Below are 57,671 nucleotides of genomic sequence, written 5' to 3' on the forward strand. Positions count from 1 at the left end.
TATCGAAACAGAAGAAAACGATTTGGTTTAAGGATGAATTTAATTGCTGGGCTGATTAACTGGATGAGTCAAAATTAACTTTCGCAAGAGATCTATTTTAGAAAGTTTAAGAAAAATTCCTATTGAATTTGAAAAAACTAAAACTGCTTTTATGACTTGGAAAAGCGAAGATAAAGAATGGGAAGGAAAATATATATCGAATCCTGAAGGCTATTTAGATTTTGAGACAATGGAGTTGAGTAGCGTAAGTGTGGAAATTATAATATGGCCTAATCAAGGGGGAATTAGTGGTACTATTGTTAGCCCTTATATTTGTAAAGAACTGCCTTTCCTAAAATATGCACAATTAAGAGGTAACGTAAACTTTTTTAATTCTAATAAAGCTGAAGTTGAGGTATGGGATCATATAAGCGGAAAACAAGTCATATTAGGTAAACTACTTTTAAGTAAAGTGGATAGTATTTTGATAATTAAAAATATTAGTCCAAGTTTATTATTAAATAACGAAATTCGCTTAGCTAAAGATCCAAATTTAGCAAAAGATGAAATTAACCCAGACTATGATTTTTGCTCGAAAAATATTAGTTCATAAATTATATTGTGATAAAAGGTTAGCTATATGAAACTCAATTCTTTCTCTCTACTCCCTGAAGATGATGACGAACTGCATCTTCCTGAGCTTGTCTATTGGGCATCACTGGGTGAAGTAGAACAAGTTGAACAATTATTATTGGCTGGTACAGACCCAAACCAAACTGATGACGAAGGCTATAGTGCATTACAAGCAGCTGCTGAGAATGACAATTTAACTGTGGTGAAGCTACTTGTGAGTAAAGGTGCAAATGTTGCTTATAAAGGCGAATACACTGCGCTGCAGCTTGCTGAAATGGCAGAAAATACCGATGTGGTTGTGTATTTAAAAAGTCTTTGAGTTGTGTATAAAAATGACAGATAAAAAAGAAGCCCCATCATCCTGACGGGACTTCTTCATATTCAGTTTATGTCGTTGATATCCTATTAACGACCACGTCCTGTGTATGTTTTTATTCTCAATGAGACTTCTTGTCTCTCTATAATTTGTATGATAGGTGAAAATCTTAGGTTGGGATATTCGCCTATCGCTGCGATAGTTGTAGGTTTTGGCTTACAGCAATTTTGAGCGATGTAATCATAAATAATAAAAAACGGAATCAAAAGATTCCGTTTTTTTAACTTCATCTGGATTTAGAAATGAACATCTAAACCGATATAAGGACCTTTAAAATTAAATTTAAGATCATTTTTTTCGTAGTCATCTAATTTAATATCTAAGATACGGTAGCCAGCTTTCAAGCCCACATCGACCAATAGATTATCAATAAAGTTATATTGTAATTCGGCTTGAGCATCGGTGATCTTGGTATCATTAAAATTACTATATAACAATTCACCTTTGGCACTTAGACCTGTAAATGGCAGTTTTACTCCAGCTGATCCATAGATCACAGGAACGGTTTTATCAATATCCGTTTTGCTTAAGCCTAGTGTTTTCACATCACCATTTAAACTGGTTGCACCTAGACCAATATCAGCATTTACCACATTGTCCAAAATTTCATAATATAAAATGAAATCGGTATGGTCGATATTCAAGTCATAGACTGGTTGTCCTGCGACTTCTTTTTCTGTCTGTGACTTTAAATTCACATAGCGAATTTTTGCATTTGGAATCAATGGAATCGGGTGTTCAAATGCAAGAGAGACCTGTGCAGAACCTTTACGATCAAGGTCCTGATCTGGTGCAGATGTTTGTGCAGCCATATTGGTTTCACCGTTGTAATTCCAATAACTAAGATCGCCTTTTACACCAATCATATCCGCTTGTGCTAAACCACACAGGCTTGTCCCTAAAGCTAAGATTGATATTTTTAATATTTTCATTGGATTGTCCTAATACATATCAAAAAGCGTAATGAATTGTTGTGAATTCATCAGTGATTGGGCAAATCATATAGTGATCTCAGAAAATATACAGTAGTCTAATTTTAAATTTTGAGAATGGAATGAAGAATAATGACTGATGTATGCGATGTTGTGGATTATCCATTGTATGTTGCAGGGAAAGCAGTAACGACAGGTCAGTGGTTAGAAGTTCATGATAAATATAGCAATACGGTCTATGCTCGAGTTGCGTTAGCAGATGAAAAAGTGTTGGAAAAAGCAATTTCTACTTCAGTTAAAGCTGAGGTAGATATGGCGACTCTTAAGCCATTTCAGAAACAGAAAATTCTATTGCATTGCGTTAAACGTTTTAATGAATTACGTGAAGAATTGACAGAAATATTGATTGCTGAAGGTGGTAAGCCACGAGGTGCAGCCAGTGCAGAAGTGGAGCGTTTGATTAATACCTTTCAATTGGCTGCTGATGCGGTAACGCAACTTGATGATGGTCATCTGTTGCCTTTAGCTGTGACAGCCGCAGCATCACGTTACCGAGGGATGGTTAAGCATGTGCCGATTGGAGCAGTTTCACTGATTAGCCCCTTTAATTTCCCTTTAAATCTGGTGGCACATAAGATCGCCCCTGCGATTGCAGCAGGTTGTCCATTTGTATTAAAACCTGCGAGTTTGACACCGATCAGTGCATTAATGATTGCCAATGTTTTGGCGGAAACTGATTTACCCAAAGGCTCATGGTCAGTGTTGCCTTGTGATCGGCAAGCAGCAGATATTCTGGTGACAGATGATCGTTTTAAATTATTGAGCTTTACAGGTTCTGATCAAGTGGGTTGGGATATGAAAGCGCGTGCAGGTCGCAAGAAAGTCACTTTGGAACTCGGCGGTAATGCCGCAGTTCTAATTGATGCCGATACTGTCATTGATGATGCATTAATTGATCGTTTAATTAGTGCCGCTTATGGGCATGCAGGTCAGGTCTGTATCAGTGTACAGCGGATTTTAGTTCATGCAGATCTTTTTACAGATGTAAAAAAGAAGCTCATCGCAAAACTGAAAAAAATTAAAGCAGATGATCCAACTCTCAGCACGACGTTAGTAGGCCCGATGATTAAGGAGGCAGAAGCCATCCGCTTGAAGAAATGGATTGATACGGCGGAGAAAAAGGGCGCAAAAGTTCTAGTAGGAGGGAGTTTACAAGGCATCTTGTTTGAACCTACTTTGTTAGAGGATGTCGATGCCAAGTTAGAAATTTATAAAGATGAAGCGTTTGGCCCAGTGGCAATTTTAGAAAAGTTTAAGGATTTCGAGCAAGGTATTACCACAATCAATCAAAGTCGTTTTGGTTTACAGGCAGGTGTGTATACGCAAAATCTGAATAAAATGCTGTATGCATGGGATCATTTACATGTGGGTGGTGTCATTATTAATGATGTACCCACGTTCCGTGTTGATAATATGCCTTATGGTGGTGTAAAGGACTCAGGTTTAGGTCGAGAAGGCATTCATTCTGCAATTCGGGATATGCAAGAAGAACGTTTGCTTGTGATTAAAGAGATATCGTGATGAAAGGGTGGAGGCTTATTCTACTGGCTGTGTGTATGGTCTGGAATATGTCGGTAGCGGCATTTTCCTCACAGCAACTTGTAACTGATGCGAAGAAACAAATCGGTGTCACCAAATATTATGATCCAGCGTATACGCGCTTAAGTTATCCCATGGGGGATGTTCCTCTGATTAAAGGAGTATGTACAGATGTGGTCGTACGATCGCTCCGACAACAAGGTATCGATCTACAACAAAAGATCCATGAAGATATGCGTAAGCATTTCAAAGTTTACCCGAATAAATGGGGGCTCAAAGCACCTGATAAAAATATTGATCACCGCCGAGTGCCCAACATTGCGACTTATTTTCAGCGACAAGGCTATCAAGTCACTGACCAAAATTACCGTATTGGGGATATTGTGACTTGGGATTTAGGGCAAGGATTAGTGCACATAGGTATTGTTTCTGACAAAAAAAGTTTCTTTCAGAAAACACCGTTAATTTTACATAATATTGGTCGTGGCACTGAAGAGTCGGATATTTTATTTCAGTATAAGATTACAGGGCATTATCGAATTAAAAAATAAATGCCTATTTAATGTGATTAAGTGGCTTACATTTTTATCAATTGATAAATTTATAAGCCACTTCTTCGATTGAGCTGAAAAATAATCAATTGTGTTGAAATTAGCGATGAACGGCAGAATTTATCTGCATAATTTACAGTAAAAAGAAATAAAAACAGGTATTGTTCGGCTATTAAAAAGCAGAAAAACACAATCTGATCTTTAAGGAAGATGGTTTGGTTTTTGCTTGTTTGTTCATGAAAATAAGAGGCCCACAAGGTTGAAATTTCATGCAAGCAAAACAAGATTTTTACGGTACTTTTCATGTCTGTTGGATAATAAAACCTAACGCAGTATGAAAAACGCCAGTGTATATATTTAGGTGTCTTATGACAGATTCTCGTGAAAACTGGACATCACGATCTGGTTTTATTATTGCAGCCGTTGGTTCGGCTGTCGGTTTAGGTAATATTTGGCGTTTTCCTTATGTTGCCTATGAAAATGGTGGTGGTGCGTTTCTTATTCCGTATTTACTCGCACTAATCACGGCTGGTTTACCCTTATTATTTTTAGATTATGCGACAGGACACCGTAGTACGGGTTCTCCTCCCAAAGCGTATCGTGCTTTATTTAAAGGTGGTGAAACGCTGGGTTGGTGGCAAGTCTGTGTGTGTATCATTATTGGTTTGTACTATGCCAGTGTTCTCACGTGGGCAGGAAGCTATATTTACTTCTCAATTGGTCAGGCGTGGGGAAGTGACCCAGAAAGTTTCTTCTTTAATACCTACTTACAGACATCGAAAGCATCTGGTTTCGACTTTCAGTTTGTAAGCCATTTATTGTGGCCAATTGTCGGGATTTGGACACTGACCTTAGTGATTTTGTATGGTGGCGTTAAAAAAGGTGTTGAACTATCAAATAAGATTTTCATGCCTTTGTTATTTGTCCTGTTCACTGTTTTGGTGATTCAATCATTGCGTTTACCTGGAGCTGCTGAAGGTTTAAATGCATTTTTCACCCCGAACTGGTCTGCGATGATGGACTATAAAGTGTGGTTAGCCGCTTATGGGCACACTTTCTTCTCATTATCTGTTGGCTTCGGAATCATGGTGACATATTCCTCTTATTTAAAGCCGAAAACCAACTTAACAGGTTCGGGTCTGATCGTTGGTTTTGCCAATGCTTCAACTGAAATCTTGGCGGGTATTGGTATTTTTGCAGCATTGGGCTTCATGGCACATGCGGCAGGCAAAGAAGTACAAGACGTCGTCAGTGGTGGTATTGGTTTAGCATTTATTGCATTTCCAAAAATCATTTCAAGCTTGGGTGCAGGTGCGGATTTATTCGGTCTATTGTTCTTCTCTTCGCTTTTTGTCGCAGGTATTTCTTCCATGGTCAGTATCTTGGAAGTACCGATTGCAGCGATGCAAGATAAGTTAAAATGGAGCCGTAAGAAAGCAGTTACCATCATTGGTGGTGGTAGTGCATTCGTTTCAGTCATCTTATTCTCAAGCGTAAATGCGATTAAACTGGTTGATATTGTGGATCACTTTATCAATAACATTGGCATTATTGGTGGTGCATTATTATCAATCATCAGTGTGGCTTGGTTTAAGCGTTCTGCTTTAATTGAACTTCGTGATCATGTGAACCGTATTTCGACGATTCAATTGGGTAAAGGTTGGGATTTCACTTTAACCGTGATTACTTCGTTGATTCTATTAACGACATTGAGTATGACCGTGTTTAACTTGGTGAAAAATGGTTACGATACGTATAGCATGAGTTTACAAGGCATCTTTGGGTGGGGCAGTGTGATTTTCTGTGCTGTCGTTGCAGTCGTACTCAGCAAAATGAAAGATCGCTAGGAGAGCAGTTATGAATACTTCAGCAATCGTGATGATGATCATTTCAATGGTGTTTTTATGGGGCGGACTTGCTTTGTCGATTCTGCACTTAATGAAACATCCAGAAGAGTTAGATGACGTTTTAGAAGAAGTCAAAGATCAGCATACGCTTTAAAATAGATTCAAAAAAAGCAGGCTTCAAAGCCTGCTTTTTTATTAGCCTAATTTCTTAATCTGACAATAGTAGAAACCATCGCCAGATTGTGCAGTTGGCAATAATTGACGACCATAGGTCTGTTCAATACCCCAATCTGCATTGATTTTGATTTCTTCTGCATTGGCATGTTCGGCGAAGAATGCCACCATTTGCTGTTCATTCTCAGTTTTTAGAATCGAACAGGTGATATAGAGTAAAGTGCCACCAACTTTAAGCTGCTGCCACATGTTTTGCAAAATTTGCTGTTGTAGGGCAGCCGTTTGCGCGATATCAGTCGATTGTCTTAGCAAGCGAATATCTGGATGGCGACGAATCACGCCTGTTGCAGAACAGGGTGCATCTAGCACAATACAGTCCACAGTTTCTTGCGCCTGCCAAGTGGTGGCATCTGCGGTAATAATCTCAACATTATCTTGATCTAAGGCAAGGCGTTCTAAATTTTCAGAAACTCGCAATAAACGTTTGGCATCATGATCAAGTGCAATCAGTTTTTTCGGGTTAAAGCGCTCAAGAATGTGTGCTGTTTTACCCCCTGGTGCAGCACATGCATCGACAACCACTTGGTCATCTAGATTGGGTAGAAGCATCGCGCACAATTGTGCATGTTCATCCTGAACAGAAAAGCCACCTTCTTCGAAACCAGGTAAATGGGTAATATTGCCTGTTTGTTCCAGAACAATACCAACATCTGAAAGTGTGCAAGGACGAGCATCAATCTGTTCTTCGTCCAAAATCTCTAAATATTCGTTACGACTAACTTGGCGTTCATTGACGCGCAGGGTCAGTGGTGCGACTTGTTTTAAATTTTGACAGATTTCATCAAATTGATCAGGCCAATCCTTTTTAAGCCGTTTGAACAACCAGCTTGGTAAACCATGCGTATTATTCAAAGCGGTTTGAAATTCAGATGTTTCACGTGAAACACGACGCAGAATGGCATTGACCAAACCACTCATTGGTTCGAAACCAAGTTGCTTAGCAGCATTTACAGTTTCAGAAATCGCAGCATGTACAGGAATACGGGTACATAAAATTTGATATAAACCAAGATATAAACAACTTTCTAGTGCTTCATTGTCTAATGGTTTCGTGAGCAATGGTAAGGTAATTGCTTTTAAAGAATACCACTGACGTAGACAGCCTAAAGTAAGTTCGTGATATAAGCCACGGTCACGTTCAGAAACTATATTGATATGTTGATTCAAAACGGAAGCTAATGATTGCCCATTTTGAACGGCTAAAAGTGTTTTGATTACTTGGGCACGTAAGTTTAATTGATTTTTATTCATAGCAGCATTTGCCCTACCTGTAATTTCTGAGTTTGTGCAATTTGTAGGGGATTAAGTGCTTTACCACCTGACCATTGCAAACTAGTTAAGCAAACGGAAGTGTTTTCAGCACATGCCACATGAACGCCTTGTTTATCAATCTCAATAATTTCGCCCAATTGAGCATCCGTTTTGCTGTGTTCAGAAAGTGTCGAGTTCCAAACACGTAGTGCATTGTTTTCATCAAGCTGAATAAAAGCGACAGGCCAAGGATTGAAAGCGCGAATATTGCGATCAATCTGAATCGCATTTTGTGTCCAATCAATGCGGGCTTCAGCTTTGACGAGTTTGTGCGCATAAACCGTGAGAGCTTCATCTTGAACTTCACGTTTTTCGATAAAATCCTGCAAGCTTTGTTCAGATTCGAGTACGGTACAAATTGCTTCTGCGCCTTGAACTGCAAGCTTATCATGCAGCGTTGCAGAGGTATCTTCAGCAGTAATTGGGCAATAGGTTTTATACATCATATCGCCAGTATCTAAACCTGCCGCCATTTGCATGATGGTAATACCCGTTTCAGTATCACCTGTCGCAATGGCACGTTGGATGGGTGCGGCACCACGCCAACGAGGCAGTAAAGAGCCGTGAATATTTAAGCAGCCATATTTAGGTGTATCTAACACTGCTTGCGGCAAGATTAAACCATAAGCAGCAACGACCATGACATCTGCACCTAAAGCAGCGAGTTGTTGTTGAGCTGCTAAGCCTTCTTCAGTAGAAGCTTTGAAATGTAAAGGTTGATAAACAGGTAAGCCGTGTTCAATTGCGAGTTGTTTTACAGGAGAGGGTGTTAATTTTTGCCCACGTCCTGCTTTACGGTCAGGCTGAGTATAAACAGCAATAATCTGGTGTGATGTTTTTAATAATGCCGCCAATGCAGTTGCTGCAAATTCAGGCGTACCAGCAAAAATGATTTTCAATCGGGTCAGCTCTTCAAAATAAATCAATCCGTTTTTGATTATATCAAAGTCCTAAACTGAAAAGGTCAGTCGAAATTGAGAAAGGATACGCAGATTACATAAAAAATGTGCAAAATGAACATTTTTATGTATAATTCGATTCAAGCGCTTTGCGTCGCGCGAAAAAAGGTTTTTGCGAGTCACGTCTACTGCAACAACAGTATTTGAATTATGGCTTTGGGACGATTATTTATAGCAGCCATATTCTTATTTAAGTGCACTAAGCAAAATAATGATTTTTCAATAAAAATAGGTGAATGTATGACAAGTAAAGAATTGGCTTTGGGCAGTGTAATTAGTCTGCTTTTGATGTTGGCGACCGTGATCACACGATTACTAGAAGCATATGCATTGGTCTAGTATTCAGCATTTTATTTAGCGGAAAATTCCAGAATTTCTTGAGGAAATGAAGGTCTCATCCAGTATGCCAACAGGGAACAGAGCTAAAAAGATCTGAAAGTAGGTCATCTGTTAAACGATGACTTGTAGTATGATGGAAACAGCTCAGTATCATTTCGCCAGAGAGAATCTCCTATTCTTCTCGAGCACACACTTGTTGGGAATCAAAAATGCCTGATTATCGTTCTAAAACATCAACACATGGAAGAAATATGGCTGGCGCGCGCGGTTTATGGCGTGCGACAGGTATGAAAGATGAAGATTTTGGCAAACCAATTATTGCGGTGGTCAATTCATTTACCCAATTTGTTCCGGGGCATGTGCATCTTAAAGATTTAGGGCAGCTGGTTGCACGAGAAATTGAAGCTTCTGGCGGTGTTGCGAAGGAGTTTAATACCATTGCAGTCGATGATGGTATTGCAATGGGTCATGATGGGATGCTGTATTCACTTCCATCACGTGATTTGATTGCCGATTCAGTCGAATATATGGTGAATGCACACTGTGCTGATGCAATGGTGTGTATCTCGAACTGTGACAAGATCACACCGGGAATGTTAATGGCTGCGATGCGCTTGAATATCCCTGTGGTATTTGTGTCAGGCGGTCCAATGGAAGCAGGTAAAGTCAAGTTCCGTGGTAATGAAAAAGCCATTGACCTTGTTGATGCCATGGTGGTTGCAGCAGACGAAAGCTACACGGATGAAGAAGTTGAAGCATTTGAACGCTCAGCTTGCCCAACGTGTGGTTCATGTTCAGGGATGTTTACAGCAAACTCAATGAACTGTTTAACTGAAGCTTTGGGTCTATCTTTACCAGGTAATGGTTCAATTGTGGCAACGCATGCCAATCGTGAAAAATTATTCTTAAAAGCGGGTCGCTTAGTGGTTGAACTAGCGAAACGTTATTATGAACAAAATGATGACAGTATTTTGCCACGCTCAATTGCAACCAAAGCCGCTTTTGAAAATGCGATGACACTTGATATTGCAATGGGTGGTTCAACCAATACAGTATTGCATTTACTGGCGGCTGCACACGAAGCAGAAGTTGATTTCACTATGGATGATATCGACCGTTTGTCTCGTCAAGTTCCTGTATTGTCAAAAGTTGCACCAGCAAAACAAGACGTACATATGGAAGATGTGCATCGCGCAGGCGGTATTATGGCGATCTTAGGTGAACTAGATCGCGCTAATTTATTGACGACATCATGCCCAACCGTCCATGAACCGACGCTGAAAGATGCTTTAGACAAGTGGGATATTATCCGTACTGAAGATGCAGACGTTTATGAATTTTATCGTTCATCACCAGGTGGTATTCCAACGCAAGTGGCATTCTCACAAAACCGTTATTACTCAACTTTAGATGGTGACCGTGAGAAAGGTGTGATTCGTAGTGCTGAACATGCCTTCTCTAAAGATGGTGGCTTGGCAGTACTTTACGGTAACATCGCTTTAGATGGCTGTATCGTGAAAACTGCGGGTGTAGATGAGTCTATCCTGAAATTTACGGGTACAGCACGCGTTTTTGAAAGCCAAGATTCAGCAGTTGAAGCGATTTTAGATCATAAAATCGTTGCAGGCGATATTGTTGTGATTCGCTATGAAGGTCCACGTGGTGGGCCGGGTATGCAAGAAATGTTATATCCAACCAGTTACTTGAAGTCGAAAGGTTTGGGTAAGGACTGTGCATTGATTACTGATGGTCGCTTCTCTGGTGGTTCTTCAGGTTTATCAATTGGTCACGTGTCTCCAGAAGCAGCGGAAGGTGGTGCAATTGGTCTGGTTGAAGATGGTGATACTATCCAAATCGATATTCCGAATCGTACCATTCACCTTGATATTGACGATGCGACAATGGCACATCGCCGTACTGTTCAGGAAGCGAAAGGTTGGCATCCTGTAGAAGAACGTAAACGCAAAGTTTCTAAATCATTGAAGATTTACGCATTGCATTCAACCAGTGCAGCGAAAGGTGCAGTACGCGTTTTGTAAACTTTCGCCAAGCAATCATGTTGATCATCCCTCTTTATTACGATAAAGAGGGACTTTTTTCTAATTTTATAAGATACTCAATATACTTATTTGCTCACTTACTAGAATGTAAGTTAGAGAAAATTTATCCATTTATAAACGTATAACCATTAGAGGCTATCGACATGTCTTTGCTACGTCGTTGGTTTGATCCCATCCGATCGAGTTGGTTCTATCAAAAACCTTCCCGTCAGGCGGTGTTACCTACGGAACAGGGTTTAAGCATTTACCTGCGTCTAGACGATGTTTATAGTTATCTTGCAGTACAGCAGCTTGATCAGCTCAATGAAATCTTGAGTGATGAACTCAAACCCTTAAAAGTGATTATTTCAAGGCAGGGTGCTGAACCTCCGAATGGCATGTCTAAACAAGATTGGCAAAACTATTGTTTAAATGATGCCAAAATTCTCGCTAAGCAGCATCGTTTTGGTTTCGATGAAGCCCCTGAAATACCCAGTGCAGAAGCATTACAACAAGCAGAAATCATTCTAAGAAATACGCCTTTAAGAGAACAAAATTTTTTACATTTACTCGAAGACGTATTCCATATGTTATGGCAACAACAATATGGCAAATTACGTACTTTGTATGCAATGGCAAGCCAACGTCAAGCCCCTCAAGATTATCCAGAACGTATCTTTAAAGATGTACCTGTTGCAGCCAGTTATTTCGAATTTGGCGAACGTAAATATCAAGCAGTTGATGATTTATTACGTCTGACACGTCGTTTAAAACAACAAAAATTACTGACAGGAAACCCAATTTTTCTGATCAATCATATCGAATGGCGTGAGCATTTGATTAATGATGGTGAGGCACTGGCTGAAGTACAAGCCTTACATCCAGAATTAGATTTGTATATTGCACTTGAAGATCCAATGAGTTGGCTACTCTTGGCTTATATCAGAGAAGAACTTGCCAATTATTATAATATCCAGTTGAAAGTCTATCCATTAAGTTATCACGGGCGTGACTGGTTCGATTGGAGTTTGGCAACACGCGTATCGAAACGAACACAGGTCGCATTTACACCATTTTGCCGCCCAACGAAAGAAGCGACTTATGAAATGGCGAAGCTATTTTATAGTGCTACAGAAGCAGAACAGGTTGATTGCATTCATGAGATTTTGGAGGGTGTTTGGACGCGTGGCAAAGATCTTTCTTTCAAAACACATTTTCAACGGATGCAAAAGCGTTTAGCGATCGAACAAATAACAGAACAAGATGTGGGTGCTCTACTTAAACAAAATGATGCTTTGTGCCAGCAAAAACATCAGCCTGATTTCCCTGTACTGGAATTACGCATAGATGGGCAAAGTTATGTATTTAATAGCTTGTATCGGGTTTGGATGATTGAAAGTATCATTAGTAATGTACTTGAAGAAAAATATAAACAAGAGAGTGAAGAATAGTTGATTTTCCTCAATAAAAAGCTTGAATAGGAATTGCCTGAAAAAACTAATAAATAGGAAATAAAGATGGGAACTTGGTCACATGAACCATTTGGGAATGACACGGCAAATGATTGGGCTTACGAATTAGAAGATGCGATTGATTTTTCAGTCATTGAAGCTACTTTACAGACGGCATTGGATGAAGGGCAGGAATATCTTGATGCAGATATTGCGATGGAAGCTCTAGCTGCGATAGAAGTGCTTGCCAAGAGTCTGGGTCATGGTACTCAAACAGATGTTTATACTGAGAAAGTAGATGAGTGGCTTGAGTCAGTTTCACTGAAACCAAGCGCAGATTTATTACTACAAGCTCAGCAAGTCCTTGTTTTGGTTTTGTCTGATCAGTCTGAATTAAAAGATTTATGGCAGGAAGCGGATGATTATGAGATTTGGTTAGCCAGTATCCAACAGCTCAAAGATGCGCTTCATTAAGTACATCGAAGAATAAAAAAGGCAGCCTTAGCTGCCTTCCATTTTTTAGTTTTTGTCTTTTAAACTGAATAACAAGTTTAAGAAAATTGCCGCAAAAGTCGCGGTTCCAATCCCACCCAAGTTAAAGCTACCAAACAATAATTCAAAGTTACCTGCACCGAGAATAATAGTCACAGATGCCACGATCAGGTTTTTATTATTGGAGAAATCGACTTTATTTTCGATCCAAATTTTAGCACCTGCAATAGTGATTAAACCAAATACCACAATCGAAGCACCCGTCAAAACGGCGGTCGGAATTGTACTAATCACGGCTCCAAATTTTGGTGACAGACCCAAGAAAATTGCAAACACACCTGCAATCACAAACACAATGGTTGAGTAAACCCGAGTGACTGCCATCACCCCGATATTTTCACCATAAGTGGTCATCCCTGGTGCGCCTACACTTCCAGATAAAGTCGTTGCAAGACCATCAGCAACAAAAGCTTTACCCAGTTGTGGTGTAAGATCTTCGCCTGTCATTGCACCGACTGCTTTGATATGCCCTAAATTTTCAGCCACTAAAATTAAGGCAACAGGTGCAATAATTAAAATTGCATTCAGATCAAAAGTTGGGTGTGAAAAAGTTGGGATACCAAACCAAGGTGCGGCTGCGATTTGTGAGAAATCAATCGGTTTACCAAAACCTAAAAGATTAGTGGTGATCGCATAAATTGCATATGCCATCAATAGACCGACCAATAGTAACAAGCGCTGTAATAGACCTTTGGTAAATACGGCGATGATGCCCATACTTAAAACAGTGATCAATGCCATCCACATTTCAAAAGGCTGTCCAGCAACGCCTTTAATAGTAACGGGTGCAAGGTTGAGACCAATAATCATCACCACAGCACCTGTGACGACAGGTGGCATCAATTTTTCAATCCAGCGTGTTCCTGTCAGCATTACAGCAAAGCCGATCAAGGCATAAAAAATACCACAGGCAACAATGCCCCCAAGCGCAACGGCTAGATTTGGGTTAGCACCTGATCCTGTAACGTGACCTGTCGCTGCTGCAACGACACCAATAAAGGCAAAACTTGAGCCTAAATAACTTGGAACACGTCCACCTGTGATCAAGAAGAAAATAATGGTACAAATCCCTGACATTAAAATGGCAAGGTTCGGGCTAAAACCCATGAGGAGTGGTGCAAGTACAGTGGCACCAAACATTGCAAATGCGTGTTGTACCCCTAATACCGCACTTTGTAAGGGCGGTAAATATTCGTTTGTCGCAACAGGGCGATGATCAATCTTTCCCTGATACGGCTGCCATTTTGGAAACCAATTTGACATAGATGAGACTCATTATGTGATATCAGTGGGTATAATACCTTGTCTTAAAATGTGCTTTCATCTATTGATCTTTGAGAATGTAGTTAGATAATCCGTTGAAGTTTAATATTTTTACCTTTTGGTAAAATATATTTTAAAATAAACTATCGTATTTATTATTTATTTTTTTCTAAATTATTTGAAAAGTTAACTATCTTATTTAAAAAAATATTTTCTAATTTTTTTAGAAAAATGGAATATTTTGCCAATTTTGCCATCAACATCTGTGATTTATGTTGATGGCAAGGTTCTTATTTAGCCGGTATTGCGCAAACCTGCGGCAATCCCTGCAATACTCACCATTAAAGCATGATCGACAGGGCTATGCTCGGTTTGATGCTCGGCTAAATATAGACGACGGCGTTTCATCAGCTCTGCCTGTAATAAATGCAGAGGCAATAAATATGGTTTACGCACCTGCATGGATTGATCCAATACTTCATTATTACTCAGAAGTTTAGATTCACCTTTGAGACGTAGCAACGTATCGACGGCATTTTGCAAGCGTTGGCGTAGCTCAATCCCTAGAACTTTTAAGTCCTGATCTTGGGTGAGATGAGATTCATAGTATAATGCAATGTCTGCATCGGATTTGGATAATACCATTTCCAGCATATCAATTAAGGTTTGGAAATAAGGCCACTGTTCGAGCATCTCATTTAAGGTATTTTTGTGCTGCTCATGTACCTGATTAATTGCAGTGCCTGTACCGAGCCAAGCAGGCAGCATCAAGCGAATTTGTGTCCATGCAAATACCCACGGAATTGCACGTAACGATTCAATTCCACCACTGACTTTGCGTTTGGCTGGACGTGAACCCAGTGGCAGCATTTGCAACTCCAGTTCAGGCGTAACGGTACGTAAATAGCGAACAAAATTGGGGTTTTCACGCACAGTTTGGCGATAGACCTGTACCGATAAATCAGTCATTTGATTCATCAAATCACGCCATTGTTTCTTTGGCTCTGGGGGGGGCAATAACGTAGCTTCTAAAGTTGCCGCTGTATAGATTTCCAAATTTTGTAGTGCGATGCCTTCTAAACCAAATTTAAATCGAATCATTTCACCTTGTTCAGTGACACGAATTGCACCTGAAATCGAACCTGGTGGTTGAGAGAATAGCGCTTGTTGTGTGGGCGCACCGCCACGACTGATCGAACCCCCACGACCATGAAATAGCGTTAATTGCACGTCATGTTGTTTGGCGACCGCCGTTAGTTCTTCTTGAGCGCGGTATTGTGCCCAGTTCGCCGACATAAAGCCTGCATCTTTCGCAGAGTCCGAATAGCCAATCATCACCTCATGTTTGCCTTGAATATGCTGTTTGTACCAATGCATATTGAATAAGGTACTCATGGTTTTGGCTGCGCCGTCGAGATCCCTTAATGTTTCAAATAATGGCACGACACGAAGGGGATGCTGAATGCCTGCTTCTTTTTGCAAAAGCAGCACAGCTAAGACATCACTCGGATATTCTGCCATCGAAATAATATAAGCACCCAAGCTCTCGGTAGGCTGTTCTGCTAAAGTGCGCATGGTGGCAAACACTTCCAAAACATCAGGATGTTGAATCAAGCTGCCTTCTGGTTCATTGAGAAACTTAGGTAATAACGGACGTTTGCTTTGTAGTTCTTGAATGAGGAAGTTCTGACGGGCTTGCTCCGTCCACGATTCAAAGTTACCCAAACCTAAATATTCGGTAATGGCTGAAATGGCTTGACGATGTCGTCCTGATTCTTGGCGAATGTCGAGTTTGAGTAATTCAATCCCGAAACAATTTACACGATAAATAAAATCGAGCAATTGCCCATTGGCGATTTCAGCTAAGTTACTGTCGATCAGTGAGCGATAGCACAACAAGAGTGGTTGTAGTAATTCATCTTTATTTCGAATGATCTGGCTATCATCGGCTTCTAAGCCTTGCAAGCGTTGCCCCAAACAATAACGAGTTGCTTTTAAGCGTTCACGGGTTTCGCGTAAATATTCACGATAGGGTTCAGGATGTTCGTAGCCGAGTGCTTGAGTGAGTTCATCAGAGCAGCTCTGGATGGACAGTTCCCAACGCAGATTTTCAATATCACGCAGATATAAATCAGCAGCTTGCCAACGCGATAACCATAGTACTTCTTGGGTCACTTGATGGGTCACATTTGGATTACCATCACGGTCACCCCCCATCCATGAGGCAAAGCGAATGGGTGCAATATTGAGTGGCAAATGCTGTTCACAATGTTGTTGGGTGAGTTCATTCAACTCACGAATAAACTTGGGTACAGCATTCCATAAGGTTTGTTCAATGGTGGCAAAGCCCCATTTCGCTTCATCGACAGGGGTTGGACGATGTTGGCGAATTTCATCAGTTTGCCATGCCGAGCTGACCAATTGTTTCAGTGTGGCAAGGGTGTGTTGACGCTCACGTGGGGTGAGTTTTTGTTGATCGAGTTGAGAGAGACAGTCTGTAATATCATCATATTTTTGAATTAAGGTACGACGGCTGACTTCGGTTGGATGTGCTGTCAGTACCAATTCAATTTTTAAATCACAAATTTGCTGGAAGAGTTGTTGTTGACTGATCTGTTCTGTTTTGAATTTCTCAAATAAATGTGACAAAGGATTTGGACTAGGTGTATGGTCATCAAACTCAGCCCGACGACGATTACGTACCACATGATATTGTTCTGCGATATTGGCGAAATTAAGGAAATGTGAAAATGCACGGGTCAGTGGCAAAATTTCTTCATCTTTCAAGCCGAGAAAAAGTTGTTCTAGCTGTTTTTCTGCTTCAATTTGACCGTCACGAGCGCCTTTGGCTAATGCACGGATTTGCTCAATTTGATTAAACAAATCTTGCCCAGCATGTTGCTTTAAGGTCTCTCCGAGTAAGTTGCCCAATAAACGGACATCTTCACGTAATGGAGCTGTGATTTGTTGAATCATTCTATTTCTCCTCATGGTCTCATTTGACTATAGCGCGATTGAGAGACAATCCAAGTGGAGAACGTAAATAAATGTGAATTTTATCTAATTTTTAGGTTGATATTTAAGCAAAAAAAATTCCATTGCTTGTTCAATCATCTGTTCGATTTCAATTGTTGTGGGCACAGGATCTAAACCAAGCAAGACTTTATGATGACGTATTCCTAGCATCAATGACATGATGAGATCAGTCAGTTTAAGTGGCTCATCTGCCTGAATGAATTTAAATGCGATCGCCTGCTCAAAAAAATCACACCAAACATTACACATTCGCGTATGTGACGCATCAAAAAATTGTTGTGTAAGTGGACTTTGTTCAGCGGCAAGTTCAAACAAGAGACAGTCTAATTTAAGCGCCTCAGGCAAATAAATAATGCTTAAGGCTCGATGACACATTAAATATAGCGCTTGCCTAAAATCGGACTCAGCTGTCAGTTCAAATTGTTTTGCTCGAATCGATTCTTCACAGCTTTCTTCAATGGCGCAGATAAATAAGTTGGCTTTATCTTGAAAGTGGTTATAGACCGTCAGTTTAGTGACGCCAGCAGCTTTGGCAATTTGATTCATATTGGTCGCGTGGTAGCCCATTTTTAAAAAAATAGATTTCGCAGCCTGTAAAATCTTGGCTCTCTTTTCTAAATCTTTAGGACGACCACTGTGAATTTGCACGTTACCATTCTCTTTAATTCAATTAAAAATCAGAATGCTAGATTTATTTTTTAATTAGTGTACTCATGAGTATATTAATTAAAAAATAAACAATCTATCATAATGTTCATATTGTGCCTTAAAAAATCAATTTGAATAAGAGCGAAACAGAGATGAATCTGCTAAATCATGTAATTGTGGGGTTGCTCGTACTCAGCAGTGTCACTTTAACGGCATGTCAAAAAGAGGTTCCCAAGACAGAGGAAATTCCTTATGTCATGGTGACGCAGCCGAATACGAATCATATCGATCAAAAAAGTTATGCAGGCGATGTTCAAGCCAAGCAACAAACTGCATTGGCATTTCGTGTCGGGGGGCAAATTACCGAACGTTATGTCGATGTGGGTGATCGGGTCAAAGTCGGACAGGTTCTGGCTAAACTAGATGTCAAAGACGCACAATTGCAAATGAACGCTGCCAAAGCGCAATTGCAAAGTGCTGAAGCCGCAGCAAAAATTGCAGCTGAAGAATACCAGCGTTATCAACAGTTATTACCCGTCAATGCGGTGAGTCGCTCACAATTTGATGTGGTGAAAAATCAGTATGAATCTGCGCAAGCAGCTTTACAGCAAGCACGTTCTAATTATGAAGTGTCTTCAAATCAAACGGGCTATAACCAACTTATTTCGAATAAGAATGGGGTGATTACACAACGTCAAATAGAGGTTGGGCAGGTCATCGCAGCAGGGCAACCTGCCTATCAACTCGCAATTGAAGGCGAGCGAGAAGTCGTGTTTGGCGTACCTGAGCAAGCCGTTAGCAGTATTAAAGTGGGACAAGCTGCTTGGGTTACGCTGTGGTCTCAGCCTGACGCTCGTTTTGCGGCGAAAGTTCGTGAAGTGTCACCTGCCGCAGATCAATCTCGAACCTTCACGGTTAAAGTTTCATTATTGGAAGGGCAATCTAGCATTCAGTTGGGTCAAAGTGCGCGAGTACTTTTTGTCGCAAATGAAAATAATGTATTGAGTGTGCCTTTATCCAGTGTCACTGCCAATAATCAACAAGCGTATGTTTGGGTGGTCAATGCCAATCAAACCTTACGTAAAGTCCCTGTGACGTTGGGCACTTATGGACGTGATAGTGTACCGATCCTTTCAGGTTTGAAAGCTTCAGACTGGGTCGTGGTCGGTGGTGTGCATCTATTACGTGACCAGCAAAAAATTCATCCTGTAGATCGTGATAATCGCGAAGTCACCGTTAAAACGGGAGGTTAAGCATGAAATTTAACCTTTCAGAATGGGCGCTGAAGAATAAGGGCATTGTTCTGTATTTTATGCTGTTACTCGGCATTGTCGGAATTATGTCTTATTCCAAGCTCTCACAGAGTGAAGATCCTCCCTTTACTTTCAAAGTGATGGTGGTGCAGACCTATTGGCCGGGTGCGACAGCCAAAGAAGTGTCGACACTTGTTACCGATCGTATTGAAAAAGAATTGATGACCACGGGTCAGTATGATCGCATCATGGCGTATTCACGCCCTGGTGAGTCGTTGGTGACCTTTGTTGCGAAAGATAGTTTGCCATCGAGCCAGATTCCTGATATTTGGTATAACGTCCGTAAAAAGGTCAATGATGTACGTTCACAGCTACCAAGTGGCGTGCAAGGGCCATTTTTTAATGATGAATTTGGCGATACCTTCGGGAATATTTATGTCCTGACGGGCAAAGATTTTGACTATGCGGTAATGAAAGAATATGCCGATCGTTTGCAACTACAATTGCAACGGGTCAAAGATGTCAGCAAAGTCAATCTCGTTGGTCTGCAAGATCAGAAAATCTGGATTGAATTATCCAATACTAAAGCTGTTCAGCTCGGTGTACCCGTTACTGCAATTCAGGAAGCGATTCAAAAGCAAAATGATATGGCAGGTGCAGGTTTCTTTGAAACAGGTACTGACCGTATTCAAATTCGTGTCAGTGGGCATTTACATAGTGTCGATGACCTGAAAAAAATGCCGTTGTTGGTCGGGAATAAAACCATTCAATTGGGTGATGTTGCCGAAGTCTATCGTGGTTTCAGTGAACCTGCTCAGCCACGTATGCGTTTCATGGGCGAGAACGGCATTGGGATTGCGGTGTCGATGCGCAAAGGTGGAGACATCATTGCACTGGGCAAAAACCTAGAAACTGAATTTAATAGCTTACAAAAGAGCTTACCTTTGGGCATGAAACTGCAAAAGGTTTCAGATCAGCCTGTAGCGGTGCAACGCAGTATTCAAGAATTTTTAAAAGTTCTGGCTGAAGCGGTGATTATCGTTTTACTGGTGAGTTTCTTCTCGCTTGGTTTCCGTACAGGGCTGGTCGTTGCATTGTCGATACCGTTGGTACTGGCGATGACGTTTGCAGGGATGAGCTTATTTGATGTAGGGCTACACAAGATTTCTTTGGGTGCATTAATTCTTGCACTTGGTTTGTTGGTTGATGATGCCATTATCGCCGTTGAAATGATGGCGATTAAAATGGAGCAGGGTTACAGTCGACTGAAAGCCGCAGGCTTTGCATGGCAAACTACCGCTTTTCCAATGTTGACAGGAACGCTGATTACCGCAGCAGGTTTCCTCCCAATTGCTACAGCTCAATCAGGCACAGGTGAATATACTCGTTCTATTTTCCAAGTGGTCACGATTGCATTGCTTGTGTCATGGATTGCTGCGGTTTTATTCGGACCTTATTTGGGCGAAAAGTTACTGCCTGATTTCACCAAACAAAATCAAAAAGCGGCATGGTATTTACGCTTATGGGCAAGATTACGCAAGCAACCTGAACCTGTCGTGGAAGCACATGGTCAGCATCATGACCCGTATCAGTCGAAATTTTATCAATCTTTTCGTGGTATTGTTGAAGTCTGTATTACCTACCGTAAGACAGTGATTGCAGTGACCGTTGGCATATTTGTGTTGTCAGTGGCGATGTTTAAACTCGTTCCACAACAATTTTTCCCACCATCAAACCGTGCGGAAATTTTGGTTGATTTAAAATTAGAAGAAGGTGCATCACTGGCTGCGACTGAACAGGCTGTACATAAGGTTGAGCAATTTCTTGCGAAACAAAAAGGGATTGATAACTATGTGGCCTACGTCGGTACAGGATCACCACGTTTCTACTTACCTTTGGATCAACAGCTTCCACAAGCCAGTTTTGCCCAATTTGTAGTGTTGGCATCGTCTTTAGATGATCGTAATGAAATTCGCCGTTCTTTAGAGACGCAAATTAAGCAGCTCTTGCCACAAGTGCGTACCCGTGTGTCCTTACTTGAAAATGGCCCACCTGTTGGTTATCCATTACAGTATCGTGTGTCAGGTGAAGACTTAAGCACAGTACGTCAATGGGCGCAGAAAGTGGCTAAAGTCCTCAGTGAAGACCCAAATACCACCAATGTTCATTTAGATTGGGGTGAGCCAAGTAAAATTATTGCGATTGAAATTGACCAAGACCGTGCCCGTCAAATGGGTGTTTCTAGTGTTGATTTAGCGAATTTTCTGAATGCTTCGGTAACAGGCTCAGTGATGAATCAATATCGTGAAAAACGTGAGTTGATTGAGATTCGCCTACGTGGTGATAAAACTGAACGTGCAGAAGTGGCTTCTTTGGCAAGCTTAGCTGTGCCAACCACCAAAGGAACAACCGTACCTTTGGCACAGATTGCAAAAATTGAATCACGCTTTGAAGAAGGCTTGATTTGGCATCGTAACCGCCTACCAACGATTACTGTTCGTGCCGATATTCGAACCAATCTACAGCCTGCAACCGTAGTTCAGCAGTTAGCAGATAAAATACAAACTTTACGTGCGGATTTACCAAATGGCTATTTGCTTGAGGTGGGGGGTACGGTTGAAGAGTCTGCAAAGGGTCAAAATTCAGTGAATGCCGGTATGCCATTGTTCTTGGCTGTGGTGATGACCTTATTGATGATTCAATTACGTAGCATGTCACGTGCAACGATTGTTCTGCTGACAGCACCACTTGGTTTAATCGGGGTGGTTGCATTCTTACTCTTGTTTAATAAACCGTTTGGTTTCGTGGCGATGCTTGGGACGATTGCATTGTCAGGGATGATTATGCGGAACTCACTGATTCTGATTGATCAAATTGAACAAGATATTCAGGCAGGGTATGCGCCGTGGGATGCGGTGATTGGTGCAACCATGCGCCGTTTCCGCCCAATTGTATTGACGGCATTGGCTGCGGTACTGGCAATGATTCCATTATCACGCAGTATTTTCTTTGGTCCAATGGCAGTTGCGATTATGGGTGGTTTGATTGTTGCGACTTTACTCACCTTATTTTTCCTACCTGCATTGTATGCAGCGTGGTTTAGAGTGAAGAAAGCAACACCGCTATCGTAATTATTTTGTGAATAAAGGTGCGAAATATTGAAAATTTCAATATAGTAGCACCTATATTTGAAGACCAAAAAATAATTGAATTTTATTGCTTAACTAGTTTGGCAAAATGCGGTGAATGAGGTGATATAGAGCATGGGGCAAGACAATATTGAGCAGCATCGCCGTTACGTGGCGATTTCTTATGTGTTCATGTTTCTTGCATTATTTACAATCGTGTTTGCAGTGTTTGCATACCTATTAGCACGAAAAGTTGCGATTGTGGATAATGCTGAAGTATGGATTCATGCACATGCCCTCTGGATCATGCGTAACGTGCTGTTATTTATCATGATCGTTTGCTTTGCGTCACTCTGGTTTATTCCGTTGTTCTTTTTTGCATGGGACAGCGCATTATGGGTAACAGGCATGACCGTTGCAGGTGTAATTTTTAGTGCAATCGCATGGTTATTCTTACTGAATGCATGGCTCAAAGGTCTTGCTAAGTATTTTAAAAATAAAGCGGTATTCTAATTTTATCGCTTTTTTATTGTGCGAGACCTTGTAAATTTAGAGTAGTGCCCTTATTAAGGCTCTGTTGACTTTTTTATTACTGAAGTCAGCAGAGCCTATTTGTTTTTTTAGATTTAAATAAATTCCGTGAGGAGCATCGCCAACCATGGCTAAACGTGATTATTATGAGGTTTTAGGCGTTTCGAAAACCGCAAGTGATGATGAGATTAAAAAAGCCTATCGTAAGTTGGCGATGAAGTATCATCCAGATCGTAACCCAGACAATGCTGAAGCAGAAGATAAATTCAAAGAAGCTGCGGAAGCTTATGAAATCCTGTCTGATGGTGAAAAGCGCAGTATGTATGATCGTGCTGGTCATAGTGCTTTTGAAGGTGGTTTCGGCGGTGGTGGTGGCTTTGGCGGTGGTTTTAGCGCTGAAGACATTTTCAGTCAGTTTGGCGATATTTTTGGTGGTGCTTTCGGTGGCGGTGGTCGCCAACAGCAACGTCAACGCCGTGGCTCAGACCTTCGCTATGTGATGGAATTGACGCTTGAAGAAGCCGTCAAAGGTGTAAAAAAGACCATTACTTTTACTGCACCGGCACCTTGTGATGCCTGTGATGGTAAAGGTTCTAAGAATCCAAATGATGTTGAAACTTGTCGTACCTGTCATGGTGCGGGTCAAGTGCGTATGCAGCAAGGTTTCTTCTCGGTTCAGCAAACCTGTAGTACTTGCCGTGGTCAAGGCAAAATGATTAAGAATCCATGTAACACTTGTCATGGTTCAGGTGTTGCAGACCGTCAACAAACGCTTGAAGTCACTATTCCAGCAGGCGTGGATAATGGCGATCGAGTACGCTTAACTGGTAAAGGTGAAGCGATTCGTGATGGTCAAGCAGGTGATTTATACGTTGAAGTCGTGGTTCGTGAACACGAAGTCTTCCAACGTGATGGCGCTGACTTGTATATGGATGTGCCTGTGAGCATTGCTGATGCTGCTTTAGGCAAAGAAATTGAAATTCCGACCCTTGATGGTCGTGTTAGTTTAAAAATTCCTGAAGGTACACAAACAGGTAAATTATTCCGTTTACGTGGTAAGGGTGTTCGCCCTGTACGTAGCAGTATGGTCGGTGATTTATTGTGCCGTATTGTGGTTGAAACCCCTATCAATTTAAACAGCCGTCAGCGTGAATTGTTGAAAGAGCTACAAGCTTCTTTTGATGGTGATGGTCATGCTTCATCGCCAAAGAAAAAATCATTTTTTGATCGTCTATTCGATTAATTGATGCTGAGAAAAAACCTGCTTCGGCAGGTTTTTTTATGGGAATTTTTTAGCGTATGCACAGAGTTTTGCTATAGTAGCGAGATTGTTTAAATAAAAGACTGGGAAAAATTATGTCAACTTCTCCACGCATTGGGATCTTGGGTGCAGGCGGACGCATGGGGCGTATTCTGATTCAAGCGGTACAACAAGCAGGCTATCAACTTGCAGCAGCAGTTGAACGTCCTGAAAGTAGCTTAGTGGGTGCCGATGCGGGTGAGCTTGCAGGTGTGGGAAGTCTTGGGGTTAAGGTTGTTGGCAGTTTAAATGAAGTGTTAAAAGACTGTGATGTGGTCATTGATTTTACTGCCCCTGTTGCCACTGAACAGCACTTGAAGTTATGCCGAGAAGCGGGTGTGGCAATGGTGATTGGTACCACAGGCATGAATGATGAACAAAAAGCATTCCTCGATGAAACAGCAACTCAAACACCCGTTGTCTATGCTGCAAATTATTCAGTCGGTGTAAACGTTTCAATCAAGTTATTGGAACTGGCTGCAAAAGTCTTTGGTGATACTGTGGATATTGAAATCATCGAAGCACACCACCGCCATAAAGTTGATGCGCCATCAGGTACAGCATTTATGATGGGTGAGGCGATTGCAGATACTCTAGGTCGTAATTTGAAAGAAGTTGCGGTATATGGACGTGAAGGCTATACCGGTCCACGTGATCGTCAAACGATCGGTTTTGAAACCATTCGTGGTGGTGATATCGTGGGTGAGCATACAGTAATGTTTATTGGTGAAGGGGAACGTGTTGAAGTCACTCATAAAGCCACCAATCGTATGAATTTTGCTTCAGGCGCTGTTCGTGCGGCTGCATGGGTTGTTGGTCGTGAAGCACGTAAATATGATATGAAAGATGTTCTTGGCTTTAACGAGATTGAAGTTTAATCTTTCTTTTTTCGATGAAAGAGCTTGTTGGGCATCTAAACAAGATGCTGTTCAAACAAGCTCTCACAATGACTAAAACAATTGAGCATGACATGAATAAAAAGCATATTGTTCTTGCTGCACTGTTAAGTGCGACCAGCTTGGCTACTAGTGCCGCAGAAGCACCTAAACTGAGTTTACATCGTAATAATATTAAAGTTTGGACTTACCAAACAGAAAATAATCCTGTTTTTCAATATAAAGCAGAAACCACTTTTGATGTGCCATTAGAACGCGCTGTTGCTGTGGTACTGGATGTTGAACGTACGCCACAATGGGTACCTTATGTTGCGAAAGCACAACTGTTGTCTCGTGATGAAAAGAAAGGCGAATTTACCCTATATATGTTGTTGGATTTTCCGTTTCCTTTAAAAGACCGAGATGTGGTGATTAAAGGTAAAATGATTAAAAATGCAGATGGTAGTATTAGTATTAAAAATAGTACAGTGAAGAATAGTTATCCTGAACAGCCTGATGTGATTCGTCTAACTCAGTATACGGGTGATTGGACATTTCAACGGCTCGCCAATAATAGAGTCAAAGTTATGACCAGTGGCTACGCTGATCCAGCAGGTTCGATTCCACTCAGTTTTGTGAATATGTTTGTACAGCAACAACCCTATCAAATGCTGATGAAGATGAAGAAAGAGATATACAATCCTTTGTATGCTCAACCTAAGTTGCCTGATATTTTGAAATAAACAGATTGATTGATTATAAGAAAGCGGCTTTTATGCACTAAAAGCCGCTTTGTGTTGTCATTTGTTATTTATAAGGATAATTTGGAACGGAGCCTGTTACAGGCAAGGTTAACCAAGTGCCTTCATTTAAATGGTTAGACCGATTTACAGGTTGTGCATAGAACGTGAGGGGGGCCGTCGGTAAGTTCAGCATTGCAATCGACGCTCGTGCGGTATCTGTGACAGATAAACCATAGAACTGAAAAATATCTTTTAAGTCATAGCCCATAATTTTTGAGCTCAACACGTAGACCAGATCAGGACGACTCAAGTTTTTGCTTCTAAATGCACCCAGACCTAACTGATTTTTCTCTGCGGTAGAGGCTTTGCTCAGATCAATCTGATTGTATAAACGCTGTGAAATATTGAGTAAACGAATAAACTCCAATACCCCTTGTGCGTCGGGTTGAGCCTTGCCCTGATGCAATTTGGTATAGTTGTGCGCCAGTTGCAGATGAAATGCCTGTTTGGCATTATCATTGCCTTGCCATAAGCGTTTTTCCATATCGATACGGAGTGCTTCACCAGCCAAACCTGTATCACGGTTGCTTTTGATGTAGTTATACAATTCCGAATGATTAAAGTTATTGCCATTATTATCTAAAGCATAAATTTCATATTTACGCAGCATACTTAAGCCTGCCAAAATATTATTGTTACACTCTACACCGCAACCAATCGTATTGCCATTTTCGCTAGATGGGAAGGTCATGGTGAGCACAGCTTGAACGGTATTGTGTCCCAATTCGTGTGCCCAACCCCAGCCAATATCGATTCCTGTAGAGCCATCGGATGGGTTACCCGAACATAAGAAGCCGCAGGTTGCAATCCAGCCAACAAAATGCTGTACGTTTGGCGCACGATGCAGAGCACTGGTGCAATCCCAATTCAAAGCACGACAAGCCTGTTGAGTACTGTTATCTAGCGGCATATTGTTATAACCATTGGCAATATGGTTACTGTCGTAAATCACGGCTTTAATTCGACTAATATATTCGTCTGGACTTAAATTGCCAATTGCATTGAGGGCATAGGCATTGGTTTGTTGAATTTCACCACCGACAAATTTAAAGGTATTCCAACCAAAGGTTTTGCTTTGCAGCACTTGAGTTGCCGCATTTTTTTCGGCACTGCTCATTTCTTGGGTAAAGTCGTAATGTGCGTATTTGGCACTGCCCTTGATTTTCAAGGTGATGACACTGCCTGCTGTGGCATTGCGATAATTCAGCATCAAAGGGCCGCCAAATGGACTAATAAAGGCATTATCCTGTTGCGGCAATAATTTGACAGGATAGCTGTTTGGACGCAATGGGCGTTTATAACCTGCATCATCAAATGGGCTGCCCCAAGTGCGTAAATAACTAGTTTGTATCGAAAGATCGGCTGCTTGTGCATCGACAATTTGAATTTGTACAGCCTTGGCTGGGATACTGGCACGACCAATACTCGTCATACCACTACCTTGTGGAATTGTCACGGTAATGGTTTCCCAATCACTGCTGACAGGCATATTCTGTGCTGCTGTAGGCATATAATCCCCAGCGCCATAGTTCGATGCACGAGTATTGGTGCGGTTATAATCGACCCAAGCATCAGATGCATAGGTATGCATAAAGGTGGTTGCATCACTGGTTTTTTTCAAACCCGTATAATTGACGGTTGGTCGCCATAAATCGGCAATCAGCACGAGAGCCTTGAGGAGCTCATTTTTATTCTGTGTACTAAAGGCAGATAGACCCTGAGCATTAAGCAATTGTAAGAGATTAGATTGGTTTAAAATGCTCTTAATCAGTGGGTTATTATTGTTCAGTTCCCCCAAAGTCGTGGTGCTTGGGTCAATCAGATATTGTAGGACCTGAATGCTGTCTTCAATTTGGTTAATTCGTTGCCAACGCTCTTCTAGAGTTGCGGTTTTAGCGATGAGCAGCGTATTTTTGTTGCGGAAAAAATTATGATTGACTTGAAGTTTTAACGCATTGAGTACTTTTTGGCTATTGGTTTGAGTTTGCCAAGTTGAAGCTTGGAAATAAATTGGTTTGCCTGCTGCCATGTATTTTTCGATGAGAGATTGATCAAATTTTTCTGTTTCGATACCTTGCCCAAGAACAATCACATCCAACGCTTGCCAACAGCTATTAGCAGGGTCTAGTACATTACAGTTTGTGTCACGAACCGTTGCACCAAGTTGTTTTTCCAAATAATTTTTAGCCTGTACTGCCGATGTGCCTCTTGCACTAATGGTTAAGGATTTTCCAGCCAAGGATTGATGCGCATCACCTGTAATGAGCCAACGCAAGCTGTTGTTCATCACTTCGCTAAACTGTATATAATCGCTATTATTTTCCAGTATTTTATTAAACATTTCCTGACCATAAGCCAATACCCGACTTTGATCAATTCGACTAATAACGCCTAAACCACAGCCTTTACCTGCTTGCAGACTCAAGGCATCTTCACAGACGACGTCCCCCATAGCGAAGGGTATGCTTTGACTGAGATCAGTCGGATACAGATTTAAAGAAACGTTACTAGGTACTTGTAAAACAGGTTGTATGGCTTGATTGTTGGTATTGGAATAGAGAGCGGTAAGCAGATTTTTTTGCCAGTCACGTTGTGCCTCTGCCTTAGCCAATGCCCATTTTAACAGTGTAGGCGTATCTTGTGCTGTGAGGTTCGCTGTACTGCCTGTACGTAAAGCTTCATTGATACGCGCATTGACTGAGTTATCAGGTTGCGTTGTTTCAGGTTTTGTTGTGGTACTTTGGTTTGTACTGTCATTGCTGCCACCACCACAAGCAGTTAGCCCCAGTGTCAAAGAAAGTGCCAAGATTGTGTTGCGTAAGACCAACGTGTGTTCTGTCACCATAATTCCCCAAGATTAAAATAACAACGAGCAGACTGGCATGTTGTTGTACATATGCTCTGAGAGATTATAAGACCAAACGGTCATATTTTTTAACTAACTATACGATTATATTGAATTTTTATACATATTGTTTTGCAGAATAATAGTTTTATGTGATCTAAGTACAATTCGAACAAGCTGATATTTGCATGGTGTGCTGATATGAGAAGCGAAATAAATTGTGAAAAGCCGATGGGCGATGTTTGTTCATCTATACGATTTCAAGCCCAACGGTATGCCACAACCCTAACGCATATTATTTGATCATGTAATTGATTTTACTGGGTTTGCCCATAGGTGCTTGAGCAAGCTCAAGCACCTGCATAGGTTGTCCTGTTGGCTGTACAATTGAAAGTGCAATATGCTGTTGCTGTTGAGTACATAAAAATTCAACGGTCGGTAGCAGTAAACTGGACATCATTACTCCATTTTCAGTCGGCTGCTTATAGGTCAGTTTTAGAGTATTTTGCTGTGCCTGAGTGACAATCTTTTCTAATCGCCAAAACTGATACTCATCTTGATTTTGTATTTTTAAATAGCCATGTGATAAGGTTTTACAGACCTCTTGCTGCTGTTGCGCTGCTGGGTTTTGAGCTTTGCAGCCTATTAATAAACAGATGCTCATTATAAATAAGATATTATTTTTCATGCTCTTATCCTTTCATTGTTGATTTTTATAGCTTAACGGTGTTGTATAAACCAATACAGACACAGAAATTTATAAAAAAGCAGTACAGAAATGACTTTTCAATATCAGCGTTTAGCCGAACAGTTGGCACAAAGAATTTATCAACATGAGTTACAACCCCAACAGAAGTTAAGTTCTTTAAGAGAATTTGCTCGTCAGCAGTGTGTTAGCTTGAGTACTGCACAACAGTGTTATGAATTATTAGAAGCAAAAGGCTTGATCTATGTGAAAGCAAAATCAGGCTATTTTGTTAGTTCACGACAATATCAAAGTGCTGTCCCTGACAGTCCAAGCTTTGAGTCTAAAGCTCGACAAGTTTCAAACTTGGATTTGCAGAATCAAATTCAAACCGCCTCGATTCAAAATCACTTAACCCCTTTAGGTGCGATTCAACTTTCTCCTCACTTGATTCCTGTTGATGGACTACGCCGTTCCTTGCAACGAGCGCTGAAGCATTGTCAGCCTGAAGATTTTTTGTACTGTAATAGGCAGGGGCATGAGCAGTTACGCAAAGCATTATCAGACCATTGGCGTGAAGATGGGATTTATGTCGCCACAGACGATATTTTTATTAGCAATGGTTGTATGCCGGCCTTATCTTTGTTGATTCAACAGATGAGTCAAGAAGGGGATAGCATTTTAATTCCAACACCAACCTTTAATGGTCAGTTGCAAATGTTGGCAAGCCTTAAACGTAAGATTATCGAGATTCCAGCCGATCATCGTGGTATTGATCTCGAACGCCTAGAGTTTTTTATGAAACAGGGCAGTGCCAAGCTGTGTTTACTCACTGCCAATTTTCAAAATCCATTGGGTTATTGTTTGAGCCACCAACAAAAGCAAAAAATTGCTCAACTTGCACAGCAATACCAGTGTTTTATTTTAGAAGATGATATTTATGGCGAATGTAGTTTTCAAAAAGAACGCCCTTTGCCAATTCGTTATTGGGATCAACAAGGCTATGTGATTTGGTGTGGGTCAGTCTCCAAATCATTATCCAGTGCTTACCGTGTTGGTTGGTTTTGCTTAGGGCAGCAGTTGCAACATTTACGTCCACAATTGTTGGCAAATAATATTGGGGTGAATACACCTTTACAGTTGGGCTTAGCCGATTTTATTTATAGTCGTGGTTATCGTGAGCATTTAGAGGGTTTGAGACCCAAGTTAATGCAACAAGTGGAGCAATATCGTGCGTATATTTTGGAAGTATTTAACGGTATTCCGATTGCTTTGAGTCAATCACAAGGTGGCTATGCATTATGGATGCAGCTTCCAGAAAATATGACTGGCTTAGCGTTGTATTATTTTGCACACAGCCAAGGGATTAATATCGTGCCTGGAGAGGTCTTTGGTGAAGACCTACGTTATCAGCATTTTATTCGTTTGAATGCAGGACATGCTTTAACATCTGAAATCCGCCAAGCGATTCAACAGTTGGCGGATTGGGTGAGAGAATCTTACCTTAGTCAAAGTCGGCTTTGAGTACGATGCGATAACGTGCTTGCCCTGAATGTAATCGTTCAATCGCTTCGTTGAGTTGAGACATTGGAAATAACTCAATTTGTGGCGCAATATTCTTGCGTGCTGCAAATTGTAGAAGCTGACGCAGTGCCAAAGGAGAACCTGTTGGAGAGCCTGTCACTGATTTTGCACCGTCAATGAGTGAGCCGACTGAAACAGGAACAGGTTCCAAAGTGAGACCAAGAAAATGTAATGAACCGTTTGGTGCAAGGGTACTCAAAAAAGCTTGCCAATTTAAGGTCACGTTTACGGTACTTAGCAATAAATCGAATTTACCACGTTGAGCTTTAATCGCCTGAGCATCACGGCTATTCACCACATGATCAGCACCCATTGCTTTCAGCTCTTCGGTTTTTTCAGGATTGGAACTGAATGCAGTAATTTCACAACCCCAAGCTTTAAGTAACTTAATGGCAATATGCCCTAAGCCACCTATTCCAATCACACCAACATGATGTGTCGCTTGGATTTGGTGTTTGAGTAAGGGGTCAAATACCGTAATACCACCACAAAGTAATGGCCCTGCGCTTTCAGGGTCTAAATCCTCAGGTAAAGGAATTACCCATTGCCAACCTGCACGTACTTTTTCTGCAAAACCACCTGCATGCCCCACAATGGTCGCAACACTGCCACCCGTACATAACACTTGATCACCACCAATGCACGGATCACAGGCTTGGCAGGTCTCGGCAGTCCAACCAATCCCAACACGTTGACCCAGTTTAAGTCCTTTGGCTTCTGAGCCGAGTGCGATAATTGTGCCAATAATCTCATGCCCAGCAACCGCAGGATAAACTGATGAGCGCCACTCATTATTGATGACGGACAGATCTGAGTGACATAGACCGCAGTATTCAACTTTAACTTCAACCTGATGTGGCTGTAATACACCTGCATCAAATTGGTAAGGGACGAGTTGTTCGCCTGCTTGCATTGCAGCATAAGCACGAATTTGATTATTGCTCATTCGGGAACTCCTTTTAAAGGAACATGAATTGGTATTATTTAAAATGGCAGTGATTTTCATGATCATTGACCATGCCTACGGCTTGCATAAACGCATAGCAAGTCGTGGGGCCTACAAATTTAAAACCGCGTTTTTTTAAAATTTTGGATAGGTTTTGGCTGATGTCCGTTTGAGCAGGTGCATCACGATAATGAATTACATCATGGTTTGGTGTTTGATGGTCAACGAAGCTCCATAGCCAGTGAGATACATCACCCACTTCATTTTTGAGTTGCTGCCATGCAATCGCATTGTCTCGAATCGCTTTAAGTTTACCTAAATGCCGAATTAATCCTGCATCACTGAGTTTGTATTCAAGTTGATCATCGGTGAACGCAGCGATGTCTGTAATTGGATATTGAAAGAAGTGTGAACGGTAATGCTCACGTTTTTTTAGCACCGTAATCCATGATAAGCCTGCTTGTTGACCTTCGAGACAAAGCATCTCAAATAAGCGAGACTCATCATGTTCTGCCTTACCCCATTCTTGGTCATGGTAAGCAATGTAGAGGGGATCGTTAGAGCACCAGCCACAGCGTTGAGTTGTCATATTTGATGCTCCTTATTCTTATTTAAAAGTCATTATCTCATTTGGGTTTTAGATCATGGCACATTTAAAGTGTTTCTGTGATTTGCTCTGTTCAAAAGGGAGGATCATTAGGCTCATCTAGATTGTTTATAGTCATTTCAACTGAATCAGCTAAAACCTTTACTTTTTCTAGAAGATCCAATATAGACTCTTTAGATACTTCAATAGCTTCACCATCTTTATCATAACCTGCTCTGTGTACACAGTCATGACGTTTTATGACATCTTTAAACAGCCAAGAGATGTCACCAAAATCATGTTCAAGGACATCTTTAAACATGGGTTTTACTTTCTTAAGGTCATGGAATATTAGATCTTTAAGGTAAGTTGCCACTGTGACTTTTAAGCCAGATTGCTTTTCGAAAATTTCTTTAAGAGAAAAAGTTCTCTTTGAAAACTCTGGGTCTGTTTCAACTAGCTTTCTTATCAGCTTTTCGGAGTTTGTAACTTTATGAATAAAAGTTCCTGCTAAATAACCTTCAATTGCTGATACGACATGCCCATGAAGCATAACCCATAGACTAAACAGAGTATCGACTGGAACGTCAATTTCTAGTAGAACGCGGACACTTTTTAGGTGATTTAGCAGAATTTCATGTTGAGTTTTATTGTCAATATACCAATAAAGTTCATCTGTTTCATTTTCAGGATAATATGGAGTCCCGAAGCTTAAATTCACATCTCCACAATCTATTGATGCCATTGCATGATAAAAAGTATTAGTAACTTGAACTATATATTCCTTGTCACAAGAAGCACAATATACCTCCTGCCAAGAGTCTGTTTGACTATCCTTATTTTTTTCAGCTGAAAAGTCAGGGTCTTGTACATAAACTATGTCTTCTACATGCTCACCACATTCACATACAAATGAAATGTCCATCTGTAAATTCATAACTCACCTTTAAACGTAACTAACTCTACGTTAGCTTGTTTTTATATATCTTTGATTAAGTCCATGAGAAATATTGTTTCCCAACAAGTAGGCTGAATGCATACAGTATTTTATTAAATTACAGTTTAAATGCCACCCATTCATTTGGGCGAGTATCCCAATAATACAGTTCAGCCGTATTTAAATCAGTAAATTTAAGCCAAAAGTCTTTACCCGATTTATCCGCAAAACCTGTGCTAATCAACAAAGCATCTTCGGTAATTTCCATAATCCAGCCTTGATAGCTCGTACCATTGAGGATGATTTTTTGCTGATTTCCAGACTCTGCAAATATAACCAGTCGTTCAATCAATGCTTCTGACATCGTGTGTTCCTAACGTAAATATGGGTATGGGTTGACTGCTCCACGCCCTTTGCCATTTAAATAAATGCCGTAATGTAAATGTGGGGCGGTCGCGCGTGCATTGCCTGTATTGCCTACATAGCCAATCAGGTCACCTTTACGAACATAATCACCAACATTGAGACCACGTTTATGATCATCTAGATGTGCATAGTAGTGCCAAGAACCAGCAGGTCCAATAATCCAAATGATTTTGCCACCTAAATTATTATTGCGTAAATCAGCCACGAGCCCTTCGGTAGCACTATACACTTTCGTCCCACGCTCTGCCATGATATCAATGCCTTCATGGTTACGCCCTTGGCTGCGTGCAGCACCCCAAGTATCACGTAATTCATTGTGATTGATACCTTTGACTGGTACAGGAAGACGGTTATCTAAACGTAAATTTTTAAGCTTGTCGATTTGAGTATTCGGTAAGTTTGTTGGTTTTTTAGGTGTTGTGCTACATGCAGAAAGTAGAATAATCAAGATACCAAGCAGGCTAGATGAAATTGAATGGCGCACACTCACTCCTTGTGATCTTGATTGAGAATATTAAGATGATCCAGTCTTTTGTTTTGCAGTTATCAATTTTTTCATGGCAGTTGGAATGCCCTTGGCAATCGCTGCTTCTGGACTGAGCCATATGCCATTCAGTTCGATACTGATTTGCTCTTTTTGATCATGTTCCACGTGGAACAGTTGTTCATGTAATATCCACGTAAAGTGGGTAAAACTATGGCTAATCTGTAATGATGATACTTGAGCTTGCAGTTTAAATTGCTGTTCAATCTGTTGTAATTCGGTTGCTTGTTCAATGATCGGTAGGCAATACAATCCACCCCACAACCCATGCGCTTCACGTTGTTGCCACAGCCATTCATGACCTGACTGAATCAGGAGTACATCCGCCGTTCTAACAGGAACAGGTTTTTTGGCTTTTTTAAAGGGTAACTCTTGTTCCAAACCTTGTTGATACGCCTGACAGTGTTGTTGCATCGGGCAATATAAGCATAAAGGTTTTTTAGGGGTACAGACGGTTGCCCCTAAATCCATAATCGCTTGGGTGTAATCATGGTTACGTTCTTTAGGACACAGTTGTTCTGCAATCTGCCATAAAGCGCGCTCATGCTGCGGTTTAGAGAGATCATCTTCTATCGCAAGGAAACGGGCTAAAACCCGTTTTACATTGCCATCCATAATCACGCCATACTGACGTAAGCCAAGAGACATCAGCGCACCCGCAGTTGAACGACCAATGCCTGGTAATTCAATCCATTGTTCTAAGGTCTCTGGAAATTGACCTTGTTGATAAACAAGCGCTGCGGCTTTGTGTAAATTTCTGGCTCTTGCGTAATAACCTAGTCCTGCCCAATAAGGGGCAACGTCATCCCAACTGGCTTGACCTAAGTCATTTACAGTCGGAAATCGTTCGATAAAGCGATCAAAATATTGCAGTACCGTTTTGACTTGGGTCTGTTGCAGCATGATTTCTGAGACCCAAACTTTGTAGGGATCATCTGCAACTTGCCACGGTAAGTCATGACGACCGTTTTGGTCGAACCATGTGAGTAGTGCATCAGAAAATGAGAAATCAGACATGAATCAGAACAGTCAAAAGCAGAGGCGTAGTATAGCGGAAATCAGGGATTGATAGGATGTTATCTGTCTTTCAAAAATACCTGATAGAGATACAGTAAACGATTTTATTTGAACGCTAGTTAAATATTTTTGGTACAAAGGCAGTATCCATGTCGCCTTTGCACTCGTAGAAATTGTCTAGGATTTAAACAAACTATATATTCGCTCAATTCCGTATTTATAGGGTTTTTAGAGATAGTTTTTTTAAATCACTTTAAATGCTTATCTAATAGCTCATACATCGCCGCAAGCCCTTGGCGTTCAGCTTCTGCGTTATAGCCTAAGTCAACATTATTGGCTTTGGCACGTTCATCTGCGAGTGGGTTACTAAAGCCATGTTTTGCATCTTCAAAAATGATGACTTCATGTTCAACTCCAGCACCATGCATTTCTTGGCGGAAGCTTGCGACATCATCCAAAGAAACCATACTGTCGAGTTCGCCATGTAAGACGAGGATTTCAGCCTGAACCTTGCCTCTCTCGGCAGGTGCTTTCGGGCTTAAATTGGCATGAAATGTGACGACTGCTTTTAGGTCTGCACCAGAACGTGCTAGATCAAGAACAACTTTACCGCCATAACAAAAACCAATTGCTGCCAATTTTTCAGTATTGACCTCTGATTGGGCTTTTAAAGCATCTAAGCCTGCTTGAGCGCGATTCACAACCGTGTCTACATGGTCAAAGGTTTGCATCATCCATGCAGATGCTTGAGGGATATCAGATGTCACTTTCTTGTCGCCATACATATCAATGGCGAGGGCAGCAAAACCATGTTCTGCAAGCTCACGTGCACGTTGTTCGGTGTATTCGGTACGTCCCCACCATTCAGGTGCAACAACAACACCTGCAACAGGCATATCTATCGCTGGTGCTGCAAAATAACCAATTAAACGTTGACCATCTGGCGAGGTATATTCAATTTCACGCGTGGTAATCGGGAAGCTCATGTTTAAAATCCTGATCTATATTTTTACAATGTTTTGATTAAAACATAAAAATTAAATTGATGATAAGATGAATAAATAAATTTAAAAATTCTTTTAAGTTAATGTTTATCAATAAAAAAGAAGAATAAGGCATTCTTCTTTTTTATCAATGAATCAAATTTAAACTTTAGCACGAGATAAAAAGCCGACCACAGCGAGAATGGCAGAAATCACGAGTAAAATGACGGCAAAGTCTTTGGAAAAACCTGCAACACCACCAAAACCTAATAAACTGGCGATTAATGCAATCACTGCAAAAATAATAACCCAGCGGAACATAATACGTTCTCCCAATTTATCGTTATTTATTTACTATAGCGTGTGTTTTCTGAGCTCAATGTGGTGTTTCTGTGGTGGAAATGTTCAATCATTTAAGAATTGTTAATCGCCTAATTCACTCAATAATCAGGTTGTTTAAGAATAAATGCTATAATAAATACGAATTCTAAAGCCTAAAAAGTTTGCTATGTCTACCGAGTTACGTCCCAACTTTTGGAAACAATATCCGCTTGAGCAGTTAAATAGTGCTGAGTGGGAAGCATTGTGTGATGGGTGTGGCTTATGTTGCTTGGTCAAACTTGAAGATGATGAGACGGCTGAAGTTGCGTATACCAAGGTGGCATGTAAATTATTGGATTGTAAAACGGCACGTTGTTCAGATTACGTCAATCGCCAACAGCAGGTTGCGGATTGTATTCAACTGACCCCTGAACGATTGCAAACAATTACATGGTTACCGCCCAGTTGTGCTTATCGTCGGTTGAATGAAGGTAAAAATCTACCTTCTTGGCATTACCTAAACACAGGTTCGCGTCAAAGTTTGATTAAAGCGAAAAAATCAGCAGCAGGACGCTGTATTTCAGAACAAGACATCAATGACGAAGATATTGAAGATTATGTCGTACGTTGGATACGATAAGATGGATTTCTCTTTATTGATCAGCGTTTTTCAATAATAAAAACAATACTTTTACAGTAATTTTTCTATTCCCCCGATAGGATGAGCATCGAGAGGCAGGCATTGTTTCGGCGGGCTCTCTGGTTGTTTGAGTTAAATGAGTTTGGGAAATAGACATGATCGCATCAAGAATGCTGTTCTTAACCGTAGGGCTTTTATCTTGTTATTCTTCGGTTTGGGCGCAGCCGCTCAGTGAGCAGCAAGTCAAAGAGATTGTTGATCAGCAATTTAAACCATTATTAGATCAATATAAGATTCCTGGATTAGCGGTTGCGGTAACATTGAAAGGGCAGCATTACTTTGTAAATTATGGTGTTGCTTCCAAGCAAAGCAATCAACCGATGAGTAATAAGACCTTATTTGAACTTGGCTCGGTGAGTAAGACCTTTAATGCTACTTTGGCAGGCTATGCACAGGCACAAAGGCAGTTATCATTGTCTGATCATCCCGCTAAGTATTTCCCTGAGTTAAAAAATACCGCAGTGAATAAAGCCACAATCTTGAATTTAGGTACGTATACCGCAGGTGGTTTTCCACTGCAATTTCCAGATGAAGTTATTAGTCAGCAGGATATGGTTCAATATTTTCAGACTTGGCAGCCGAAAACTAAAGTCGGCGCAGCTCGTCAATATTCCAACCCAAGTATTGGTTTGATGGGTTATGTCACGGCACTCGCCATGAAAAAGCCATATACAGAATTGCTTGAGAAAACGCTGTTTCCACAACTTGGTTTGACACAGAGTTTTATTCATGTGCCTGAGCAGCAGATGCCGCAATATGCATGGGGATATAAAAATGATCAACCCATTCGCGTTGCTGCGGGGATGTTGGATGCTGAAGCGTATGGCGTGAAAAGCAGTAGTTCCGATATGTTGAAATTTTTAGATGCTCAAATTTACCCACAAAAATTAAAACAGCCGCTACAAACAGCGATTGAGGCAACGCATGTGGGGTATTTTAAAGTCGGTGCGATGACCCAAGGTTTAGGTTGGGAGCAATATGCCTATCCTGTTCAGTTAGAGACCTTATTACAAGGCAATTCAAGCAAGATGGCTTTAGAAAGTCATGCTGCCACACCGATCAAACAACCAAAGCGGGCTTCAGCAGCAACATTGTTTAATAAAACAGGTTCAAGTAATGGCTTTGGTGCTTATGCGGCATTTATTCCACAGCAAGAAATTGGGATTGTGATGCTCGCTAATACTAATTTTCCGAATGAAGCTCGTATTACTGCAAGCTATCATGTTATGCAGCAGTTACTTCAGGCGAACACTGCGCAATAGAATGTCGCGTGATTGCAGATTCAAATTGTAGATTTGAGTCAGACACAATAGACTAGGATAAAACAGCATAAAGCCAATAATGATGTCAGATACGCATATTCCTTTACCTGAACGTTTACGCCCTCGTGATTTGTCAGAAATCATTGGGCAGGATCATTTGCTGGGTGAAAATGCCCCATTACGTCAAATGATTGATCAAGGGCACTTGCCTTCGATTATCTTCTGGGGACCACCAGGGGTAGGGAAAACCACGATTGCTTTATTATTGGCGCAAGCAGTCGATCGGCCTTTTATTAGCTTATCTGCATTGAATACAGGCGTAAAAGAACTGCGTGAAGTGATTGCTGAAAGTGGTGATCTATTGACACCCGTGGTGTTTATTGACGAGATTCATCGTTTTAATAAGTCACAACAAGATGCCTTACTGAATGCGGTTGAAAAAGGCAAAATAACATTGATCGGAGCGACCACTGAGAACCCATCTTTTGAGGTGAATAGTGCATTACTTTCTCGTTGTCAGGTCTACACGCTGAATAGTTTAGATGCTGATGCGATTCAGACATTACTGAATAAAGCGGTTCAAACGGATAAGTTTTTAAAAGCACGTTTTATTCAGATTGAAGAATATGATGCACTGATTCAATTTGCTGCGGGTGATGCACGCAAGGCACTCAATCTGATTGATTTAATCGCCAGCACTTTTGAGCCTGATATTGAAAATATCGTGACCAATGCAATTGTGGTCAAAGTCGCACAGCAGAATATTGCACGTTATGACAAATCAGGTGAGCAGCATTATGATTTGGTTTCGGCATTTATCAAATCGATTCGTGGCAGTGATGCTGATGCGACCCTATACTGGATGGCACGCATGTTGAAAGGCGGCGAAGACCCTGTTTTTATTGCACGTCGAATGTTGATTGCAGCATCGGAAGATATTGGCAATTCTAATCCAAATGCCTTGTTGTTGGCGGGGGAGTGTTTCCGTTCAGTACAAGCGGTCGGCATGCCTGAAGCACGAATTATTTTAGGTCAATGTGCTGTATATCTCGCAACCAGTCCGAAAAGTAATAGTACCTATCTCGCCATTAACCGAGCTTTGGAGCTTGCCGAAAAAACTGCGAATTTGCCTGTGCCGTTGCATCTACGTAATGCCCCAACCAAATTGATGAAGCAACAAGGTTATGGTGTAGATTATCTCTATCCACATCATTACCCTGAGCATTTTGTGTTACAGGACTATTTACCGCCTGAATTGCGTGGTACGAAGCTGTATGAGCGAGCCTTAAATAAACGTGAAGTTGAAGCCGAGCGTTTGCAGCAACGCCGTTGGCAGCAGGAACAACAGCAACAATAAAGATCTGTTTAAACAGATGAGTTGTATTTTCACATTTCACCTAGTCAAGTTCTCAAAAGTGTAAATGGGAATTTGACTGCGGTTTTATATTCGATTTATTTCAACATGAACTCAAAAAAAGCCACATTCATTGGATTGCTTGCGATCTTCCTTTGGAGCTTGATCGTTGCTTTGATCAAGGATGTCAGCTCGCATTTTGGTGCAGTCGGTGGCGCAGCATTAATTTATACGCTTGCTTCTATTTTCCTGTTTTTTTCCGTAGGTTGGAGCAATCTTAAAAGTTTCCCAAAAGCCTATTTAATTTGGGGCAGTATTTTATTTGTGAGCTATGAGCTTTGTTTATCACTTTCAATCGGATATAGCCGCAATAATCGAGAAGCCATTGAAGTTGGGATGGTGAACTATTTATGGCCAACATTCACGATGGTTGCGGCTATTTTATTTAATCAACAAAAAGCCAATTTTCTCATTATTCCCGGTTTTATGATCTCTCTCTTGGGCATTTGCTGGGTATTAGGCGGTGAGCAAGGTTTTGATTTGGTCGGTATGTGGGGAAATATACAACATAACCCACTGAGTTATGGATTAGCTTTTATCGGAACGCTACTTTGGGCGGCTTATTGTACCCTCACTGCGAAGATGGCTAAGGGCAGTAATGGGATTACCTTATTTTTTATGTTGGTCTCGATGGTGCTTTGGATTAAATATGCATTGATGGGCGGCGGCACATTTGATTTTGATTGGTCATCTTCCACGTCCTTACTTTTTGCTGCTGCCGCTATGGGCTTTGGCTATGCTGCATGGAATGTCGGGATTCTACATGGCAATGTCACGTTGTTGGCAGGTGCTTCGTATTTTATCCCTGTATTTTCAGCTTTTTTCTCAGCAATTTTACTGAGTACACCACTGACGATTTCTTTTTGGTACGGTGCTTTTATGGTGTGTATTGGGTCGATTTTATGTTGGTTCTCGACTCGAGTGAAGCAATAAGTAAGTGCATTTCAGGTGAGTAGATGCTTTTATTCTGAGTTGTTATAGTCACTATATTTTTTCAAGTGGCTACTAGACACTTCACATAAAAGATCGCATTATCGCGGCATATCACGGATGATAAAGCTCTGCCATGATCACAAACAAAATCAATGCTGCGGAAAGTATCCGAGGCTTAGCCTGCCTTGCAGTTGTGTTGTCACATCTATCGTTGACATTCTTTCCCCAAATGCATCATTTTGATTTAAGTGTCGTACCTCAATATCCCTTTTTTGATCAACTTTATCATTCTCCATTTGCATTCTTTTATTCAGGTACAGGCGCGGTTTTTGTCTTTTTTGTTTTAAGCGGTTATGTCCTAAGTTTATCGAGTTTAAAAAAGAAAAACTCAGCTGAAAAACTCAAAAAGTCATTAATTAAACGTTACCCACGTTTGGCTATTCCCGCTTTTATCTCTTGTATTATTGCCTACCTCGTGTGTTTCCTTCCTGTCGATGTTACGCATGTTTCTGAATGGGGGGCCGCTTTGGCAAATCCTCATCCAAAATTAAGTACAGCTTTGTATGAGGGTAGTATCGGGGCATTTCTATTTGGAGACTCAAGCTATAACTGGGTGTTGTGGACGATGCAGATTGAGCTGCTCGGTTCATTGGTGATTTATCTCGCCAGTTATTTTTATAGCAAACGACCGATGCTTGCAGGTCTGTTCTTGCTGCTGAGTATTGCAATAGCTTATATGATTTCACAAATGGTATTACTCGGTATCCTGAGTTTTATTTTAGGTATGGGTTTATTCCTTTACGCAGCAGAGTTAGCAACAGGGCTATCTGTGTTGCTATTCGTGTTGGGGTTATATTTCTGTGGTGCGCATAATGAGAGTTTGAGTTATCGGATTTTTGCTCAATTTTTAGGTGAGCAAACTTATGATTATCTGAACTTCATTGGTGGTTTTTGTATTGTCTATGCGGTGCTAAAAGGCAAATGGTTGGCACAATTTTTTGATTCACGGTTCTTGGTTTTTTTAGGTAAGGTGTCATTTTCCATTTATTTGATTCACCTTGCTGTGATTTATGCTTTGGGCATTCCTTTGTTTAATCTATTGCATGTCCAATTCGGTTTTTCATATTTACTTGCAGGTTTGTGGGCGAGTTTATTTACATTGATTATCAGTATTGTTTTAGCTGATCCTTATAGCCGTTATGTTGATGATCTTGCGATTAAAGTATCAAACAAACTTGCAAAGGTGTTTTAAGTCTCTATCCTCTTTAGGCTCGATGTGATGGATCTTGCATCGAGTTATGCATGATTGCCATATTACAAAAAGAATCTTTTAAACCTTTTTAAACAAAAAAAGAATAGGGTTTAATAGTAAAGCCATAATAAAAACATGGAATTATATAGATGAATCTTAAATATATACCCAAGACTTCACTCGCAACTTTCATATTGATTGCCTTGTCAGGCTGCATGACTGTCAAAACTCCGCAAACGACCACCGAAAAATTATTTTATGGCGGTTCTATTCTGACAATGGAGGGAATGCAGCCTAAATATGCTGAAGCATTGTTGGTGAGAGATGGAAAAATTCTATTTGTTGGCTCGAAACAGCAAGCCGAGCGTTTGGCTGATACTCAGGTTCAATACGTTAACCTAAACAATAAAACCTTATTGCCGAGTTTTATTGATGCGCATAGCCATGTGAATATGGTGGGTTTTCATCAAATGGTGGCGAACTTGTATCCGATGCCTGATGGTTCAGTTTCGGATATTAATTCACTTGTAAACGTAATGAATACGTGGAAAACACAAAATCCAACAGTGATCAAGACGATGGGCGGTTGGATTCTAGGTAATGGTTATGATGATGCACAATTGTCTGAACAACGCCATCCTACGGCAAGTGATTTAGATCGTGTGTCCAAAGATCAGCCTGTGATGATTTTGCATCAATCAGGGCATTTGGCTTCTGTGAATCATAAAGCATTAGAATTACTGAATTTTAATCAAAATACACCAAATCCAGAAGGGGGTGTTATTCGTCGTGAAGCCAATTCAAATATTCCAAATGGGGTCTTAGAAGAATCGGCTTTATTTACGGCGATTGGTTCAATTTTTAAAGATGTGCCGCCGCAAGTGATGTTTCAGATTGCACAAAAAGGTATAGATGCCTATGTGAAAAACGGTTTTACCACGGTACAAGAAGGACGTGCAGATCAGGGCACAACGGAGATGTGGCATGCTTTAGCCAAACAAAATCAATTGCCAATTGATGTGGTTTCTTATCCAGATATTACCACCAGTCAAGAGTACATGCTCAAGCAAGGAAGTAGTCGCCAATATGATCATCATTTCCGTATCGGTGGCGTTAAAATCAGTTTAGATGGTTCACCACAAGGCAAAACCGCTTGGCTCACACAGCCGTATTTAGTTCCACCTGAAGGTAAAGATAAAAGCTATAAAGGTTATGCTGCGATAAAAGATGATCAACAAGTCAATCAATATATTAATTTAGCCTTTAAACAGGGTTGGCAAGTGCTGGCACATGCCAATGGCGATGCGGCAATTGATCAATTTATCGGGGCTGTGAAAGATGCCACAGCAAAACAAGGCAAAGCAGATCGTAGAAGTGTGTTAATTCATTCTCAAACCATTCGTGATGATCAACTCGATCAACTGAAAGCCTTGGATATTATTCCATCCTTCTTCTCCTTACATACCTTTTATTGGGGCGATTGGCATCGTCAACAAACCTTAGGCGAGGTGAGAGCAGCACGTATTTCACCAACGGCAACGGCTTTGAAGAAACAGCTCATTTTTACAGAGCATCATGATGCGCCTGTTGTACCGCCGAATAGTTTGATGATGTTAGATGCGACGGTGAATCGAGTGACACGCAGTAATGATGTACAGGGTGCAGATGAGCGCATAAGTCCTTATATGGCATTAAAGTCGATGACCGATTGGGCAGCCTATCAATATTTTGAAGACCAGCACAAGGGAACGTTAACTCAAGGAAAATTGGCTGATTTAGTGATCTTAGATCAAAATCCGCTTACGATTCCAAGCCGAGAGATCAAAAATATTCAGGTATTGGCAACCTATAAAGAAGGGAATCTGATTTATCAGAAACTGGGAAATTAGATAAACCAATAAAAAAACCAGCCTAATCAGGCTGGTTTTTACTCAGAAGTTAGAGTTTAGGCTTAGATATCATCTAAGTTAATGCCTAAACGTGCAGCAACTTCTTCATAAGCTTCAACCACACCACCTAAACCTTGGCGGAAACGGTCTTTGTCTAATTTTTTCTTGGTATCTTTATCCCATAAACGGCAACCGTCTGGAGAGAACTCATCTCCTAATACGATACGATCGTGGAACACGCCGAATTCAAGTTTGAAATCAACCAGAATCATATTACCTGCATCGAATAATGCTTTAAGCACATCATTCACTTGGTAAGTGAGTTCTTTCATTTTTTCAAGTTGAGCAGCATTTGCCCAACCTAAAGCAATTGCTTGAGATTCATTGACCATTGGGTCGCCAAGTGCATCGTCTTTGAAGAATAATTCAAATGTTGGAGGCGTTAACTCTTTACCTTCTTCAACACCTAAACGACGGCATAAAGAACCTGCTGCGTAGTTACGAATCACACATTCCACAGGAATCATTTGAAGTTTTTTAACAAGCACTTCAGTTGGAGAAAGCAACTTTTCAAAATGCGTTTCGATACCCGCTTCAGCTAGTTTTTCCATGATGAAGGCATTAAAACGGTTGTTCACCTTGCCTTTACGATCTAATTGCTCAATTTTTTCGCCATTGAATGCTGATGCATCATCACGAAAGACTAAAATTAGGTGATCGGCATTATCTGTTTCATATACAGATTTTGCTTTACCAGTATAGAGCAAGGTTTGTTTTAACATGGGGGAACCTTTTGAAAAGTATGCCTAGTAAACGACTAGGCTGGCCAATTTTGGTAAATCTGGGTTAACACTTCGGTTGCAATAGCAGGGTCTGCAAAAGTAGTGTCAAGTTTGAATAGTGCAACAGTATTGCTTGAACCTACAGCTGATAGCTTGAGTAGGTAATTTTGCTCACCCACTTTAATCGTTGCCTCATAGCCATTTTCTGCTTGAGAAACAACCTTATAGTTCAGACTGCTTAATGTTGCAAAAGTATATTGCCAAGCACTTGCTGTTGGACCTTCAACTTTGAGTAATGGATTTTTATTTCCATCAGTCACGAGCTGTGGACGACCCACACTTGTTGCATTTGCAGTGCTATTTGCCGAATTTTGCATTTCCTTTGGACGAGGTAATGCATAACGATTGCCACTTTCATTCTCAAGCTTTGGCGCATGCTCAATTGCAAGTGGGTCAACCGTAGGAGCAGGATACAATGGTGTAAATGGTCTTACCGTTGCACCCTCAGGAAATTTGAGTGGTTCAAGGGCTTGAGCTTTTTTATAATCTAAAGAATGATTATTGAGGGCAAAACGACCACAACCAGCCAAACTCAAAGCTGAAATGACTAGGACAACACCAAGACGTAATTGCATCATAAATTGCTCGTATTAAATAATTCCCGCAACTTTTAAATTAGTGCGGAGCGGTTCACGATATTGTTCTGCTAGAGCGGTTAATGGTAAGCGTACGCCAGTACCAATTGATCCCATCTCGTGCAATGCCCATTTCACAGGAATTGGGTTTGATTCGCAAAACAAAATATTGTGTAGATTTGCAATTTGTTGATTCAAGCTTTGTGCTTTTGCTTTATCTCCAGCCAATGCTGCTTCACAAATGTCGCTCATTTGCTTTGGTGCGACGTTCGCAGTCACAGAAATATTGCCTTTCGCACCGAGTAGGATCAGCTCCCAAGCGGTCTCATCATCACCAGAGTAAACTGCGATTTTACCATTTAAACCTTCGATGAGTGCTTGACCACGAGGTACATCGCCTGTTGCATCTTTTACACCAACAATGTTTTTAATATCTGCAAGACGAATCACGGTTTCGTTTTGCATATCGACACCAGTACGACCTGGTACATTATAAAGAATTTGTGGAATATCAACTGCTTCAGCAATTGCTTTGTAGTGTTGATATAAGCCTTCTTGTGTTGGTTTATTATAGTATGGCGTAACGAGTAGTGCGGCGTCAGCACCTAACTCTTTCGCAGCCTTAGTCAACTCAATCGCTTCACGCGTTGAGTTTGCACCTGTACCTGCGATAATCGGAATACGTTTATTCGCTACACGAATCACTTCTCTGATGACTTGTGTGTGTTCTTCCATGCTTAACGTAGACGCTTCGCCCGTTGTGCCGACAGCAACAATACTATGTGTACCTTGTTGGATGTGCCACTCAACGAGCTTCTCAAGACTCTTCCAATCTACGCCGCCATCTTCAAACATAGGGGTGACGATTGCGACAATTGAGCCTTGAATATTCTGTGCTAGCTGAGTCATTTTAAAAAAATATCCTATTTTCCCATCCGAATTTGAAGTGAGTGAAACGAAATATTGGATGGTTGCAGTATTTTGGTTCGTCATTCAACAACTTGATTGGGTTGAATGACAATTATGCAAATTATGACTGATCGGAGGCATAAGAACAATATGCTTTAGTCAAACTGTGGAAAACTTTAATTCATCTTTGTATCGAATACTTTTAGCTCTATAAAAGTTGAAACATACCTAGTCAGATGATAATGAGCAGGGTATTGTAAAAATAGAAGATTTAGACTGGGTCATCACATGCGAAAACAAGCAAATCATGTCGCATTAATTGTTGTTGATGTACAAAATGGGTTTACACCAGGTGGAAATTTGGCAGTTGCGGGGGCAGATCAAATTATTCCAGTCATTAATCAACTTGCAAAAAAGTTTGAATATGTCGTGCTGACGCAGGATTGGCATCCTGAGCAACATATTTCCTTTGCGGACAATCACGAAAATAAAGTGCCATTTGAAACGATTGAGTTGTCCTATGGAGCGCAAGTGCTGTGGCCAAGGCACTGTGTACAAGGGACACACGATGCGGAATTTCACCCTGAATTAAATATTTCGACTGCACAACTGATTATTCGTAAAGGCTTTCATCCCGATATTGATAGTTATTCTGCATTTATGGAAGCAGATCGTAAAACCCCAACGGGGTTGAAAGGGTATTTAAAAGAACATCAAATTGATACGGTGTATATCGTGGGAATCGCCACTGATTTCTGTGTCGCATGGACTGCATTAGACGCAGCACAAATGGGTTTTAAAACCTATGTGATTGAAGATGCTTGTAAAGCGATTGATTTAAATGATTCTTTGCAACATGCTTGGCAAATCATGCGCGAACAAGGGATTGATCGGATTCAATCCTCTGCGATTTTGTCCTAAACTTGTGATGCCTGATCTAAAAGCCTTAAACTTTTAGATTCTGGTGAGTGTTGATCGCGATTTAAATTATTTAAAAGACCACAACTGAGCGTTTTATGACTGAAGAACTTGACGATTTTGATCAAAAAATTATCCATCATTTACAGATGAATGGACGTTTGGCTAATCAAGAGTTAGCAGAGTTAGTGGGTTTGTCGACCTCTCAATGTTCACGCCGTCGAATTCAGCTTGAACAAAAGAAAATTATTACGGGCTATTATGCGCAAATTGCTTTGAGTGCAGATCCAACACCGATCATGGGCATTATTGAAGTGAAATTGCAGAATTATAATGATGCAACCCATGACCGCTTTGTTGAATTTCTTTTAAATGAGCCTTCAGTGAAGGATATTCATAAACTTACGGGGAGTTATGATTTTGCGCTGAAGGTCGCAGTCAAAAATTTGGATGAAATGGTCAAACTGATCGGAATCCTATCATCCAATAATTTTGGGGTAAGTAATCTGAATACCTCGATCGTTCTAGAAAAATTAAAAGAAAATGGTATTGCGATTAAATAACAAGATTTTGCTACACGAGAATGATATTCAAAATAATGCGGTTGATGTGAGTGGAGTGAAGATCATTTCAAATCGGTTATTTTGAATATAAATTGTATTTATGGTTAACAAATAATAATAAATTGCGAAATTTTAATAAAAATGCTCAAATATCCCATATCTTTCATTGAAAGAATGCTCCCTCTGCTGTTTTTTCCTATTGAGTTTATCGCTATGAATACCGATCAGAATGTATCTGTGGTTAGTTCTGTCATGCCTGTGATTGATCGACACTCTAAGATTGAAGATGGATTAGCGATGTTGATCGGAACATTCATTTTATCTTTTGCGATGACGCTATTGCAGCAAGCAAGCATTATGACCGGTGGAACGGCTGGCTTATCGTTGTTGATTCACTATATTACGGACTTGAAGTTCGGTATTTTATTTTTCTTGATCAATATTCCGTTTTATTATTTTGCTTATCAAAAAATGGGCATGGCATTGGTAATTAAAACCTTTATTGCCGTTGCATTGTTGGCAGGTTTTACCGAAATCATCCCTCATTTCTTTCATTTATCCAGTGTAAATCCGATTTATGCCACGATTTTTGCAAATGTTCTGATGGGCGTGAGTTTTCTGATTCTCTTTCGGCATCGTTCCAGTTTAGGGGGCGTTAATTTGCTCGCGCTTTATTTGCAAGAGCGATTTAAGATTCCAGCAGGTAAAGTACAGATGGCGGTAGATGTGGTGATCTTATTAACTTCTTTATTTTTTGTGGATTGGCAGTTGATTCTAGTTTCGATTTTAGGGGTTATTATTTTGAATTCAATTATTTTGCTCAATCATAAAAGCAGTCGATATGTGGCTTAAAATTTTATGATTAGATGGCAATAAGAAAGGAGGGCTAACTGTATGAGAGTAATAAAGTTTCATACTGAATAAGTTTTATCTCATTGATATTTCTACTTCGCAATGAATGGAAGAAAAATAAAGTTTCATACTCGATTATCTTTCCGTTTCATTCTTGCAGAAAATAGAGTAATAAAGTTTCATACTGAAATTAAACTTTATTACTCATTGAATCAGCAGTCATATTATACTAAAACAGAATTTAATACGGATGATAGGATCCCATATCCTCCGCAAAGTCATTAATTTCATCTTGATTCAAGAAAGTAAACTTAATTCCTTCAAGAAATTTCATTGCAGAAGAAATTGTTTCTTTGTCCATAGAATCAATTTCTAATGTGTTCGCAATGTTGTCATAGGCTTCATGAAAAGTATTGAAGTCTGTATAATTTCCCTCAAATACTAATTCTTTATATTCATTAATGAATGAGGACAACTTTTGTAGTTTTCTTGCTTCTATAGCGCATCCATGTGCAACAGCAGGTTGTCCTGTTAGCACTGATTCTGAATGAAACTTTAATGATTCATAAATTGCTAAGAATTTAACACCCACTTTTCTAAGTTTGTCTTTTTTGATGATATCAGCAATTTTGGAATCATTACTTTCAAGATTATTTTCATCAGGAAAGTAGATGGTTACGCTATCTTGGGTTTTCCACTGGGGAGTATCTTTTTCAAGGCGAGTTTCCACATAATTTTGTAGCCACACATACTTTGTCTGTTTGGAAACATTTGAAGTGTGAAAAAGAAAGAAAGGTACGTCAAACATCAAGGCATAGTTAACAGTGTCAACAGGAAAACCAGAAAGTTGTACATTTTCTTTGAATGCCTTATCAGTACCCTTAACCTGAACAAAGATGAAATCGCCAGTTGCGTCATCCGAGTCAAACCGCTCTAGTTGAAGATCTATGCCATAGTCTCTTTCTTCGAGACTGCGAACAAGCCAGTTTTCATTCAGGTGAGTAAAAATAGTCCTGACCGCCTTAGTATCAATGCGATGTGTATCTATTCTTTTTGGCATGTAAGTGTAGTTCCTTATCAATATTTTTTAACAGATAACTTTTTCATTAGTTTATGAAAAGATAATCAAAGTATGGCTATCTACGCTTAGAATTTGTAGCTAATCAAGTAATGAAATTAAAAAATCAGTGTAAGCCTTCAGTTTTTCAATATCATGAAGTAATTGATTTTTTCTCCTTAATATTTCAGTTTTAAGTTCTGGAAAGTCTATAAGGGCTTGTTCAGAAGCTTTAATTTGATTTTCATAAGTTTTTTGCTTTTCTTTTAATTCATTAGTCTTGAAATTAAGTTTTTTTGAATCACTTTTAATTGATATTAAATCAAATTGCTTTCTAAATTCGTGCATGCTTTCTGTTTCAACAAATGTTGAAAGCCTTGGATTGTCAGAATGAATATGTTTGACCAAGTGCCCTTGTCGTACCAGTTTTCTCAGAAGTCTATACAGTTGTTGCTGGTTGATTTTTTCCTTTTCATCATTTGAAAGATGCAAGTTGTTCCAAATTTCGTTTGATGTCCATCCATCGATCTGATTATGAGATAGAAGTACTACAAAAGATTGGAAGATAGGCGAAGCAATTTGTTTCATGATAAAAAACTAGAAAAAATAAAAAAGAGGATTATAGTCCGTGGATATATAGTCCTCAAATAGTGATAGTTCTGTTTTTTAAGCATTTGAATGTTTATGTCAGAACTTACTATTCAATTTGGACTATTGGTTCGTAAATACAGAAAAGAAAGAAATATGTCACAGGAACAGTTGGCATTGCTTTGTAACATGGATCGGAGTTATTTAGGGCGGATTGAGAGAGGAGAGGTTAATCTCACTTTGGAAAAAATTTATGAATTAGCAAAATCTTTAGATGTAAATGTAAAAGATTTATTGCCTGAGTAATTTTATAAAGTTATATTCTGTTATCATTTGGCATATTTTTTTACTTTAAAATTTGGTGCTGTTTTGAAAGTAATTGATTTCTTTTCTGGTTGCGGTGGAGTAAGTGAAGGATTACGCCAAGCAGGATTTGAAATTACAATTGGTTTAGATTTTGATTCTAATGCGGCGACAACATATCAAGCTAATTTTCCTGAAGCTTTATTTTTTAATGATGATATTCGCAAAGTAGATGAAAAAATATTAGCAAAAGCTTTTAAAGAGAAAAACAGAGAAAAAGAGCCTCTTTTGTTTGTTGCATGTGCTCCATGTCAGCCATTTTCTACACAAAATAAATCAAAAAGTGAAGATGATATTCGACGTACCTTATTAGATGAAACACACCGGTTTATTAGTAAATTAAAACCTGAGTATATTCTTGTAGAAAACGTTCCTGGTCTTCAAAAAATCGATAAAGAAAAGGATGGACCTTACAAACGATTCATCACTTTTTTAGAGTCTAAAAAATATAAGATTACAGAATTCATCGCAAAATCTGAAGATTATGGTGTTCCACAAAAACGTAAGCGTTTTGTTCTACTAGCTTGTAAATCTGGAAAAATGGAAATTCCAGCAAGTACACATGGGGAAGGCTTAGAACCTATTAAAACGGTTCGAGATTTTATTGGAGAATTTCCAGCTATTCAAGCTGGTGAAGTACATCCAGACGACCCTTGGCATAGATGCCCAACGTTAAATGAGCGAAATTTAGAGCGTATTAAAGAAACTCCAGAAGGTGGAGATCGACGTCATTGGCCAGATCATTTGATTAATGAATGCCATAAGAGGCACTCTGGGCATATGGATGTGTATGGTCGTATGAGTTGGGATAAGCCAGCTCCGACCTTAACGACTCGTTGTTATAGCTATTCTAATGGACGTTTTGGGCATCCAGATACAAATCAGCATCGTGCAATTAGTGTGAGAGAAGCCTCAAGGCTACAAACATTCCCTAAAGATTTTATCTTTAAAGGGAGTGTAGTTGAGGCTTCTAAACAGATTGGAAATGCGGTGCCATGTGAAATGGCTAAACAATTTGGTTTAGCCATTCAAAAGCATTATTTAGATTATGGGAAAGCACCTAAAATAATTTAAGCTTGCTTCGCTAATATGATCTACTGAAGGTGGTGGGATCTCTAATGGCGGTTCAAATCCTTTAATAAAGTCGACACCAATTCTTCCTGAGTGATGTGAAGCCATATTTTGAAATCTCTCAGCATATCCACTTCTTAATTGCGATTTTAATTTTAGTTCGATTCGGACTTTCTCAATATCTTCACCATTGGCTTTAAATGTTAGTGCTTCATGGTATCTTTCGTCTAATTTCGTTTTGTAATTCAATATTACTAGATAATCGCTTACAGGAAGATCAGTCTCTGGATTGGTTACAGAGAAATAAAAGCGTTCCCCTTTTTCGTAAGCATAAATATATTTTGAACGAGTTGCATTTTCTAAAGCTTCTTCGGCACTGACTTTAAACAATCTGAGGACTTGTATCATTCGATGAGGAGTAAGCCTTTTGTTTATAGGTACAGTTTCCTGAGTTGGGACCATATCGCAAGCTGGTGATACGCAGACATACCATAAATTATTTTTTTGATCAAAAAGAACTGTACCAGTACTAATATGTTTTTCACGATAATCTTTAGAAGATAAATTCATATTCAAAGCATGATACATATCCTTAAATGTATTGGCATTGATCGTAATCCCCATTTTTTCTGCACAGAAATTTTCGATTGGGGATTGTGAAGATACAAGCTCATATTCTTTTTTGTAACTAGTAAAAATATCTTTAATAAAATCAGAAAGTATTTGATTTCTAGAGAATTTGAAGTATAAATCTTCAGCAAGACTCGAGTAAATCGTTTTGATCTTATTGTTAATATCATCCTCTTCGCTTTTTAAGATTTCTTTAAGCCATGCAGCTTGTCCGTAAGAATCATTTTGATGAATCACATTAAAAGACATAGACTCAGCTTCAATCTGATTTTGTATTTCTGATTGAATTAATTGGTAGTAAGAGGGCTGCCAATCTATGAGAGACTTTATTAACGTTTTTAAAATTTGTTCTGGATCATTTTCAAAATCATTAGTTTTATTATGTATGCATATGAAAACATTATGGTACTGAATCCACTTCAAACCATTTTTATCTCCAAAAATAGTAGAATTTTTATTCTTATCTGATGTGTATATTTGATTAATTTCAATATGATAATCACAAATTAAATTTGCTAACTTTTGAATATATTGTTTTATATTAGGTTCGCTCTCTTGAGCTAAAATTTTCTTTAATCTATTAGGAACATTGTAGTTGAGTAAATACTCTAAGTATTCAGCATTTGTTAAAGAATAATTTCCACCATTTTTAATATCACTCTCAATTTTTTCTTCCCAAAACTCTACTACGTCATCATTACTAAGATCTTCGATATCTTTCTTTACATTTCTAGGAGAAGTCAAACTAGAAGCAATTTGTTTCCATACAACTTCTGGATGCTCATTTGTATAAACCACAGCAAGATTAAAATGAGGTGAATTTTTTAGTCCACTTAAAATTTCAATAGTTTTTTTAGGGTTTTGGCTTTCAAGATGATAATCAATAATTAATAAATCAGATTTTCGAATTCTATCCACTTCTAGATGATTGGCTGAATCATCTAAATCGCATAATATTTTTTCATTTTGGAAATAGGATTCAAGAGCAGCAGCTCTTTGGGAGCTTTCAATAGTAGAGTCTGGTATTGATTCGCCTTTTACTAATGATTGGATTAATTTAGAGTAGGGAATAAATTCATCATCAATCATCATTACCGAGCGTATTGCATTTTTACAAAATGTTTTGTGAACTAAATCTTCATATTGAATAGCTGCAGACACAATTATCGCTCCAATCCATTAAATTTAATAATAAAGTTTGCGCCCTCTTCAAATATGAAAGGGTCATCATTATGTTGTTCGGCATACCAAATTTTGTGATGTGCTACAGCGAGGTTTTCACGACATAAGTACAATCCTACACCACGTCCATTTGCCCGTTTTGTGTAGAAAAGATCAAACAGTCTTTGAACATCATCTTCATCAACTTTTGGTCCTGAATTTGCGATTACTACGAGATCATCAATTAAATCAATTTTAATTTTTCTGTCTTCAACTAGTGCGACCCAATACATCGCATTGTTAATCAAATTAATGAATACTGGGTAGATGCGTGAAGGAAGGTCACTAATTTTTAATGATTTAAAAGCCTCAGTGACTTCAAAATTAATACGTTGTCTTTCGAAACGATCACCATAGAACTGATTAATATGGACTTCGATATTTTTACCAGTAATTGTCTGGCGGGATTGATAACCAGAAATTTTTAGTGGGGAAAGGAAGCGAATTTGGCTTGTGAGTGCTTTATGAGAGTTGTACGCTAATTTGAAACCAGGATGTTCTTTTACATCACTTGGCAACGAATTTAATCCACGAGTGACCAAGGAATCTATTTCTTCAAGCTCGTGAGATAAAATTTCTACACTAATTCCAAGTTGTGCAACAGCATTGATTGTTCGCATTTTTTCTTCAACATCTGATCGTTCTTCTTCTGCTATTGAGAATGCTGAATCTAAGTTAATGCCATCAGATATTTTTTCTAATGTTTTTAAAATTGCATCATATTTAAATGTATAGGTCTCTATTAATTCTAAATAGATAATATCTAAATTGTTTAAGGCATTTTCTAAATGAGATGATTCCTCAACATTTTCAACAATACTGATTGCTTGGGTGTAATACGAGCTTCTATCTTCACTAATGTCTTTTTTCCAGATTGAATGAAGTGCTGTAATCTTAGATTCAATAAGTGAAAGATATTTATTTAATTTTGAATTGAGAAGGCCCTGGTTTTTATCAAATAATTTCTTAGCAGTTTGTTGTGGAGCCAACGTATTTAGTTCAGACTCCATTTTATTAACAACAGTTTTTAGCTGAATGACATAAGCCGAGAATTCATTGTATTTATCACGATACTCTCTATAACGTTCTTCATAAATTCCTAGCTTGGGTGGTTTAGTAGGCGTTTTAATCTCAGTCCGGATAAGTTCAAGTTTCGACAGCTTTTGATCGATATCTTGTAGTTCATAAGCACTAAGTTTATCTACATTTTCTATAGTATCTTTAAGATCTTTAGCTATTAATAAAGAATCATCTAATTTTGGTGTTTGGCTTTTTAATGCATCTTTGAAGCTTTTTTGGGAAGCTTTTCTTGCTTGTGTTTGGGCTTCTTTTCTAAGTTCTTTATTTTTTTTTGCAATTATTATTAACTCTTGGCGTTCTTCTGATTTAGAACCAAAAAATCTATAAGCTAGCTCTATTAAAAGATTTGAAACTAGTTCTTTAAGTTGAATAGTAGCAGAATTTCTAATAAATCCTTCTCGACCAGATTTATCTTTGAGTTCTTTGTTCTTCTGATGGGTAATACCAACATAGCCAAATGTTCGGCGGGTTGAGAAGTAGAAATCACCAGCACGGATTGTACGTCGAGCTTCAATTTCAAAAAAATCGTTATCTAATCGACCATATGGGAGGACACGTAAATTATCTCTAAAAATTAAAAGGCCGCCATATTTGTGTCCTTGCTCAGCAAAAACAGAGATTTGATCTTTATCTAAGGAACTCAAATCTGCATCATACTCGAAAGATCCAAGTTGAATTTTAAAACTACCAATACCTGATTTTGGATTAATACTGATATTTGGGGCAATAGATATTACACCTTTGTCTTGACCAAAAGCTTTTACATTACCTTTAAACCAGCCTTTTTCATCAAACTCTCCAACCACTATGTGCTCAAGCGAAGAGAATTCTGAAAGCCCAAAAACCTCTTGCTCATTTAGTATTGACTTTGGTGAATTATTTTTTTTAATCGTAAAAATTTCATAAGAAAAATGCTCATCTTTTTCTACATATGGATTTGTGAAAGCTCTTAAAGTATCAACCAAGTCACGTTGAGTTGCGATAAGTTCGTGGTTTTGAGTGCCTAAGTTCTCATGATTAGTCAATAAGGTTAAATCTCTTCCTAAATCCAGTAAAAATAAAGCTGTACCGTGTTGCCCACCATCTTTTTCAGAAACTTTATTAAGTATTTCTTTCCAAGGCGAGATAGCTCTTTCATCCAACACAGAGTGTTCGCAAAAAATGATAATTTTATTTTGTGTAGTTATAAAGCCTTCCGATTTATTGTTTTCTAGCTCATCTTCAGAGAAACGTTCCCATGCTCTTTTCTTAATAGAGTTTTCATCTTTTTTAAATTTAACATTTTTGATAAGTTCTTCTTTGAGCAAATCAAATGCAATAGTAATTTCATCAACTGTATCAAACTCTAAGAATGGAATACTGATGTCTTCAAAGGAAAGATATGGATTTTCGAACAAACGCCAATCGACAAGAAGAGAAGTAAAAGAACCATTTAACTTTTTAGTCACAAGGAAAGTAACATTTGCTAAAAATGCGGCAGAGAGTCGCCCAATACCTTTTTCACCCTGCGTTTGGCGAACTGGAATGTCAAAACGATCTTCATCATTTAGAGTTTTTTTCTTACTTTTAGATTCTGTTCCGACAATTAGCCAGTTATCAATAATCTGCTCTGGTGACATACCACAGCCATTATCGATTAATGCGCCACAAGGGTAATCTGTATCCACAGTAAATAAAGCTACGTCTCTTGCATAAGCATCATAAGCATTTTTCCAGAGCTCACTTACAGCGGTTGGGCAGTCTGCGATTTGACCTTTACCTAAGTGTTCGATCGTACGTGCTCTAGCTCTAAAGTTAAAAGATTTAACAGACATAGCAACCCTTGATAAATCAAAATTATGAGAGGTGTGTATCTAATTATGGATACTTTTTCTTGTTATATGATCTTAACTTAATGTTTGTTAGAAGTCTTTTAAAATGAGAAAAGATAGCCTGAAAAACTTATATAGCTTTAATACCAGATGGGATTATGAGCCATCTTATTTGGAAATCTTAAATTTTTAAACTGTTCTTGATTCATGGGAAATCTAATTTAGAATGATATTTGTTAAACGATCCATCCATCCTTTTAATTCTTGTTCGGATATTTCCTGATTCTTTGAATTCATCCTAGGGTGATTTAATGTACTATTTTTAAAGCAAATTTTTTTGAAAATTCCTTTTGGCCAACGTAGGCATTGAGTGACAACAAGCTCAAGTACTTTGGCACGATCAGCTTGATTCCATTGATTTGAATCTTTAATAAGCGATAAAACACGAGTGGAAAGGGGTTTCTTGTTGTCAGAAGTATCAACCTCTAAGATCACAATATTTTGACCATTGAATTGGAAACTAACTTCGGCCACACATCTAGGATTACCATCAGTTTTTATGTGTTTGGAGTGACCTTGAATGTTAGGCAGCTTGTGTAATTGAAAGCTAAAATTCGTGATAGAGTTTTCTTTGCAAAATAAATCAATCATCTGTTGAAATGCTGAGAAACGGTCAAGATACAGGTGAAGGTCTTCAGTCTCATCTTCTGCACCATTAAATTCAGCGGAGGGGATAGTACCCTCAGAAATAGGCTCATTGGTGCTAACTTCTGATGTAGCATTGCTAGATGGTAAGTCTTTATCTTTTGTACCATGGTTTCTATGTCTAGTTTTTTTAGAAGTTTTCCTTGTTTCAATGGCTTCTAGAAAGTCGAAGTGTGTCGGTACAACATCAATGATTTGAACATCATCGCTATTGCCTTCCTCATCATCTTTAATGGTGGACTCTTTTCCATCATTTTTAGTTCCTGATGAATTTTCACCTTTACCACCTGATTTAGACTCTACAAATTTATCGCTATAAAACTCAACATCTTTGGAAATATTGCTTGAGATGATTTGAAAACCAGATATTTCATTTACAAAAAATTCTGAAGTTTCAGCTTTGTAATAGCCATATGCATCAAAGATTACTCCATTGAGTTGAGGTGGATTAAAACTAAAGCTCCATATTCGGTATTGGTCAAAGTCATAGCCATATTGCGTACAAAATTGACTAATACTTTCA

General features: G+C 39.5%; 51 protein-coding genes (1 of these 51 running past the window's edge). 27 read left to right on the forward strand and 24 right to left on the reverse strand.

From position 1 onward, the window contains the following. The first annotated feature begins 151 nt into the window (after positions 1-151). Together MMP60_RS00005 and MMP60_RS00010 are read left to right on the forward strand one after the other, a co-directional pair. The gene (locus MMP60_RS00005) at positions 152-592 is read left to right on the forward strand and encodes a hypothetical protein (RefSeq protein WP_241334413.1); all 441 of its coding nucleotides are present in this window, start codon (positions 152-154) and stop codon (positions 590-592) included. A gap of 27 nt (positions 593-619) precedes the next feature. Further along, positions 620-931: an ankyrin repeat domain-containing protein gene (locus MMP60_RS00010; protein WP_241334414.1), complete on the forward strand. Its 312-nt coding sequence runs from the start codon at positions 620-622 to the stop codon at positions 929-931. A 293-nt stretch (positions 932-1,224) separates the two neighbouring features. Here MMP60_RS00010 and MMP60_RS00015 read toward each other — a convergent pair whose 3' ends face one another. Beyond that, on the reverse strand, positions 1,225-1,920 hold the full coding sequence (locus MMP60_RS00015) for a TIGR04219 family outer membrane beta-barrel protein (RefSeq protein ID WP_241334415.1): 696 nt from the start codon (positions 1,918-1,920) through the stop codon (positions 1,225-1,227). 132 nt (positions 1,921-2,052) lie between these two features. On the opposite strand from MMP60_RS00015, the gene MMP60_RS00020 reads away from it, so the two are divergent. From MMP60_RS00020 to MMP60_RS00035, 4 genes are all read left to right on the forward strand, one after another. Then, complete coding sequence (locus MMP60_RS00020; RefSeq protein ID WP_241334416.1) at positions 2,053-3,501, forward strand: aldehyde dehydrogenase family protein; 1,449 nt, start codon at positions 2,053-2,055, stop codon at positions 3,499-3,501. Further along, a complete protein-coding gene (locus tag MMP60_RS00025; protein WP_241334817.1) occupies positions 3,501-4,070 on the forward strand; it encodes a DUF1287 domain-containing protein in 570 nt (189 codons plus the stop codon). The genes MMP60_RS00020 and MMP60_RS00025 overlap by 1 nt, the downstream gene beginning before the upstream one ends. A gap of 368 nt (positions 4,071-4,438) precedes the next feature. Further along, positions 4,439-5,917: a sodium-dependent transporter gene (locus tag MMP60_RS00030; protein WP_241334417.1), complete on the forward strand. Its 1,479-nt coding sequence runs from the start codon at positions 4,439-4,441 to the stop codon at positions 5,915-5,917. Positions 5,918-5,927: 10 nt separating this feature from the next. Further along, positions 5,928-6,071: a methionine/alanine import family NSS transporter small subunit gene (locus tag MMP60_RS00035; protein ID WP_241334418.1), complete on the forward strand. Its 144-nt coding sequence runs from the start codon at positions 5,928-5,930 to the stop codon at positions 6,069-6,071. 41 nt (positions 6,072-6,112) lie between these two features. On the opposite strand, the gene rsmB is transcribed toward MMP60_RS00035, so the two are convergent. Together rsmB and fmt are read right to left on the reverse strand one after the other, a co-directional pair. Further along, positions 6,113-7,402 (reverse strand): 16S rRNA (cytosine(967)-C(5))-methyltransferase RsmB, encoded by a 1,290-nt coding sequence (gene rsmB / locus MMP60_RS00040; RefSeq protein ID WP_241334419.1) that lies wholly within the window; start codon positions 7,400-7,402, stop codon positions 6,113-6,115. Further along, complete coding sequence (gene fmt / locus MMP60_RS00045; RefSeq protein WP_241334420.1) at positions 7,399-8,361, reverse strand: methionyl-tRNA formyltransferase; 963 nt, start codon at positions 8,359-8,361, stop codon at positions 7,399-7,401. The genes rsmB and fmt overlap by 4 nt, the downstream gene beginning before the upstream one ends. A gap of 608 nt (positions 8,362-8,969) precedes the next feature. On the opposite strand from fmt, the gene ilvD reads away from it, so the two are divergent. From ilvD to MMP60_RS00060, 3 genes are all read left to right on the forward strand, one after another. Further along, entirely contained in the window at positions 8,970-10,799 is a 1,830-nt protein-coding gene (gene ilvD / locus MMP60_RS00050; RefSeq protein WP_241334421.1) for a dihydroxy-acid dehydratase, read from the forward strand. Positions 10,800-10,963: 164 nt separating this feature from the next. Continuing rightward, a complete protein-coding gene (locus tag MMP60_RS00055) occupies positions 10,964-12,250 on the forward strand; it encodes a hypothetical protein (RefSeq protein ID WP_241334422.1) in 1,287 nt (428 codons plus the stop codon). Between the two features lie 66 nt (positions 12,251-12,316). After that, positions 12,317-12,724, forward strand: coding sequence for a DUF4259 domain-containing protein (locus tag MMP60_RS00060; protein ID WP_241334423.1), 408 nt, complete (start codon positions 12,317-12,319; stop codon positions 12,722-12,724). Between the two features lie 45 nt (positions 12,725-12,769). Here the strand turns inward: MMP60_RS00060 and MMP60_RS00065 are convergent, their stop codons facing one another. From MMP60_RS00065 to MMP60_RS00075, 3 genes are all read right to left on the reverse strand, one after another. Continuing rightward, positions 12,770-14,065 carry a solute carrier family 23 protein gene (locus tag MMP60_RS00065; RefSeq protein ID WP_018678778.1) on the reverse strand — a complete coding sequence of 432 codons (1,296 nt, stop codon included), beginning with the start codon at positions 14,063-14,065 and terminating at the stop codon, positions 12,770-12,772. 294 nt (positions 14,066-14,359) lie between these two features. After that, complete coding sequence (gene ppc / locus MMP60_RS00070; protein WP_241334424.1) at positions 14,360-17,041, reverse strand: phosphoenolpyruvate carboxylase; 2,682 nt, start codon at positions 17,039-17,041, stop codon at positions 14,360-14,362. Between the two features lie 84 nt (positions 17,042-17,125). After that, on the reverse strand, positions 17,126-17,749 hold the full coding sequence (locus MMP60_RS00075; RefSeq protein WP_241334425.1) for a TetR/AcrR family transcriptional regulator: 624 nt from the start codon (positions 17,747-17,749) through the stop codon (positions 17,126-17,128). A gap of 152 nt (positions 17,750-17,901) precedes the next feature. On the opposite strand from MMP60_RS00075, the gene MMP60_RS00080 reads away from it, so the two are divergent. The 6 genes from MMP60_RS00080 to MMP60_RS00105 all read left to right on the forward strand — a co-directional run bounded on the left by MMP60_RS00080 (position 17,902) and on the right by MMP60_RS00105 (position 25,579). Continuing rightward, positions 17,902-19,002, forward strand: a complete 1,101-nt coding sequence (locus MMP60_RS00080) for an efflux RND transporter periplasmic adaptor subunit (protein ID WP_241334426.1) — start codon at positions 17,902-17,904, stop codon at positions 19,000-19,002. Between the two features lie 2 nt (positions 19,003-19,004). After that, positions 19,005-22,133, forward strand: coding sequence for an efflux RND transporter permease subunit (locus tag MMP60_RS00085; RefSeq protein WP_241334427.1), 3,129 nt, complete (start codon positions 19,005-19,007; stop codon positions 22,131-22,133). A 132-nt stretch (positions 22,134-22,265) separates the two neighbouring features. Then, on the forward strand, positions 22,266-22,643 hold the full coding sequence (locus MMP60_RS00090) for a hypothetical protein (RefSeq protein ID WP_241334428.1): 378 nt from the start codon (positions 22,266-22,268) through the stop codon (positions 22,641-22,643). A 145-nt stretch (positions 22,644-22,788) separates the two neighbouring features. After that, on the forward strand, positions 22,789-23,904 hold the full coding sequence (dnaJ, locus tag MMP60_RS00095) for a molecular chaperone DnaJ (protein WP_241334429.1): 1,116 nt from the start codon (positions 22,789-22,791) through the stop codon (positions 23,902-23,904). A gap of 113 nt (positions 23,905-24,017) precedes the next feature. Beyond that, the gene (gene dapB / locus MMP60_RS00100; RefSeq protein ID WP_241334430.1) at positions 24,018-24,839 is read left to right on the forward strand and encodes a 4-hydroxy-tetrahydrodipicolinate reductase; all 822 of its coding nucleotides are present in this window, start codon (positions 24,018-24,020) and stop codon (positions 24,837-24,839) included. Between the two features lie 92 nt (positions 24,840-24,931). Then, positions 24,932-25,579 (forward strand): START domain-containing protein, encoded by a 648-nt coding sequence (locus MMP60_RS00105; protein ID WP_241334431.1) that lies wholly within the window; start codon positions 24,932-24,934, stop codon positions 25,577-25,579. 64 nt (positions 25,580-25,643) lie between these two features. Here the strand turns inward: MMP60_RS00105 and MMP60_RS00110 are convergent, their stop codons facing one another. Both MMP60_RS00110 and MMP60_RS00115 read right to left on the reverse strand, forming a co-directional pair. Continuing rightward, positions 25,644-28,484: an ImpA family metalloprotease gene (locus MMP60_RS00110; RefSeq protein ID WP_241334432.1), complete on the reverse strand. Its 2,841-nt coding sequence runs from the start codon at positions 28,482-28,484 to the stop codon at positions 25,644-25,646. Positions 28,485-28,779: 295 nt separating this feature from the next. Further along, positions 28,780-29,172: a hypothetical protein gene (locus tag MMP60_RS00115; RefSeq protein WP_241334433.1), complete on the reverse strand. Its 393-nt coding sequence runs from the start codon at positions 29,170-29,172 to the stop codon at positions 28,780-28,782. Positions 29,173-29,262: 90 nt separating this feature from the next. Between MMP60_RS00115 and MMP60_RS00125 the strand changes: the two genes are divergently transcribed. Beyond that, positions 29,263-30,693 carry a PLP-dependent aminotransferase family protein gene (locus MMP60_RS00125; protein ID WP_241334434.1) on the forward strand — a complete coding sequence of 477 codons (1,431 nt, stop codon included), beginning with the start codon at positions 29,263-29,265 and terminating at the stop codon, positions 30,691-30,693. Here MMP60_RS00125 and MMP60_RS00130 read toward each other — a convergent pair. The 8 genes from MMP60_RS00130 to MMP60_RS00165 form a co-directional block, all read right to left on the reverse strand. After that, positions 30,674-31,699, reverse strand: a complete 1,026-nt coding sequence (locus MMP60_RS00130; protein WP_241334435.1) for an NAD(P)-dependent alcohol dehydrogenase — start codon at positions 31,697-31,699, stop codon at positions 30,674-30,676. The genes MMP60_RS00125 and MMP60_RS00130 overlap by 20 nt on opposite strands. 34 nt (positions 31,700-31,733) lie before the next feature. After that, positions 31,734-32,288, reverse strand: a complete 555-nt coding sequence (locus MMP60_RS00135; RefSeq protein ID WP_241334436.1) for a DNA-3-methyladenine glycosylase I — start codon at positions 32,286-32,288, stop codon at positions 31,734-31,736. A gap of 91 nt (positions 32,289-32,379) precedes the next feature. After that, complete coding sequence (locus tag MMP60_RS00140; protein WP_241334437.1) at positions 32,380-33,222, reverse strand: hypothetical protein; 843 nt, start codon at positions 33,220-33,222, stop codon at positions 32,380-32,382. Positions 33,223-33,340: 118 nt separating this feature from the next. Continuing rightward, complete coding sequence (locus MMP60_RS00145; RefSeq protein WP_241334438.1) at positions 33,341-33,586, reverse strand: hypothetical protein; 246 nt, start codon at positions 33,584-33,586, stop codon at positions 33,341-33,343. A gap of 9 nt (positions 33,587-33,595) precedes the next feature. Continuing rightward, positions 33,596-34,132: a M23 family metallopeptidase gene (locus tag MMP60_RS00150; protein WP_241334439.1), complete on the reverse strand. Its 537-nt coding sequence runs from the start codon at positions 34,130-34,132 to the stop codon at positions 33,596-33,598. A gap of 30 nt (positions 34,133-34,162) precedes the next feature. Beyond that, positions 34,163-35,209, reverse strand: a complete 1,047-nt coding sequence (mutY, locus tag MMP60_RS00155) for an A/G-specific adenine glycosylase (protein ID WP_241334440.1) — start codon at positions 35,207-35,209, stop codon at positions 34,163-34,165. A gap of 248 nt (positions 35,210-35,457) precedes the next feature. Further along, a complete protein-coding gene (locus MMP60_RS00160; RefSeq protein ID WP_241334441.1) occupies positions 35,458-36,195 on the reverse strand; it encodes a dienelactone hydrolase family protein in 738 nt (245 codons plus the stop codon). A gap of 159 nt (positions 36,196-36,354) precedes the next feature. Beyond that, positions 36,355-36,513, reverse strand: a complete 159-nt coding sequence (locus tag MMP60_RS00165) for a DUF1328 domain-containing protein (RefSeq protein WP_241334442.1) — start codon at positions 36,511-36,513, stop codon at positions 36,355-36,357. A 187-nt stretch (positions 36,514-36,700) separates the two neighbouring features. Here MMP60_RS00165 and MMP60_RS00170 point away from each other — a divergent pair, with 187 nt between their 5' ends. From MMP60_RS00170 to MMP60_RS00195, 6 genes are all read left to right on the forward strand, one after another. Further along, positions 36,701-37,153: a YcgN family cysteine cluster protein gene (locus tag MMP60_RS00170; protein ID WP_241334443.1), complete on the forward strand. Its 453-nt coding sequence runs from the start codon at positions 36,701-36,703 to the stop codon at positions 37,151-37,153. A gap of 155 nt (positions 37,154-37,308) precedes the next feature. Beyond that, a complete protein-coding gene (ampC, locus tag MMP60_RS00175) occupies positions 37,309-38,475 on the forward strand; it encodes a class C beta-lactamase (protein ID WP_241334444.1) in 1,167 nt (388 codons plus the stop codon). Between the two features lie 82 nt (positions 38,476-38,557). Continuing rightward, on the forward strand, positions 38,558-39,832 hold the full coding sequence (locus MMP60_RS00180; RefSeq protein WP_241334818.1) for a replication-associated recombination protein A: 1,275 nt from the start codon (positions 38,558-38,560) through the stop codon (positions 39,830-39,832). Between the two features lie 105 nt (positions 39,833-39,937). Continuing rightward, positions 39,938-40,822 carry an aromatic amino acid DMT transporter YddG gene (gene yddG / locus MMP60_RS00185; RefSeq protein ID WP_241334445.1) on the forward strand — a complete coding sequence of 295 codons (885 nt, stop codon included), beginning with the start codon at positions 39,938-39,940 and terminating at the stop codon, positions 40,820-40,822. Between the two features lie 133 nt (positions 40,823-40,955). Then, positions 40,956-42,074, forward strand: coding sequence for an acyltransferase (locus MMP60_RS00190; RefSeq protein WP_241334446.1), 1,119 nt, complete (start codon positions 40,956-40,958; stop codon positions 42,072-42,074). Between the two features lie 149 nt (positions 42,075-42,223). Next, positions 42,224-43,963: an amidohydrolase gene (locus MMP60_RS00195; protein ID WP_241334447.1), complete on the forward strand. Its 1,740-nt coding sequence runs from the start codon at positions 42,224-42,226 to the stop codon at positions 43,961-43,963. Between the two features lie 62 nt (positions 43,964-44,025). Here the strand turns inward: MMP60_RS00195 and purC are convergent, their stop codons facing one another. From purC to dapA, 3 genes are read right to left on the reverse strand one after another with little or no spacing between them, the layout of a single operon-like run. Continuing rightward, complete coding sequence (gene purC, locus MMP60_RS00200; protein ID WP_241334448.1) at positions 44,026-44,745, reverse strand: phosphoribosylaminoimidazolesuccinocarboxamide synthase; 720 nt, start codon at positions 44,743-44,745, stop codon at positions 44,026-44,028. 35 nt (positions 44,746-44,780) lie between these two features. Then, positions 44,781-45,383 (reverse strand): hypothetical protein, encoded by a 603-nt coding sequence (locus tag MMP60_RS00205; protein WP_026315781.1) that lies wholly within the window; start codon positions 45,381-45,383, stop codon positions 44,781-44,783. 12 nt (positions 45,384-45,395) lie between these two features. Then, positions 45,396-46,289, reverse strand: a complete 894-nt coding sequence (gene dapA, locus MMP60_RS00210) for a 4-hydroxy-tetrahydrodipicolinate synthase (protein ID WP_241334449.1) — start codon at positions 46,287-46,289, stop codon at positions 45,396-45,398. Between the two features lie 288 nt (positions 46,290-46,577). Here dapA and pncA point away from each other — a divergent pair, with 288 nt between their 5' ends. From pncA to MMP60_RS00225, 3 genes are all read left to right on the forward strand, one after another. Continuing rightward, on the forward strand, positions 46,578-47,210 hold the full coding sequence (gene pncA / locus MMP60_RS00215; RefSeq protein ID WP_241334450.1) for a bifunctional nicotinamidase/pyrazinamidase: 633 nt from the start codon (positions 46,578-46,580) through the stop codon (positions 47,208-47,210). A 95-nt stretch (positions 47,211-47,305) separates the two neighbouring features. Beyond that, positions 47,306-47,770, forward strand: coding sequence for an Lrp/AsnC family transcriptional regulator (locus MMP60_RS00220; RefSeq protein ID WP_241334451.1), 465 nt, complete (start codon positions 47,306-47,308; stop codon positions 47,768-47,770). A gap of 213 nt (positions 47,771-47,983) precedes the next feature. Then, positions 47,984-48,622 (forward strand): YitT family protein, encoded by a 639-nt coding sequence (locus MMP60_RS00225; protein ID WP_241334452.1) that lies wholly within the window; start codon positions 47,984-47,986, stop codon positions 48,620-48,622. 241 nt (positions 48,623-48,863) lie between these two features. Here the strand turns inward: MMP60_RS00225 and MMP60_RS00230 are convergent, their stop codons facing one another. After that, complete coding sequence (locus MMP60_RS00230; protein ID WP_212387686.1) at positions 48,864-49,682, reverse strand: DUF4365 domain-containing protein; 819 nt, start codon at positions 49,680-49,682, stop codon at positions 48,864-48,866. A gap of 99 nt (positions 49,683-49,781) precedes the next feature. Next, positions 49,782-50,267: a hypothetical protein gene (locus tag MMP60_RS00235; RefSeq protein ID WP_241334453.1), complete on the reverse strand. Its 486-nt coding sequence runs from the start codon at positions 50,265-50,267 to the stop codon at positions 49,782-49,784. Positions 50,268-50,357: 90 nt separating this feature from the next. On the opposite strand from MMP60_RS00235, the gene MMP60_RS00240 reads away from it, so the two are divergent. Together MMP60_RS00240 and MMP60_RS00245 are read left to right on the forward strand one after the other, a co-directional pair. Further along, entirely contained in the window at positions 50,358-50,573 is a 216-nt protein-coding gene (locus MMP60_RS00240) for a helix-turn-helix transcriptional regulator (protein ID WP_212387680.1), read from the forward strand. A gap of 63 nt (positions 50,574-50,636) precedes the next feature. After that, positions 50,637-51,704, forward strand: a complete 1,068-nt coding sequence (locus tag MMP60_RS00245; protein WP_212387677.1) for a DNA cytosine methyltransferase — start codon at positions 50,637-50,639, stop codon at positions 51,702-51,704. Here the strand turns inward: MMP60_RS00245 and MMP60_RS00250 are convergent. The 3 genes from MMP60_RS00250 to MMP60_RS00260 all read right to left on the reverse strand — a co-directional run. Next, positions 51,672-53,492 (reverse strand): response regulator receiver domain, encoded by a 1,821-nt coding sequence (locus MMP60_RS00250; protein WP_228300273.1) that lies wholly within the window; start codon positions 53,490-53,492, stop codon positions 51,672-51,674. The two genes, MMP60_RS00245 and MMP60_RS00250, sit on opposite strands and share 33 nt — an antisense overlap. Before the next feature lie 2 nt (positions 53,493-53,494). Beyond that, positions 53,495-56,446, reverse strand: coding sequence for an ATP-binding protein (locus tag MMP60_RS00255; RefSeq protein WP_241334454.1), 2,952 nt, complete (start codon positions 56,444-56,446; stop codon positions 53,495-53,497). Between the two features lie 213 nt (positions 56,447-56,659). Then, positions 56,660-57,671: the 3' portion of a Tn7-like element transposition protein TnsE gene (locus MMP60_RS00260; RefSeq protein ID WP_241334455.1), read on the reverse strand. Its footprint extends 596 nt past the window's final position; only the last 1,012 of its 1,608 coding nucleotides appear in the window; the start codon falls outside the window, past its right edge; it ends in the stop codon at positions 56,660-56,662.

The sequence above is a fragment of the Acinetobacter sp. ANC 4805 genome, from assembly GCF_022549495.1.
In the GTDB taxonomy this organism is placed as follows: domain Bacteria; phylum Pseudomonadota; class Gammaproteobacteria; order Pseudomonadales; family Moraxellaceae; genus Acinetobacter.

Bases quoted from the DNA above. Each gene is read 5' to 3' on its own strand.
- yddG (WP_241334445.1), top strand. From the start codon at position 39,938: ATGAACTCAAAAAAAGCCACATTCATTGGATTGCTTGCGATCTTCCTT.
- MMP60_RS00180 (WP_241334818.1), top strand. From the start codon at position 38,558: ATGTCAGATACGCATATTCCTTTACCTGAACGTTTACGCCCTCGTGAT.
- MMP60_RS00205 (WP_026315781.1), bottom strand. From the start codon at position 45,383: ATGATGCAATTACGTCTTGGTGTTGTCCTAGTCATTTCAGCTTTGAGT.
- pncA (WP_241334450.1), top strand. From the start codon at position 46,578: ATGCGAAAACAAGCAAATCATGTCGCATTAATTGTTGTTGATGTACAA.
- MMP60_RS00105 (WP_241334431.1), top strand. From the start codon at position 24,932: ATGAATAAAAAGCATATTGTTCTTGCTGCACTGTTAAGTGCGACCAGC.
- MMP60_RS00090 (WP_241334428.1), top strand. From the start codon at position 22,266: ATGGGGCAAGACAATATTGAGCAGCATCGCCGTTACGTGGCGATTTCT.
- MMP60_RS00010 (WP_241334414.1), top strand. From the start codon at position 620: ATGAAACTCAATTCTTTCTCTCTACTCCCTGAAGATGATGACGAACTG.
- MMP60_RS00220 (WP_241334451.1), top strand. From the start codon at position 47,306: ATGACTGAAGAACTTGACGATTTTGATCAAAAAATTATCCATCATTTA.
- ampC (WP_241334444.1), top strand. From the start codon at position 37,309: ATGATCGCATCAAGAATGCTGTTCTTAACCGTAGGGCTTTTATCTTGT.
- MMP60_RS00225 (WP_241334452.1), top strand. From the start codon at position 47,984: ATGAATACCGATCAGAATGTATCTGTGGTTAGTTCTGTCATGCCTGTG.
- dapA (WP_241334449.1), bottom strand. From the start codon at position 46,289: ATGACTCAGCTAGCACAGAATATTCAAGGCTCAATTGTCGCAATCGTC.
- MMP60_RS00110 (WP_241334432.1), bottom strand. From the start codon at position 28,484: ATGGTGACAGAACACACGTTGGTCTTACGCAACACAATCTTGGCACTT.
- rsmB (WP_241334419.1), bottom strand. From the start codon at position 7,402: ATGAATAAAAATCAATTAAACTTACGTGCCCAAGTAATCAAAACACTT.
- ilvD (WP_241334421.1), top strand. From the start codon at position 8,970: ATGCCTGATTATCGTTCTAAAACATCAACACATGGAAGAAATATGGCT.
- MMP60_RS00020 (WP_241334416.1), top strand. From the start codon at position 2,053: ATGACTGATGTATGCGATGTTGTGGATTATCCATTGTATGTTGCAGGG.
- MMP60_RS00025 (WP_241334817.1), top strand. From the start codon at position 3,501: ATGAAAGGGTGGAGGCTTATTCTACTGGCTGTGTGTATGGTCTGGAAT.
- MMP60_RS00235 (WP_241334453.1), bottom strand. From the start codon at position 50,267: ATGAAACAAATTGCTTCGCCTATCTTCCAATCTTTTGTAGTACTTCTA.
- MMP60_RS00190 (WP_241334446.1), top strand. From the start codon at position 40,956: ATGATCACAAACAAAATCAATGCTGCGGAAAGTATCCGAGGCTTAGCC.
- purC (WP_241334448.1), bottom strand. From the start codon at position 44,745: ATGTTAAAACAAACCTTGCTCTATACTGGTAAAGCAAAATCTGTATAT.
- dapB (WP_241334430.1), top strand. From the start codon at position 24,018: ATGTCAACTTCTCCACGCATTGGGATCTTGGGTGCAGGCGGACGCATG.
- mutY (WP_241334440.1), bottom strand. From the start codon at position 35,209: ATGTCTGATTTCTCATTTTCTGATGCACTACTCACATGGTTCGACCAA.
- MMP60_RS00135 (WP_241334436.1), bottom strand. From the start codon at position 32,288: ATGACAACTCAACGCTGTGGCTGGTGCTCTAACGATCCCCTCTACATT.
- MMP60_RS00140 (WP_241334437.1), bottom strand. From the start codon at position 33,222: ATGAATTTACAGATGGACATTTCATTTGTATGTGAATGTGGTGAGCAT.
- MMP60_RS00145 (WP_241334438.1), bottom strand. From the start codon at position 33,586: ATGTCAGAAGCATTGATTGAACGACTGGTTATATTTGCAGAGTCTGGA.
- MMP60_RS00005 (WP_241334413.1), top strand. From the start codon at position 152: ATGACTTGGAAAAGCGAAGATAAAGAATGGGAAGGAAAATATATATCG.
- MMP60_RS00130 (WP_241334435.1), bottom strand. From the start codon at position 31,699: ATGAGCAATAATCAAATTCGTGCTTATGCTGCAATGCAAGCAGGCGAA.
- MMP60_RS00170 (WP_241334443.1), top strand. From the start codon at position 36,701: ATGTCTACCGAGTTACGTCCCAACTTTTGGAAACAATATCCGCTTGAG.
- MMP60_RS00080 (WP_241334426.1), top strand. From the start codon at position 17,902: ATGAATCTGCTAAATCATGTAATTGTGGGGTTGCTCGTACTCAGCAGT.
- MMP60_RS00015 (WP_241334415.1), bottom strand. From the start codon at position 1,920: ATGAAAATATTAAAAATATCAATCTTAGCTTTAGGGACAAGCCTGTGT.
- MMP60_RS00030 (WP_241334417.1), top strand. From the start codon at position 4,439: ATGACAGATTCTCGTGAAAACTGGACATCACGATCTGGTTTTATTATT.
- ppc (WP_241334424.1), bottom strand. From the start codon at position 17,041: ATGATTCAACAAATCACAGCTCCATTACGTGAAGATGTCCGTTTATTG.
- MMP60_RS00240 (WP_212387680.1), top strand. From the start codon at position 50,358: ATGTTTATGTCAGAACTTACTATTCAATTTGGACTATTGGTTCGTAAA.
- MMP60_RS00165 (WP_241334442.1), bottom strand. From the start codon at position 36,513: ATGTTCCGCTGGGTTATTATTTTTGCAGTGATTGCATTAATCGCCAGT.
- MMP60_RS00065 (WP_018678778.1), bottom strand. From the start codon at position 14,065: ATGTCAAATTGGTTTCCAAAATGGCAGCCGTATCAGGGAAAGATTGAT.
- dnaJ (WP_241334429.1), top strand. From the start codon at position 22,789: ATGGCTAAACGTGATTATTATGAGGTTTTAGGCGTTTCGAAAACCGCA.
- MMP60_RS00230 (WP_212387686.1), bottom strand. From the start codon at position 49,682: ATGCCAAAAAGAATAGATACACATCGCATTGATACTAAGGCGGTCAGG.
- MMP60_RS00060 (WP_241334423.1), top strand. From the start codon at position 12,317: ATGGGAACTTGGTCACATGAACCATTTGGGAATGACACGGCAAATGAT.
- MMP60_RS00125 (WP_241334434.1), top strand. From the start codon at position 29,263: ATGACTTTTCAATATCAGCGTTTAGCCGAACAGTTGGCACAAAGAATT.
- MMP60_RS00195 (WP_241334447.1), top strand. From the start codon at position 42,224: ATGAATCTTAAATATATACCCAAGACTTCACTCGCAACTTTCATATTG.
- MMP60_RS00085 (WP_241334427.1), top strand. From the start codon at position 19,005: ATGAAATTTAACCTTTCAGAATGGGCGCTGAAGAATAAGGGCATTGTT.
- MMP60_RS00160 (WP_241334441.1), bottom strand. From the start codon at position 36,195: ATGAGCTTCCCGATTACCACGCGTGAAATTGAATATACCTCGCCAGAT.
- MMP60_RS00255 (WP_241334454.1), bottom strand. From the start codon at position 56,446: ATGTCTGTTAAATCTTTTAACTTTAGAGCTAGAGCACGTACGATCGAA.
- MMP60_RS00055 (WP_241334422.1), top strand. From the start codon at position 10,964: ATGTCTTTGCTACGTCGTTGGTTTGATCCCATCCGATCGAGTTGGTTC.
- MMP60_RS00035 (WP_241334418.1), top strand. From the start codon at position 5,928: ATGAATACTTCAGCAATCGTGATGATGATCATTTCAATGGTGTTTTTA.
- MMP60_RS00115 (WP_241334433.1), bottom strand. From the start codon at position 29,172: ATGAAAAATAATATCTTATTTATAATGAGCATCTGTTTATTAATAGGC.